Origin of the sequence: Ectopseudomonas composti (assembly GCF_900115475.1) — a bacterium.
In the GTDB taxonomy this organism is placed as follows: domain Bacteria; phylum Pseudomonadota; class Gammaproteobacteria; order Pseudomonadales; family Pseudomonadaceae; genus Aquipseudomonas; species Aquipseudomonas composti.
Genome location: NZ_FOWP01000018.1, coordinates 63,841 through 105,167 on the forward strand (window position 1 = coordinate 63,841; position 41,327 = coordinate 105,167).

A 41,327-nucleotide genomic window follows, 5' to 3' on the forward strand; every position below is an offset into this window, starting at 1 on the left:
GAAGTTCTTCACTGCCGTGTAGGCAGCTCAGAAAGTCTCGAGGTTCGGCGAGATCTCGAGCAGCCCCTTCACTGCCGTGTAGGCAGCTCAGAAAAACTGCGGTAGCTGGGCGTTTTTGCGCGGCGACTTCACTGCCGTGTAGGCAGCTCAGAAACACACATCCGGGTTATTCATATCGGCGCGCTTCTTCACTGCCGTGTAGGCAGCCCTAAATTCACTCCGCCAACGCACGAAACATCACATGGCAATCCACCAGTCCATGCCGGGCGTGGCGGTATGCCTTGGGCAAGGTGCCGACGATGGCGAAGCCGTGTTTCTGCCACAACGCCACAGCGACCGTGTTGGTCGCCACCACGCTGTTGAACTGCATGGCGCTGAAGCCCAGTTCGCGCGCGATTTCCAGCGAATGGGTGCAGAGCTTGCCGGCGATGCCCTGGCCGCGCGCAGCGGGGGCCGTCATGTAGCCGCAGTTGCACACATGGTCGCCAGGGCCGGCGGCGTTGGCCTTGATGTAGTAGGTGCCAAGGATCTGCCCGCCCTGCTCGGCGACAAAGGTGGCACGCGGCAGTTCTACCCAGGTTTTCCAGGCAGTTTCACGATCCATGTGCGGATCGAAGGCGTAGGTTTCCTGCGCCTGCACCACGTCTCGGATGATCGGCCAGACCTGATCGAAGTCGGCCATCTCGATAGGTCGAATGATCAACTCGACACTCACTGATCGTAACCCTCGGCCAGGTGCAGATCCTTGAGCTTCACGTAGTTGCCAGCGGTATAGCTGAAGAAGTTGCGCTCCTTGTCGGTCAGCGGGCGTGCCTGTTTCACTGGGCTGCCGACGTACAGGTAGCCGCTTTCCAGGCGTTTGCCCGGCGGCACCAGGCTGCCGGCACCGATGATCACCTCGTCTTCGACCACCGCGCCGTCCATGACGATGCTGCCCATGCCGACCAGAATGCGGTTGCCCAGGGTGCAGCCATGCAGGGTGACCTTGTGCCCGACGGTCACTTCATCACCGATGATCAGCGGGTAGCCATCGGGGTTGAACGGCCCGGCGTGGGTGATGTGCAGCACGCTGCTGTCCTGCACGCTGGTGCGCGCACCGATGCGGATGCGGTGCATGTCGCCGCGGATCACGGTCAGCGGCCAGACCGAGCTGTCCTCGCCCAGCTCGACGTCGCCGATGACCACGGCGGAGGCGTCGACGAAGACGCGCGCGCCCAGTTGTGGAACGTGCTGCTGGTATTTGCGAATCGCCACGATAGAGGCTCCTGGGCTGCGGGAAAGCTTGATTGTAATTAAGATGGCCCCCATGTCTGTTGTTAGCGTGCTGGATTGCCTCGAATGCCAGCCAGCACAACACCGTTTCCTTCGCCATAGGTGCCTCGTCGTGACCGCGAACAATCCCCTGCTGCAAGACTTCGACCTGCCGCCCTACTCGCAGATCAAACCGCAACACGTCGAGCCCGCCGTCGACCAGATTCTCAAAGACAGCCGCGCCGCCATCGCCAAGCTGCTGGAGCACCAGCAGGCCAACCCGAGCTGGGACGGCCTGGTACTGGCCCTGGATGAACTGGGCGCGCGCCTGGGTCGGGCCTGGAGCCCGGTGAGCCACCTCAATGCCGTATGCAACAGCGCTGAACTGCGTGCCGCCTACGAGGCCTGCCTGCCCAAGCTGTCGGAATACTGGACCGAGATGGGCCAGAACAAGCCGCTGTTCGACGCCTATGACGCACTGGCCAAGAGCCCAGCTGCCGCCAGCTTCGACGTGGCGCAGCAGACCATCCTCGAACACGCCCTGCGTGACTTCCGCCTGTCCGGCATCGACCTGCCGGCCGAGCAGCAGAAGCGCTACGGCGAAATCCAGATGCGCCTGTCCGAGCTGACCAGCAAGTTCTCCAACCAGTTGCTCGACGCCACCCAGGCCTGGACCAAGCAGGTCACCGATGAGGCCGCGCTGAACGGCCTGACCGACTCGGCCAAGGCGCAGATGAAGCAGGCTGCCGAAACCAAGGGCCTGGACGGCTGGCTGATCACCCTGGAATTCCCCAGCTACTACGCGGTGATGACCTACGCCGACGACCGCGCGCTGCGCGAAGAGCTGTACGCCGCCTACTGCACCCGCGCCTCCGACCAGGGGCCGAATGCCGGGCAAAACGACAACGGCCCGCTGATGGCCGAGATTCTCGACCTGCGCCAGGAGCTGGCGCGCCTGCTCGGCTTCGCCAACTACAGCGAACTGAGCCTGGCCAGCAAGATGGCCGAGAACACCGATCAGGTGCTGAGCTTCCTGCGTGACCTGGCGGTGCGCAGCAAGCCGTTCGCCGAACAGGATCTGGCCGAACTCAAGGCCTTCGCCGCCGAGCAGGGCCTGAACGACCTGCAGAGCTGGGACGTCGGATACTACAGCGAGCGCCTGCGCCAGCAGCGCTACAGCATCTCCCAGGAAGAAGTGCGCGCCTGGTTCCCGGTGGACAAGGTGCTGAGCGGCCTGTTCGCCATCGTGCAGAAGCTCTACGGCATCGAGATTCGCGAGCTGAAAGGCTTCGACACCTGGCACCCCGACGTGCGCCTGTTCGAGATTCAGGAGAACGGCCAGCACGTCGGCCGCTTCTTCTTCGACCTCTATGCCCGCGCCAACAAGCGTGGCGGCGCCTGGATGGACGGCGCCCGCGACAAGCGCCGCAGTGCCGATGGCAGCCTGATCAGCCCGGTGGCCAATCTGGTGTGCAATTTCACCCCGCCGGTCGGCGGCAAGCCGGCGCTGCTGACCCACGACGAGGTCACCACGCTGTTCCACGAATTCGGCCATGGCCTGCATCACCTGCTGACCCGCGTCGAGCATGCCGGCGCCTCGGGCATCAACGGTGTGGCCTGGGATGCGGTCGAGCTGCCGAGCCAGTTCATGGAGAACTGGTGCTGGGAGCCGGACGGCCTGGCGCTGATCTCCGGCCACCATGAAACCGGCGAGGCGCTGCCGCAGGCCATGCTGGACAAGATGCTGGCGGCGAAGAACTTCCAGTCCGGGCTGATGATGGTGCGCCAGCTGGAGTTCTCGCTGTTCGACTTCGAGCTGCACGCCACCCACGGCGACGGTCGCAGCGCGTTGGACGTGATCGAGGCGATCCGTAGCGAAGTCTCGGTGCTGCGCCCGCCGGCTTACAACCGCTTCGCCAACGGCTTCGCGCACATCTTCGCCGGTGGCTATGCGGCCGGTTACTACAGCTACAAGTGGGCCGAAGTGCTCAGCGCCGATGCCTTCTCCAAGTTCGAGGAAGAAGGCGTGTTCAACGCCGATACCGGCCGCGCCTTCCGTGAAGCCATCCTCGCCCGTGGCGGCTCGCAGGCGCCGATGGTGCTGTTCGTCGACTTCCGTGGCCGTGAGCCGAGCATCGACGCCCTGCTGCGTCACCTCGGCCTGAGCCAGGAGGCGGCATGAGCGACACACCAGTGAATGCCACCCCGAAACGCTTCATCGCCGGCGCCGTGTGCCCGGCGTGCAGCGAGACCGACAGCATCAAGATGTGGAACGTCGACGGCGTGCCGCACCGTGAATGCGTCAAGTGCGGCTATGCCGACACCCTCGACGCGCGCGGCAACTCGGTGCCCAAGGAGATCCCCACGCGGGTCAACGTCAGTGGCCTTAAACCCAAGGCCGCCGACCCCAATGTGCAGGCGGTGCAGTTCTTCCCCAACCCGAAGCTGAAAAAGCCCAGCGAGTGATCCGTAGCGCGTAGCCGCTCGGTATCTGCGTAGGGTGGGTTAGCGGCGCCGAACACCTATCTCGCCAGCGCCAGAAGAAGCAGCGCGCTCGGATGGCCGCCCCACGTAACCCACCAGGCGATAGAACGTGTGGCGCCGATGGTGGGTTACGCCGCAGCGGGCACAGCGGGTGTTTCAACAATGCATGGCAGGCGGCTAACCCACCCTACGAATCGGGGCGATTGCTGCAGGCGAGTTGTACTCGCCTCGACCTTACTCGCGGAAAAATTCACCGGGTGTTGCGCCGAACTGGCGGCGAAAGGCGGCGATAAAGGCCGATAACGAGTCATAGCCGCAGGCCAGCGCCACGTCGGTGACGCGCTCGCCCTGCTCCAGCGGAGTCAGCGCATCGAGCAGGCGTTGGCGCTGGCGCCAGACGCGGAAACTCAAACCGGTTTCGCGTAGAAACAGCCGGCTCAGGGTCTTTTCCGACACTCCCAGGCGTTCGCCCCATTCGCCCAGGCCCAGCTGGCGCAGCGTCGCATCCCCCAGCCCCTGACACACCTCGCGCAGCCGCGCGTCCTGCGGCAACGGCAGCATCAGCGCGACGTCCGGGGCCGCACGCAATTCGTCCAGCAACACGGCGGCCAGCCTGCCCGGCGCGCCCTGCTCGTCATATTCGGCCGGCAGCGCACTGAAACCGCGAATCAGCTCGCGCAGCAGCGGGCTGACTGCCAGCACCCGACACGCGTCCGGCCCCCAGGGCACTGCACTGCCGTCGATGTACAGGCTGCGCATCTCGGTGCGCGGCGAGCTGAATACCTGGTGCTCGACACCCGCCGGCACCCACACCGCCCGCTGCGGCGGGGCAACGAAGCGCGCGCCAGCGGTCTGCACCTCGAGCACCCCGGCAATGGCGTAGGACAGCTGCACCCAAGGGTGCGTATGACGGAAGGTCAGGGCGCGGTTGGTCAGCGATTCGGTGCGGCCATAGAGCGGCCGAGGCAGGCTCGTTAGCTCGGGCAGGCTGCGATGCAGGGTGGCAGATTGTCTGTTTGGCGACACTTGCTGGCTCTTTAGCGTTAGCCGGAAATTTTCGACGACGATAGTCTGGCGTCCTCCTGTATCGCAAGTCCGAGATTCGCCATGTTCCTGCGCCGCCTGCTGCCCGACAATTTCACCCTGACCCTGCTCGCCGTGGTGCTCGCTGCCACGCTGTTGCCGGCCAGTGGTCAGATCGCCACGATCTTCGAATGGATCACCAACCTGGCCATCGCCCTGCTGTTCTTCATGCACGGCGCCAAACTGTCGCGACAAGCAATTCTTGCTGGCGCCGGGCACTGGCGTCTGCACCTGCTGGTGTTCGCCTGCACCTTCATCCTCTTCCCGTTGCTCGGCCTGGCGCTCAGGCCGGCGCTTGAGCCGCTGCTGGGCAAAGAGCTGTACCTGGGCATGCTCTACCTGTGCGCCCTGCCGGCCACCGTGCAATCGGCCATCGCCTTCACCTCGCTGGCGCGCGGCAACATCCCCGCGGCGATCTGCAGCGCGGCAGCCTCCAGCCTGCTGGGTATCTTCCTCACGCCGCTGCTGGTGGCCTTCCTGATGGGCGTGCAAGGTGACAACGGCTCGACCCTCGATGCCATCGGCAAGATCAGCCTGCAGTTGCTGCTGCCGTTCGTTCTCGGCCAGATCGCCCAGCGCTGGATCGGCGGCTGGGTCAACCAGAACAAGAGCTGGCTGAAGTACGTCGACCAGAGCTCGATCCTGCTGGTGGTCTACACCGCCTTCAGCGCCGCGGTGATTGGCGGCCTGTGGCAGCAGGTGCCGCTGGTCACCCTGCTGCTGGTGATTGCCGCCTGCTGCGTGCTGCTGGCCCTGGCCCTGGTGCTCACCCACCTGCTGGGCAAATGGCTGGGTTTCAGCCTGGAAGACCGCATCACCATTCTCTTCTGCGGCTCGAAGAAGAGCCTGGCCACCGGCGTGCCGATGGCCCAGGTACTGTTCGCCGGCAGCGCCATCGGCGTGCTGATCCTGCCGCTGATGCTGTTCCACCAGATCCAGCTGATGGTCTGCGCGGTATTGGCGCAGCGCTACTCGCGTCGCCAGGAAGACGTCGCCAGTCTGCAGAGCGCTTCCTAAACGCGTCGGCGATGGGTTAGCGTGGGCCACCCTCGCTCACAAGGATGTCCATGCGCCCTCTCGCCTACCTGATCGGCGCGGCCCTGCTCGGTGCCGCGCCCGCCGCCAGTGCTGCAGAGTTCGGCCAGTCGATCTACGCCGGGATGAACGCCCGCTTCGATACCGCCACGACGCCGCCCTATCAGAATCTTGAACCCGAGCTGCGCATCTTGCTGCAGTCGAAAAAGGCCTACAGCACCCGCAACCACTTCTGCATCGTCGGTTACCGTTGGCCGGACGGTCATTCCTTTGCCTCCGTGCACTGGCGCGAAGGCGGGCTGATCGTGCGCTGGTATGGCGGCACGAGCTGGGCGGACGATGAGTTCGAGTGGTACTTCAACAAGGCCGTCAACCTGCAGACCGGCGTGATCGATGCCGATGATCCACAAGGCAGCACCTTCCTGGTCACCCTTCGCCAGGCAAACGGCACGCTGGAAGATTGCCGCCGCTACGGCCGCCAGTACGTGGTCGAGCCCTTTACCCCACCGCCGCCACCACCGGTCGAAGAGGACTATTGACCGGCGCGTAGCACTGGCGCGGATTGGACAACCCATATACTGTTCATGCATACAGTATATGGAGCGTTTCATATGTCCCTGAATCTGCCGCCGCGCGGTCGCGGCACCGCCAGCAACCCGCACAACCGCTACGCGCCAACCCGCTCGCAGCAGGAAGATGACGGTTGGTATCAGGACGAGACGCCGCAAAGCCGTGCCACCGAAGTGCGCAAGGAAAAGGCGAAGACGGCGATCACCCGCAACAACTCGCCGGATGTGGGCTTCGACCGTTCGGTGAACCCCTACCGTGGCTGTGAACATGGCTGTATCTACTGTTTCGCCAGGCCGACTCACGCCTACTGGGACATGTCGCCCGGCATCGATTTCGAAACCCGTCTGATCGCCAAGACCAACCTGGCCGAACGCCTCGAAGAGCAGTTGCAGAAACCGGGTTATATACCGCAGCCGATTGCCCTGGGCATGAATACCGACGCCTACCAGCCCATCGAGCGTGAACAGCGCCTGACCCGCCAGACCCTGGAAATCCTGCTGCGCTACAAGCACCCGCTGCACCTCATCACCAAGGGCTCGTTGATCCTGCGCGACCTCGACCTGCTCAGCGAGCTGGCCCACCACAACCTGGTCAGCGTGGCCTTCAGCCTGACCACCCTGGATGACGAACTGAAACGCATCATGGAGCCGCGCACTGCCGCCCCAGCGGCGCGCCTGCGGGCGATGCGCACGCTGCACGAAGCCGGCATACCGGTGAGCGTGATGTGCGCACCGATGATTCCGCAGATCAACGACATGGAGCTGGAGGCGCTACTCGAAGCTGCCCGTGATGCCGGCGCCCGCTCGGCAGGTTACGTGCTGCTGCGCCTGCCACTGGAGATTGCCGGGTTGTTCGAAGAATGGCTGCAGGTGCACTTCCCAGACCGGGCCGCGCACGTGATGAGCCTGATTCGCCAGAGCCGCGGCGGCAAGAATTACGACAGCCGCTTCGGCAGCCGCATGCGTGGCGAGGGCCAGTTCGCCGACTTGCTGGAGCAGCGCTTTCGCCTGGCGCGGCGCAAGCTCGGCCTGGACCGGCGCGGCAGCGTGATGCTGGACTGTTCGCAGTTCTGCCCGCCGGGCGCGCAATTGAGCCTGCTCTGACTTGGCAGCCCGTCTCGATATGTTAAAAGGTGGTGATCGAGGTACTGACCGACGACGACCATGAACCGCACATCCCGCGTAGCCGACCCGTCCTACGAACTGATGGACGACCACGAAGGCCATTCGCTGATCTACCGTCAGCACGGCTTCCCCTCGCCGCTGGTGCGTTGGCACTTCCACAAGGAGTACGAGCTGCACCTGATCGTCGCCAGCTCCGGCAAGGTGTTCATCGGCGACTACATCGGCAACTTCTCCCCGCAGACGCTGTTCCTCACCGGCCCTGGCCTGCCGCACAACTGGATCAGCCAGGTCGAGGAAGGCGAGGTGGTTCAAACCCGCGACATGCTGGTCAACTTCACCGATGAGGTGCTGGGAAGCGGTACCGCCGTGTTCGCCGAGCTCAATATCCTGCAACCCTTGCTGGCTCGTGCGCAGTTCGGCATCGAGTTCCGCGACCCGCAGCTGATTCGCGAGGCCGGCGTGCTGATGGGCAAGATCGCCAGCAGCCGGGGCATTACCCGCCTGGGTCATTTCTTCATCCTCATGGAGCTGCTCGCCGGCAGCGAGGATTACCAGTTGCTCTCCGCCGTGACCTCGTCGGAGCTAGGCGACGAGCAACATGTCGAGCGCATCAACCGGGCGGTGGACTACATCTTCCAGCACTACGCGCAGGGCATCAGCCAGGAAGAAGTCGCCGAACACCTGGGCATGACCACCACCTACTTTTCGCGTTTCTTCAAACAGGCCACCGGGCGAGGTTTCGTCGAGTTCGTCAATCGCCTGCGCGTGAGCAAGTCCTGCGAGCTGCTGAGCAAGAGCGACAAGCCGGTGACCGACGTGTGCTTCGAGTCCGGCTTCAGCAACATTTCCAACTTCAATCGCCGTTTCCAGCAACTCAAGGGCATGACGCCCTCGGGCTATCGCAAGCTCGCGGTGCAGCGCCTGACCGAGCAAAACCTGTACTGAATCGGCAGCAGCACTCTGCGCCAAAATCCTCCACAACCCTCATGCCAGGCAGCTTCTACGACATCCAGGCTGGTTTCCGCTCGCCTATCGAGTGCAAAAAAGTATCGATCACTGTGCGTTCAAGGATTTGTCCGCGCGCGCTTGCGGGGGTGTAATCCGGCCCGAGCGAAACAAAAACAATAACGTTCTTCCGTAGCCGTACTGGCACGGGAGAGGAGTTCACAAGAATGAACAACTCGATCAAAGCACTCGTTGCCGCCTCCTGCCTGTCCCTCACCGTAGTCGCCCAGGGCGCCGAAACCCTGACCATCGCCACGGTCAACAACAGCGACATGATCCGCATGCAGCGGCTCGCCAAGACCTTCGAAGAACAGAACCCCGATATCCGCCTGAAATGGGTGGTGCTCGAGGAAAACGTGCTGCGCCAGCGCCTGACCACCGATATCGCTACTCAGGGCGGCCAGTTCGACGTACTCACCATCGGCATGTACGAAGCGGCGCTGTGGGGCGAGAAAGGCTGGCTGGAGCCGATGACCGACCTGCCGGCCGACTACGACCTCGACGACGTGTTCCCTTCGGTGCGTGAAGGCCTGTCCGTCAAGGGCACGCTGTACGCCCTGCCGTTCTATGCCGAAGCCTCGATCACCTACTACCGCAAGGATCTGTTCGAGCAGGCCGGGTTGAAGATGCCCGAGCAACCGACCTGGGAGCAGATGGCCGAATTCGCCGGCAAACTGCATCAGCCAGACAAGGGCGTCTACGGTCTGTGCCTGCGCGGCAAGGCCGGCTGGGGCGAGAACATGGCGCTGATCACCACCCTGGCCAACGCCTACGGTGCGCGCTGGTTCGACGAGCAGTGGCAACCGGAATTCACCGGCAGCGAGTGGAAGAACGCCCTCAACTTCTACGTCGACAACATGAAGAAGTATGGCCCGCCGGGCGCCTCCAGCAACGGCTTCAACGAGAACCTGGCGCTGTTCAACAGCGGCAAGTGCGCGTTGTGGGTCGATGCCAGTGTCGCCGGCTCCTTCGTCACCGACACCTCGCAGAGCAAGGTCGCCGACTCGGTCGGTTTCACCTTCGCGCCGACCCAGGTCACCGACAAGGGTGCCTCCTGGCTGTACTCCTGGGCGCTGGCGATTCCCACCAGCTCCAAATCCAAGGACGCCGCCAAGACCTTCAGCGCCTGGGCGACTTCCAAGGCCTACGGTGAACTGGTCGCCGAGAAGGATGGCGTGGCCAACGTACCGCCAGGCACGCGCGCCTCGACCTACAGCGATGCCTACATGCAGGCTGCGCCATTCGCCAAGGTCACCCTGGACTCGCTGAAGAAGGCCGACCCAGCCAACCCCAGCGCCAAGCCGGTGCCGTATGTAGGCATCCAACTGGTGACCATTCCCGAGTTTCAGGCCATCGGCACCAGTGTCGGCAAGCTGTTCGCAGCCGCACTGACCGGGCAGATGCAGCCTGAACAGGCCCTGCAAGCCGCCCAGCAGAGCACCACGCGGGAAATGAAACGCGCCGGGTATCCGAAATAACACCACCAGGATCGCTCTCACGCTCTGCGTGGGAGCGCATATGAGGACGCTCCGCGTCCGCTGACTCGGTGTCACGGGGCGCAGAGCGCCCCAGGATGCATTCCAACGCGGAGCGTAGGAACGAGCAAACGAGCAAAGTAGCCATTTTTCGGTCCCGTAGGGTGGGCCGCCCACTCGCCTTACGCCACCACCCAATTCCGCCCTCGGAGGCATGATGAATTCCCCGGCCATCGACTCACCCGCCACGCAGGCCAGCACACCGGCACCGCGTAAAGCACGGCGCCTGGCGCCCGGCTGGTTTCTGGTCAGCCCGTCGGTGCTTCTGCTGCTGATCTGGATGATCGTGCCGCTGGGCATGACCGTTTATTTCTCGCTGATCCGCTACAACCTGCTCTACCCCGGCGAAAACGATTTCGTCGGCCTGGAGAACTTCGAATACTTCGTCACCGACGCCGCCTTCCTCTCCGGCGCTGGCAACACCCTGCTGCTGGTCGGCAGTGTGCTGCTGATCAGCGTGGTGCTCGGCGTGCTGATCTCCGCGCTGCTGGAAGCCAGCGAGTTCTTTGGCCGGGGCATCGTGCGGGTGCTGCTGATTTCGCCGTTCTTCATCATGCCCACGGTCAGCGCGCTGCTGTGGAAGAACCTGATCTTCCATCCGGTATCGGGGATTCTCGCCGCCATCTGGCAGTTCTTCGGCGCCCAGCCGGTGGACTGGCTGGCCCACCACCCGCTGTTCTCGATCATCATGATCGTGTCCTGGCAGTGGCTGCCGTTCGCCATCCTGATCCTGATGACCGCCATGCAGTCACTGGATCAGGAGCAGAAGGAAGCCGCGCGCCTCGACGGCGCCGGCCCCATCGCCATCTTCTGGCACCTGACCCTGCCGCACCTGGCGCGGCCGATTGCCGTGGTGGTGATGATCGAAACCATCTTCCTGCTCTCGGTGTTCGCCGAGATCTACACCACCACCAGCGGCGGCCCCGGTTATGAATCGACCAACCTCGCCTACCTGATCTACACCCAGGCGCTGCTGCAGTTCGACGTCGGCATGGCCTCGGCCGGCGGACTGATCGCCGTGGTCATCGCCAATATCGCCGCCATCGTGCTGATCCGCATGATCGGCAAGAACCTGACCGACAAGCAGTGAGGGCACTGAGATGCTGACGCTGAAACAATCCCGTCGCCTGCAAAGCGTGCTGGTCGGCACACTGGCCTGGGCCATTGCCGCGCTGATCTTCTTCCCGATCTTCTGGATGGTGCTGACCAGCATGAAGACCGAGATCGACGCCTTCGCCACGCCGCCGCAGTTCATCTTCACCCCGACACTGGAGAATTACCTGCACATCAACGAGCGCAGCGACTACTTCGCCTTCGCCTGGAACTCAGTGTTGATCTCCGTCTCGGCGACGCTGCTGTGCATGTGCCTGGCCGTACCGGCGGCCTACTCCATGGCCTTCTTCGAAACCCGCCACACCAAGCGCACGCTGCTGTGGATGCTGTCGACCAAGATGCTGCCGCCGGTGGGCGTGCTGGTACCGATCTACCTGCTGGCCAAGCAGTTCGGCCTGCTCGATTCACGCCTGGCGCTGATCATCATCTACACCCTGATCAACCTGCCGATCATCGTGTGGATGGTTTACACCTACTTCAAGGACATCCCCGTGGACATCCTCGAAGCGGCGCGCCTGGATGGCGCCACTACCTGGCAGGAGATCGTCCGCGTGCTGCTGCCGATCGCTCGCGGCGGCCTGGCCTCGACCATGTTGCTGTCGCTGATCCTGTGCTGGAACGAGGCGTTCTGGTCGCTCAACCTGACCAGCTCCGCCGCTGCCCCGCTGACTGCCCTGGTGGCCTCCTACTCCAGCCCCGAGGGCCTGTTCTGGGCCAAGCTTTCCGCCGTTTCGACCCTGGCCTGTGCGCCCATCCTGATCTTCGGCTGGATCAGCCAAAAACAACTTGTACGCGGCCTGTCCTTCGGCGCGGTGAAATAACGGGAGACTTTCCACATGGCTGATCTGAAGATCCGCAATCTGCAAAAAGGCTTCGACGGCACGGCGATCATCAAGGGCGTCGACCTGGACATTCGCGACCGTGAATTCGTGGTTTTCGTCGGCCCCTCGGGCTGTGGCAAATCCACCCTGCTGCGCCTGATCGCCGGGCTCGAAGAAGTCAGCAGCGGCCATATCGAGCTCGACGGCCAGGACATCACCGACATGGCGCCGGCGCGCCGTGATCTGGCCATGGTGTTCCAGACCTACGCGCTGTACCCGCACATGACCGTGCGTAAGAACCTGTCCTTCGCCCTCGACCTGGCCCACGTGGGCAAGCAAGAAATCGAGGCCAAGGTCGCCAACGCCGCGCGCATCCTGCAGCTCGACGCCCTGCTCGAACGCAAGCCCAAGCAGCTCTCCGGTGGACAGCGCCAGCGCGTGGCCATCGGCCGTGCCATCGTGCGCAACCCGAAGATCTTCCTGTTCGACGAGCCGCTGTCCAATCTCGACGCCGCCCTGCGCGTGCAGACCCGCCTGGAACTGGCGCGCCTGCACAAGGACCTGCAGGCCACCATGATCTACGTGACCCACGATCAGGTCGAAGCCATGACCCTGGCCGACAAGGTGGTGGTGCTCAATGGCGGCCGCGTCGAACAGGTCGGTTCGCCGCTGGAGCTGTATCACCACCCGGCCAACCTGTTCGTCGCCGGCTTTCTCGGCACACCGAAGATGGGCTTTCTGCGCGGCACCCTGAACAGGGTCGAGGCAGACAGCTGCGATGTGCAACTGGAATGCGGCACGCGCCTGACGCTGCCGCTGTCCGCCGCCGGCCTCAGCGTCGGCAGCAGCGTGACCCTGGGCGTACGCCCGGAACACCTCAACGTGGTCAGCGCCGGCAGCGGCCGCATGCAGGTGACCGCCGATGTCAGCGAGCGCCTGGGCAGCGACACCTTCTGCCACGTGTCCTGCGCCTCCGGCGAGATGCTCACGGTGCGCGTGCGTGGCGACTTCGCGCCGCGCTATGGCGACACCCTGACCCTGGATTTCGACACGGCGCACTGCCACCTCTTCGACGCCGATGGCCAAGCCGTCGCCAAACCACTGCAGCAGGCCGCCTGACGCCGCTCCATCACGGGATGTTCCAGATGAAACTCAATCGCCAGCAGCTTTCCCGGCTTGGCGGCGCCGTCGCGCTGCCCAGCTACACCGCCGACATGATCCGCACCGGCATCGCCCATTTCGGCGTCGGCGGCTTTCACCGCGCCCATCAGGCGGTCTACACCGACGCCCTGATGAACCAGGGCCTGGCGCTCGACTGGGGTATCTGCGGGGTCGGCGTGCGCAGTGAAGACCGCGCCATGCGCGATGCCCTGGCCAGCCAGGACTACCTCTACACCCTGGTCGAACTGGGCGACGAGCCGAACCTGCCGGTGCGGGTGATCGGCGCGATCAACGACATGCTGCTGGCCGAAGAGTCGCCGCAGGCGCTGATCGACAAACTGGCCGACCCGGCGATTCGCATCGTCTCGCTGACCATCACCGAGGGTGGTTACTGCATCGACGACAGTACTGGCGAATTTCTCGCCGAGTTACCAGCCATCCAGCACGACCTGCAACATCCCGAGTCACCAAAGAGCGTGTTCGGCTTTCTCTGCGCCGCCCTGGCCAAACGCCGCGCCGCCGGCATCCCGGCCTTCACCCTGATGTCCTGCGATAACCTGCCGCACAACGGCGATGTCACGCGCAAGGCGCTGCTGGCCTTCGCCCACCTGGCCGACCATGAGCTGGCCACCTGGATCGACCACCACGTCAGCTTCCCCAACGCCATGGTCGACCGCATCACGCCGATGACCAGCGCCGCCCATCGTCAGCAACTGGCCGAACAACATGGCGTCGACGACGCCTGGCCAGTGGTCTGCGAGCCCTTCGTGCAATGGGTGCTGGAGGACAAGTTCGTCAGCGGCCGTCCGGCCTGGGAGGCGGTCGGCGTGCAGTTCACCGACGACGTCACGCCCTACGAGGAGATGAAGATCAAGCTGCTCAACGGCAGCCACCTGGCGTTGACCTACCTGGGCTTTCTCAAGGGCTATCGCTTCGTCCACGAAACCATGAACGACCCGCTGATGCGCCAATACGTACGCACCTTCATGGACCTCGATGTGACGCCGCAGCTGGCGCCGGTGCCGGGCATCGACCTGAGCACCTACAAGGACACGCTGATCGAGCGCTTCTCCAACCAGGCCATCGCCGACCAGTTGGAGCGGGTCTGCTCCGATGGCTCGTCGAAGTTTCCCAAGTTCATCGTGCCCACCCTGCATCGCCTGATTGAAGACGGCAAACCGCTGGACCGCGTGGCCCTGGTGGTCGCGGCCTGGGCGCTGTACCTCAAGGGCGTGGACGAAGCCGGCGCCAGCTACCGCATACCCGACCCGCGCGCCGAACACTGCCAGGCACTGGTGGCCGACGACGCGCAACTCACCGCACGGGTGCTCGGCGAGGAGGCAATCTTCGGCAGCGCACCGGGCCGTTCGGCCGAGTTCGTCGCCGCCTTCGAACGCTGCCTGGCCAGCCTGCGCGAGCAGGGCGTGAGCCAGACCCTGCACAACCTGTTGCACACCTGAGGCCCTGGAGACGCATATGCCCAGCCTGCTAGCGCAACTCAAGCAGCACAGCGTGGTGGTCGCCGATACTGGCGACCTGGCCGCCATCGATCGTTTCCAGCCCGAGGACGCCACCACCAACCCATCGATCATCCTCAAGGCGTTGCAAGCCGGGCAGTACCAGCACCAGGTGGACCACGCGCTGCGCCAGGCAATGGCCAGCGGCATCTCGGTCCCGGCGATCATTGCAAATGCCTGCGACCGCCTGGTGGTGAGCATGGGCGTGGAAATCCTCGCCGCGATCAGCGGCAAGGTCTCCACCGAAGTACCTGCGGCGCTATCCTTCGACACCGCGGCCACGCTGGCGCGAGCACGCTCACTGCATCAGCGTTACCAGCAGTTGGGCGTACCCAGCGCGCGCGTGCTGGTGAAGATCGCCGCCACCTGGGAAGGCATTCAGGCGGCGCGGCAACTGGAGCGCGAAGGTATTCGCTGCAACCTCACGCTGATCTTCAACCTGGCGCAGGCACGCGCCTGCGCCGAGGCCGGCGTGTATCTCGTATCGCCCTTCGTCGGGCGCATTCTCGACTGGCACAAGCGGCAGAATCCGGACATCAGCTTCGACGCCGAGAACGATCCCGGCGTGTTGTCGGTGCGCCAGGTCTATCGCTTCTTCAAGCAACATGACTACGCCACGGTGGTGATGGCGGCGAGCTTTCGCAACATCGGCGAAGTGCTCGCCCTGGCCGGCTGTGACTGCCTGACCATCAGCCCTGCCCTGCTCGCCGAACTGGAGCGAAGCAGCGGCGAGCTGCAACCGGCATTGGCGGATGACGGCCGCCGACTACTCGCGCCGGCCTGCCTCGATGAAGCGCAATTTCGCTGGCTGATGAACGAAGACCCCATGGCCACGGAGAAACTCGCCGAAGGTATTCGCCAGTTCCATGCCGATCAGCTCGCCCTGGAAGCGCTGCTGATCGAGCGCATGCGAGAGCTCTGAGCATGTACCTAGGTATCGACTGCGGTACTCAGGGCACCAAGGCCCTGGTGCTGGATGCCGACAGCGGTCAGGTGCTCGGCGCCGGCAGCGCCAGCCATACGCTGCAGAGCGGCGCCAATGGCCGCCGCGAGCAGCAGCCGCAGCAGTGGCTGGAGGCCTTCGAACAGGCCACTCGACAGGCGCTGGCGGCCGCCGGAATAAGCGGCGAGCAGATTCTCGGCATCGGCGTCTCCGGTCAGCAGCACGGCCTGGTACTGCTCGACGAACAAGGCGCGGTGCTGCGCCCGGCCAAGCTCTGGTGCGACACCGAGTCGACCCCGGAGAACCAGCGTCTGCTCGATCATTTCGGTGGCGAGGCTGGCTCGCTGCAACGCCTGGGCGTGGCCATCGCGCCCGGCTACACGGTGTCCAAGCTGCTCTGGACCAAGGAGCAGCACCCGGAGCTGTTCGCCCGCATCGCACATATCCTGCTGCCGCACGACTACCTCAACTACTGGCTTACTGGCCGCGCCTGCAGCGAGTACGGCGACGCCTCCGGTACAGGCTATTTCGACGTACGCACGCGTAGTTGGGACCGCGAGCTGCTGAACGTCATCGACTCCAGCGGGCGCCTGTGCAACGCGCTGCCAGAGCTGATCGAGCCGGATCAGCCAGTGGGCCGCCTCCTTCCACAGATCGCCCGACAACTGGGCCTGAACCCGAATGCCGTGGTGGCCAGCGGCGGCGGCGACAACATGATGGGCGCCATCGGCACCGGTAACATCCGCCCCGGCGCGATCACCATGAGCCTGGGCACCTCCGGCACGCTCTACGCCTACAGCGACCAGCCGATAATCAGCTCGCACGCGCAGGTGGCGACCTTCTGCTCGTCATCCGGCGGCTGGCTACCGCTGATCTGCACCATGAACCTGACCAGCGCCACCGGGCTGATCCAGCAATTGCTCGAGCTGGACATCCAGGCCTTCGGCGCGCTGGTCGAGCAATCGCCCATCGGCGCCGAGGGCCTGCTGATGCTGCCGTTCTTCAACGGCGAACGGGTGCCGGCACTGCCGAGTTCGCGCGCCAGCCTGCTGGGCATGGACAGCGACAACCTGACCCGCGCCAACCTGTGTCGGGCGGTGGTCGAGGGCAGCAGTTTCGGCCTGCGCTACGGCCTCGATCTGTTGCGCGCCAGCGGCCTGCAGAGCCAGACCATCCGTCTGATCGGCGGCGCGGCGAAGAGCCCGGTATGGCGCCAGGTGATCGCCGACATCATGGGCACGCCACTGGTCTGCCCGCAGCACACCGAAGCCGCCGCGCTGGGCGCCGCGATCCAGGCCGCCTGGTGCCTGACGCCAGGCACGGATCGTCAGGCGCAGCTGGCTGCGCTATGCGAGCGTTGCGTGCACCTCGATGCCAGCACACAAACCCAGCCGGACGCAGCACGCACGGCGCAGTACGAAATGGTCTATCAACGCTACCGCGAGCAGGTCAGCCTGCTGGCCGATAGCAAACCGGCGTGAGAACGCCTTGAATCATTAGGGAGAGGAACATGTACCTGGTCTGTGGCGAAGCGCTGTTCGACGTGTTCATCCAGAATGACGGCGGGCGTGGCAATGAGCTGGCCTTCAAGGCCATCGCCGGTGGCTCGCCGTTCAACGTGGCGCTGGGCTTGCGCCGCATGGGCGCCGACTCGGCGCTGTTCACCGGGATTTCCTCGGACAGCCTCGGCCAACACCTACGCCAGGTGCTGCGCGACGAGGGCGTGAGCGATAGCTATCTAATCGCCAGCGATGCGCCGACCACCCTGGCAATGGTCGGCCTGGACGCCGCCGGCTCGCCACACTACTCCTTCCGCGGTGAAGGCTGCGCCGACCGCCTGCTGCTCGACGAGCACCTGCCGACACTGAATGCCCAGGTGCGCGGGCTGCATGTCGGCTCGCTCTCACTGGTGGTGGAACCGGTGGCCAACACCCTGCTGCAGCTGGTGCAGCGCGAACATCAGCAACGCCTGATCAGCCTCGACCCTAACGTGCGCCTTGGTCCGGCGCCGGATATCGCCCACTGGCGCGAACGCGTCGAGACCTTTGCCGGCTACGCGCATCTGATCAAGGTCAGCGAAGAGGATCTGCAACTGCTGTACCCCGAGCGCGACCCGCAGCAGGTCGCGGCGGGCTGGCTCAATGAACGCTGCCAACTGGTGTTTCTCACCCACGGCAGCAAAGGCGCCAGCGTCCACAGTCGCCACGGGCACTGGTCGGCACCGGCGGTGGAGGTACACACCCGCGACACCGTCGGCGCTGGCGATACCTTCCAGGCCGCGCTGCTCAGTTACCTCGCCCGTCACGCGCTGGACACCCCCGAGGCACTGGCGACGCTGAGCCGCGAGCAGATCAACGACATGCTGCGCCTGGCCATCGAAGCCGCCGCGCTGACCTGCTCACGGGTCGGGCCTGACCTGCCCTATCTGCATGAGCTGGACCGCCATCACCTGGCAGCGCGCTGAAGAGGATTACCCGATGCCTTGCACCCCGTCCGCCCAGGACGTCACCCAACTGCCCAGCTGGCGGGCGCTGAGCGAGCATCGCCAGGCGCTGGACGGCTTCAACCTGCGTCAGGCGTTCACGAACGACCCACAACGCTTCGGGCGCTTTTCCCTGGATGACTGCGGCCTGTTCCTCGACTACTCGAAGAACCTGATCGACCAGCACACGCGCAGCCTGCTGGTCGACCTGGCCAGCGACGTCGGCCTGGAGCAGGCCATCGCAGCGCTGTTCGAGGGTGCGCAGGTCAATGCCTCGGAGCGCCGCCCGGCCTTGCATACGGCGTTGCGCCGACCGTTGGGCGACCGCGTACTGGTCGATGGTGAGGACGTGATGCCGCAGGTACACCGCGCCCTGCTACGCATGAGCGAGCTGGTCGGGCGCGTGCATCACGGCCTGTGGCGCGGCTATAGCGACAAGCCCATCACCGACGTGGTCAATATCGGCATCGGCGGCTCCTTTCTCGGCCCGCAACTGGTCTCCGAGGCGCTGCTGCCCTTCGCCCAACGCGGCGTGCGCTGCCACTACCTGGCCAATATCGACGGCAGCTCGTTTCAGGAGCTGGCCGCCAAGCTGAGCGCCGAGACCACGCTGTTCATCGTTTCGTCGAAAACCTTCAGCACCCTGGAAACCCTGAAGAACGCACAAGCGGCGCGCGGTTGGTACCTGGCCCAAGGTGGCTCGGAGGAAGAACTGCACCGGCACTTCATGGCGGTATCGAGCAACGTCGAGGCTGCCAAAGCCTTCGGTATTCGCGAGGAAAACATCCTGCCGATGTGGGACTGGGTCGGCGGGCGCTACTCGCTGTGGTCGGCCATCGGCTTGCCGATCGCCATGTCCATCGGCATTTCCAACTTCAAGGAGCTGCTCACCGGCGCCTATCGCATGGACCTGCACTTCCAGCAGGCGCCGTTCGAACGCAACATGCCGGTGCTGCTGGCCCTGCTCGGCGTCTGGTACGGCAACTTCTGGGGTGCGCAGAGCCACGCCATCCTGCCGTACGACCATTACCTGCGAAACATCACCAAGCACCTGCAGCAGCTGGACATGGAGTCCAACGGCAAGCGCGTACGCCAGGATGGCAGCGCCCTGCAGATCGCCAGCGGGCCGGTGATCTGGGGCGGCGTCGGCTGCAACGGCCAACACGCCTACCACCAGCTGCTGCACCAGGGCACGCAGCTGATCCCCGCGGACTTCATCGTCCCGGTGAGCAGCTACAACCCGGTGGCCGACCATCACCAGTGGCTGTTCGCCAACTGCCTGTCGCAAAGCCAGGCGTTGATGCTCGGCAAGAGTCATGCGGAGGCCGAAGCCGAGCTGCGCGCCCAGGGCCTGAGCGAAGACGAGGTGCAGCGCCTGGCGCCGCACAAGGTGGTGCCCGGCAACCGCCCCAGCAATACCCTGGTGCTGGAGCGGGTCAGCCCCGGTCGCCTGGGCGCGCTGATCGCCCTCTACGAACACAAGGTCTTCGTGCAGAGCGTGATCTGGGGCATCAACGCCTTCGACCAGTGGGGCGTGGAGCTGGGCAAGGAGCTGGGCAAGGGCGTCTATTCGCGCATGGTCGGCAGCGAGCCGAGCGGCGCCGAAGACGCCTCCACCCAAGGCCTGATCGACTTCTTCCGCGGTCACCATCGCGGCTGACCACAGCACCAGCGGCTGGCCCGGCCGCCGGTGCCGTGCATCAATTGCAAAGATCTGCCAGTTGTCGCTCGGCTTGCCGAAGGCGACACTTGCGTGTGACTCGCACCCAGCTGCCGCTGTCGTTCTAGCAGCGTATTTTCGATAACAAAGAGGTTCAGGGCATGCCTTACAAACACCAGGTGATTCCGCTTCAGACCCACGAGGGCAACGAGACCGCCGATCAGGCGCTGCACAGCATCGTCGATGGCTTCAAACGCTTTCGTAACGAGGTCTTCCCGCAGCAGGAAGAGCTGTTCAAGAAGCTCGCCACCGCCCAGAACCCCCGCGCCATGTTCATCACCTGCGCCGACTCGCGCGTGGTGCCGGAACTGATCACCCAGAGCTCGCCCGGCGACCTGTTCGTCAACCGCAACGTCGGTAACGTGGTGCCGGCCTACGGGCAGATGATGGGCGGCGTCTCCACCGCCATCGAATACGCGGTGATGGCCCTGGGCGTGCAACACATCGTCGTCTGCGGTCACTCCGACTGCGGCGCGATGAAGGCGGTACTCAACCCGGCGTCGCTGGAAACCATGCCCACGGTAAAAGCCTGGCTGCGCCATGCCGAGGTGGCTCGCAGCGTGGTGGCAGAGAACTGCAACTGCAGCGACGACAAGGAAACCCTGGCGGTGCTCACCGAAGAGAACGTAGTGGCGCAGCTCAACCACCTGTGCACTCACCCGTCGGTGGCAGCCAAACTGGCGCGCGGTCAGCTGTTCATCCATGGCTGGGTATATGACATCGAAACCAGCCAGATCAAGGCCTACGATGCCGAGCTGGGCACCTTCCTGCCGCTCGACGGCGACAAGATCCCAATGGCCACGCCGCGCTCGCGTTTTCCACAGGCCTGAAATGCGCCGGCCGGAGTCAAGGCTCCGGCCGGCTGAAGGGAAAAGGCCATGCCCCGCGCCAGCGGTGCTGATCGCCCGCGCTGTGCTTGCGCACCTGGGGCATGGCCAGAGAACTGCGGTAAAAAAAGAAGCCTTGCGGCTCCCGGGTCTCAAACCCTGTGGCGCCTCATGCGACGCGCCTGTGAATAAAAAAGGAGCCCGGGTTACGCCCCGTCAAACTTGCCCATCCAACAGGCCGGGCTCCATAGAGGTTAACCTTCGATTTCCACCAGTACTTCGCCCGGATTGACGCGGTCGCCCTTGGCCACATGAACGGCCTTGACGGTGCCGGCAATTGGCGCCTGTACTTCGGTTTCCATCTTCATTGCTTCAGTGATCAGCACGGCCTGACCGGCCTTGACCGTGTCGCCTTCCTTGACCAGCACATCGACGATGTTGCCCGGCATGGTGGTGGACACGTCGCCCGGTGCAGCGGCCTGCTTGCGCTTGCCACCGCTGCCTGCGACGAAATCGTTGAGCGGCTCGAACACCACTTCTTCCGGCATGCCGTCGATGGACAGGTAGAAGTGGCGCTTGCCGTCGCCCTTGACGCCGACACCGGTAATGTCCACGCGGTAGCTTTCGCCGTGCACGTCGACCACGAACTCGGTCGGCACGCCTTCGCCGCCCACCGGTGCCGCCTTGCCCTGGCCGTTCGGCATGGGCAGCAGCTCTTCCGGCTTGAGGGTGCCGGCCGCGCGCTCTTCGAGGAACTTACGCCCGATATCGGGGAACATGGCGAAGGTCAGCACGTCCTCTTCGGACTTGGCCAGGCTGCCGATCTCTTCACGCAGGCGCGCCAGCTCGGGTTTGAGCAGGTCGGCCGGGCGCACGTCGATCACTTCTTCGCTGCCGATGGCCTGCTTGCGCAGTTGCTCGTCGACCTTGCCCGGCGCCTTGCCGTAGCGGCCCTGCAGGTAAAGCTTCACTTCGTTGGTGATGGTCTTGTAGCGCTCGCCGGCCAGCACGTTGAAGAACGCCTGAGTGCCGACGATCTGCGAAGTCGGGGTCACCAGCGGCGGGAAACCGAGGTCGGCACGCACGCGCGGAATCTCTTCCAGCACTTCGTTCATGCGGTTCAGCGCGCCCTGCTCCTTGAGCTGGTTGGCCAGGTTGGAAATCATCCCACCCGGTACCTGGTTGACCTGCACACGGGTATCCACGCCGGTGAACTCGCTCTCGAACTGGTGGTACTTCTTGCGCACGGCGTGGAAGTACATGCCGATTTCCTGGATCAGCTCCAGATCCAGGCCGGTGTCGAACTCGCTGCCCTTGAGCGCGGCGACCATCGACTCGGTGCCCGGATGGCTGGTGCCCCAGGCCAGGCTGGAAATGGCGGTGTCGATATGGTCGGCACCGGCTTCGATGGCCTTGAGCTGGCACATCGAACCGAGACCGGCGGTGTCGTGGCTGTGGATGAACACCGGCAGGTCGACTTCGCTCTTCAGCGCCTTGACCAGTTCGAAGGTGGCGTACGGCGTGAGCAGGCCGGCCATGTCCTTGATGGCGATGGAGTCGATGCCCATCGCCTGCATGGCCTTGGCCTGGGCGACGAAGGCCTCGGTGGTGTGCACCGGGCTGGTGGTGTAGGCGATGGTGCCCTGAGCATGCTTGCCGGCAGCCTTGACCGCCTCGATGGCCACGCGCAGGTTACGCACGTCGTTCATCGCGTCGAAGATGCGGAACACGTCGATGCCGTTGACCGCCGCCTTGGCCACGAACGCTTTGACCACGTCATCGCTGTAGTGGCGGTAGCCGAGCAGGTTCTGCCCGCGCAGGAGCATCTGCAGGCGGGTGTTGGGCAGCGCGGCCTTGAGCTGGCGCAGGCGCTCCCACGGGTCTTCCTTGAGAAAGCGCACGCACGAGTCGAAGGTGGCGCCGCCCCAGACTTCCAGCGACCAGTAGCCGACGCGGTCGAGCTTGTCGCAGATCGGCAGCATGTCTTCGGTGCGCATGCGCGTGGCCAGCAGCGACTGGTGGGCATCGCGCAGGACGGTATCGGTAACGGTGATCTTCTTGCTCATGATGTCCCCTACAGGCCCGCGTGGGCAGCGATGGCGGTGGCGATGGCGATGGCCAGGTGCGACGGGTTGCGCTTGATCGAGTACTCGGTCAGTTCCGGGTGGCTTTCGACGAAGCTGGTATTGAACTGGCCGCTACGGAATTCCGGATTACGCAGAATTTCCTGGTAATAGGGCGCAGTGGTACGCACGCCCTGCACGCGCATGTCGTCCAGCGCGCGCAGGCCACGGTCCATTGCCTCTTCCCAGGTCAGCGCCCAGACGATCAGCTTCAGGCACATCGAGTCGTAATAGGGCGGAATGGTGTAGCCGGTGTAGATCGCCGTGTCGGTGCGCACACCGGGGCCGCCGGGCGCGTAGTAACGGGTGATCTTGCCGAACGAGGGCAGGAAGTTGTTCTTCGGGTCCTCGGCGTTGATACGGAACTGCAGGGCATAACCACGGTGGATGATGTCTTCCTGCTTGACCGACAGCGGCAGGCCGCTGGCGATGCGAATCTGCTCGCGAACGATGTCGATGCCGGTGATTTCCTCGGTGATGGTGTGTTCCACCTGCACCCGGGTGTTCATCTCCATGAAGTACACCTCGCCTTCGGCGAGCAGGAACTCCACGGTACCGGCGTTCTCGTAGCCCACGGCCTGCGCGGCGCGCACGGCCAGGTCACCGATATAGGCGCGCTGTTCGGGAGTGAGCTGCGGGCTGGGGGCGATTTCGATCAGTTTCTGGTTACGGCGCTGGATCGAGCAATCGCGCTCGTACAGGTGCACGGTGTTGCCAAAGCTGTCGGCGAGGATCTGCGCCTCGATGTGCTTCGGATTGACGATGCATTTTTCCAGGAAGACTTCGGCGCTGCCAAAGGCCTTGGTCGCCTCGGAGATCACCCGCGGGTAGGCCTGCTCCAGCTCCTCACGGCTGTTGCAGCGGCGGATACCACGACCGCCGCCACCGGAGGTGGCCTTGAGCATCACCGGGTAGCCAATGCGCTCGGCTTCACGCAGGGCTTCGGCCAGGTCGGCGACGTTGCCTTCAGTGCCGGGGGTGCAGGGCACGCCAGCGGCCATCATGCTGCGGCGGGCTTCGGTCTTGTCGCCCATGCGGCGGATGACTTCCGCGCTCGGGCCTATGAATTTGATCCCACGTTCGGCGCAGATCTCTGCAAGTTCGGCGTTTTCAGAAAGAAAACCGTAACCAGGATGCAGCGCATCGCAGCCGGTTTCCACGGCCAGGTTGACCAGCTTGCGCGGGTTCAGATAGCCAGCCAGCGGGTCTTCGCCAATGCTGTGCGCTTCGTCGGCACGCTTGACGTGCAATGCATGACGGTCCGCATCGGAGTAGATCGCCACCGAGCGGATACCCATCTCGGCGCAAGCTCGCACGATGCGGACGGCAATCTCACCACGGTTGGCGATCAGTATTTTTCTTATCACGATCCAATCCTCAGCGCAGAGCTGCAAGGGCCGCTGCAACAGTTGGTTGCAAACGTGGTGAAACCCTATCCGGCTGTACGAATTAACAAAAATGAATAATTATTTTATCGTGCATAAGTAATTACTTATGAATTGATCGAACGAGGGCGAAAACGTGCGTAAAACCCTGCTGCGCATGACGCTGCGCCAGCTTCAGGTGTTCCGGGCGGTGTGCGAACACGGCTCCTACAGCCGCGCAGCCGAGGACATGTCGCTGACCCAACCGGCCGTGAGCCTGCAGATTCGTCAGCTGGAGGAGCTGGTCGGCCAGCCCTTGTTCGATTATGTCGGCAAGAAGCTTTACCTGACCGAGGCAGCCGAGGCACTCAAACGGGCCAGCAGCGATATTTTCGGCCGCCTGGAGAGCCTGGATATGCAGCTGTCAGACCTGCAGGGCTCACTGCAGGGGCAGCTCAATTTGTGCATCGAATCCAGCGCCAAGTACTTCATTCCCCACCTGTTCGCCGAATTTCGCCGCCAATACCCAGACGTCATCCTCAACCTGACAGTGGTCAACCACGCCCTGGTGGTGCGCCGCCTGACCCAGAGCCGCGATGACCTGATGATCATGAGCCAGGTGCCGCAGGACATGGCGCTGGACTTCATGCCCTTCCTCAACAACCCGATCATCGCCGTGGCGCCGCCCGATCACCCGCTGTGCGAGGCAGAAAACCTGCAGTTGCAGGACCTCACCACCTACCCACTGCTGATCCGCGAAAGCGGCTCGGGCACTCGCCGCGCCTGCGAGGAGTACTGTCACCAGAAACGCGCACACTTCCCGCATACGTTGGAAATCGGCTCGCTGGAGTCGCAGCGCGAAGCGGTGCTGGCCGGGCTCGGCATCGCCCTGCTACCGCGTGATGCCGTACGCCTGGAGTTGCAGCATGGCCTGCTGCGCGAGCTGCCGGTGGCCGAGTTGCCCTTGCAGCGCAGCTGGTGCGTGGTGAATATCCGCGGCCGCCGTCTGTCCCCGGTGGCGCAGGCCTTCGTCGACTTCATCCGCACCGAGCGCGCGCGCATCGTCAAACTGGCCGAACGCTTTCAGGCCAGCAGCGCAGGATCGGGCAAGAATCTCGCAGGATCGGCCTAACCCTTCTTAACTGGCATACGGGACATTGGCAGCCTGGGATCGCTCCATCAAAACCTGCCTGGGAGAAACCTATGCTGTCGGGAATCAGCGCCCTGCTCGGCGCCATCAGCGCGCTCGAACGCGATAACGGCCAGGCCGTGCTCGCCACCGTGGTCAAGGTCGAAGGCTCGGCCTACCGCCGCCCCGGCGCGCGCATGCTGATCCCGCTCTACGGCGGCACCGTGGGCACCATCAGTGGCGGCTGCCTGGAGTCCGAGGTAGCGAAGAAGGCCTGGTGGCTGACCGATGGCGGCGACGCCGTGATCCGCCGCTACAGCACGGCCACCCAGGACGACGATGACGATCAGGACGCCGCGCTGACCTTCGGCCTCGGCTGCAACGGCACCGTGCACGTATTGCTCGAACGCCACAGCGCGGAAAAGCCGCTGGCGGTGCTCGAGTTGCTGCGCCAGGTGCGCGAAAGCGGCCAGGCCGGGGCGGTCGCCACGGTGATCGGCAGCTATCGCAACGCCCGTGTACGCGTGGGCGAGCGTCTGTATCTGCATCCATCACTGAGCGACGGCAGGCGCCTACTCGATTCCGCACTCGACGCCGAGGTTCGCGCCGATCTGCAACGAACCCTGACCGATGGCCGCTCCTCGCTGCGCAGCTACCGTGATGAGCGTGGCGAGATCGAGGTGTTCTGCGAATACCTGGCGCCGCAGCGACGCCTGGTGATCTTCGGTGCAGGGCATGATGCGCAGCCTCTGACGCACATGGCCAAGCTGCTGGACTGGCACGTCACCGTGGTCGATGGCCGCGCCCATTTCGCCCGCGCCGAACGCTTCCCCGACGCCGACGCCGTGCTGCAGGTCGATGCCCGTCCACCTTACGAGCTGCACACACTCACCGACGGCGCCATGGTGGCGATCATGAGCCACAGCTACAGTCAGGATCGCCATTGGCTGGGCAGTGTATTGCAGGGCGCGCCTGCCTATATCGGCCAACTGGGGCCACTTGACCGCACCGAACGCCTGCTGGACGAGATTCGCCAACACAGCACGCAGTTACCAGCGCTGGAGCGCCTGCACTACCCCATCGGCCTGGATATCGGTGGCGATACGCCGGAGAGCGTGGCCATGGCAATGCTCGCCGAGATGACAGCCGCCATTAACCAGCGCACAGGCGGCATGCTCAAGCATCGCCAGGCGGCGATACATACGCCAACGCCGCAGGGCTGCAGCGATATCGAGCCAGCGACCAGACTGACCGCCTCCTGAGCAAAGCCCCGGATTGCATCCGGGCTACGGCCTGACACAGATTCGTAGGGTGGGCTAAAGCCCACCCTACGCACTGCATGGATGCGGGAGGTAGAGCGAAGCAGGATGCCAGAGCCGAGAGCGCCTCCTACACAGAGCGGCACCGTGCACCCTCCGGTCTACCGTCCGACACAGCCCCCGTAGGAGCGGCTTCAGCCGCGATCAATACTCAAAAAGCTCGCCGCTGCGACTGCACGGATGCAGGAGGTAGAGGAAGCAGGATGCCAGAGTTGTGGGAGGGGCTTTAGCCGCGACCGACTGAAACAAAACGCCCGAGCAATTGCCCAGGCGTTTTGTTTACCGCACCTGGCCTCAGGCCTTGATCTGCGCCGGGAACGGCAGCTTGCGCAGCCGCACACCGGTAGCCGCAAACAGGGCATTGGCCAAAGCCGGCGCCAGCGGCGGTACACCTGGCTCACCGACACCGGTCGGATTCACCGCCGACGGCACGATATGCACCTCGACCTTGGGCATTTCGTTCAGGCGCAGCACCTGGAAGTCGTGGAAGTTCGATTGCTCGACCCGTCCTTCCTTCAAGGTAATCGCGCTGTGCCGGGCTGCCGCCAGAGCGAAGCCAATGCCGCCTTCCATCTGCGCCTTGATCACATCCGGGTTGATGGCGATGCCACAGTCCACGGCGCATACCACACGATCCAGGCGATAGCTGCCATCGGCCTTCACCGTGACCTCGGCCACCTGCGCCACGAACGAGCCGAACGACTCGTGCACAGCAATGCCACGTCCGCGCTTCTCGCCCTCGGCACCAGCCGCCAGCGGCTTGTCCCAGCCGGCCTGCTTGGCGGCCAGCTCCAGCGCACCGCGGTGGCGCGGATGGCTTTCCAGCAGCGCATGACGGAAGGCGTAAGGGTCCTGGCCTGCAGCGACGGCGGCCTCGTCGATCATGGTTTCGGCGACGTAACCGGTGTGGGTATGCCCCACCGAGCGCCACCAGAGCACCGGCACCTTGATATTGGTCGGCGTGCTCAGCTCCACCTGCAGGTTGGGCACCGCGTAGGACAGGTTGGAAATACCCTCGACGGAAGTGTGGTCGACCCCCTCCTTGACCAGGAACGGCTCCATCGAGGTGCCGGCAATAATCGACTGACCGACGATACGGTTGTGCCAGGCCTGCAGTTTGCCGCCCTCGTCCAGGCCGATGCGCACGCGGTGCAGGTACAGCGGCCGGAAATAACCACCACGGGTATCGTCCTCGCGCGTCCAAACCATTTTCACCGGTGCATCCACGCCCTTGTCACGCGCGGCCTTGCTGATCGCCACCGCCTCCAGCAGATAATCCGACACCGAACCGGCGCGGCGACCGAAGCTGCCGCCGGCATACAGCTGAGTCAGCGAAACCTGCTCGGGCGTCAGCCCCAGGTAACCACTGATGATGGCCTGGTCGACGGTCTGGAACTGCTCGCCGTTCCAGATTTCGCAGCGGTCGCTGGACAGCTTGACCAGGCAGTTCATCGGCTCCATCGCCGCGTGCGCCAGGTAGGGGAATTCGTAGTCGGCCTCTACGGTTTTAGCCGCCTGGGCCAACGCCGCATCGGTATCACCCTTGCTCGCCGCCGGTAGACCTGGCTTGCTCGCGCTGTCGCGGTATTGCGCAAAAATCTCCTCGCTGCCGAGGGTGAAGGCCTGGCTCTCGTCCCACTCGATCACCAGCGCATCGCGGCCCTGGCGCGCTGCCCAGGTGTTCTTCGCCAACACGGCGACGCCCGAACGACCGTGAGGCAGGTCGCGAAACTCCACCACCTCGACCACATCGCGCACGGCCTTGGCCTTGCTGCTGTCGACCGAGCGCGGCACACCGCCAAAGCGCGGCGGATAGGCGACCATGGCCACCAGCATGCCGGGCAGCTTGAAGTCCTGGGTGAAGATGGCGCTGCCATCGGTTTTGCCCGGGCTGTCCTTGCGCCGCAGCTCGAGCTTGCCGATCAGCTTGAAGTCCTTGGGGTCCTTGAGCTGCACCTGCTCGGGCACCGGTAGCGAGGCCGCTGCCTCGACCAGCTCACCGAAGCCGGCGCTACGACCGGAACCGGCGTGGCTGACCACACCCTTGTCGACGCTGGTCTCACTCACCGGTACGGCCCAACGCTGCGCAGCGGCTGCCACCAGCATGGCCTTGGCGGTGGCCCCGGCATTGCGCATCTGCTCCCAGGAGTTGGCCATGGCAGTGCTGCCGCCGGTGCCCTGCATGGGGCCGAAGGCGAGGTTGTTGTAGCGCTTCACATCGGCCGGCGCGCCTTCGACGCGCACCTTGTCCCAGTCGGCATCCAGCTCTTCGGCGAGCAAGGTGGCCAGGCCGGTGTAGCTGCCCTGGCCCATCTCCAGGTGTTTGGCCAGCACGGTCACGCTGCCGTCGAGGTCGATACGCACGAAGGCGTTCGGCTCCAGCGGGCCACCTGCGGCCAGCGCGTCCATGCCACGCAGCAGCGGCGCGAAGAAGATGCCCAGAGCCAGGCCGCCGGTGCCCTTGAGCAGGGTGCGACGGCTGACGTTGAGAATGCCGCGCGTGGCGCTATCGGGGGTTTCGATCTTGCCCATGATTCGATTCTCCTCAGGCCAGTTGGCCAGCCGCTTCGTGGATCGCGGCGCGAATCCGCACATAGGTGGCGCAACGGCAGATGTTGCCGCTCATGGCCGCATCGATATCGGCATCGCTCGGCGCCTTGTTGCTGCTCAGCAGCGCTGTCGCCGCCATGATCTGCCCGGACTGGCAGTAGCCGCACTGCACCACGTCCAGTTGCCGCCAGGCGTCCTGAACCACCTTGCCCACGGCGTCTTCACCAACCGCTTCGATGGTGCTGATGCGCTTGCCGGCCACCGCCGATACCGGGGTCACGCAGGACCGCGTCGGCTGACCTTCGACATTCACCGTGCAGGCGCCGCACAGGGCCATGCCACAGCCGTACTTGGTGCCGGTGAGATTGGCAACGTCACGCAATGCCCAGAGCAGCGGCATATCGTCGGCCACGTCCAGCTCGTGGTCCTTACCATTGAGATTCAGGGTAATCATGGTCTGCCCACCTTGTTTGATGGTGTCTGAGTATTCTCGCCAGGCACGCCGGCGCTCACGGTCAGGCCCACATATAAGGAGCCAAGCCATCACTGTAGTGGGCAACAAGCGTGGTGTCGTTGCCCTGCGATGAGATCGGCAGAACCGGGCAACAAGTTCGTAGAATCGGGCAAGCTCGCGGCCCTGCTCGCCGGCAGGGCCGCAAAAGCAGGTCAGGCGGCGCGGCGCGAAGTAGGCTCGGCGTGCGGCAGGTAGCCAGCGGGCGCCAGCTCGGGGAAGTCGGCAAGTTCGCGTTGCAACTGGCACTGCTCGGCATAGTGTTCGATGGCCCGGCGATAGGCCATGCGGCGCTGGTCTTGGAGTTTGCGCCGGGTCTTGGCATCAGGTTGGTCGTGCAGGTGCGCGTCATCGAAGATACGAGGCATCTCGGTTCTCCCGGAACGAGGACTGGAGTACCCAGCTTCGCTCGGGGAGATGACGCTTTGACGGCAGCGCTATGAAGCCTCGGTGACGTTAGGCAACTCGCCCGACTCGACCTTCTTCGACTTTCGACGGTTGTGCACGCGCGTAGCGTCGACCGGCAACAGCAGCGTATCCAGCGCAGCGTCAATCGGCAGGGAAACCATCAATGCTGGACAAGCCAGGAACATCCAGCACCAGCCATCGCCGGCAGCATCCACTGCGAACTTGGTCGCTGGATACAGCTCGACCTGTCTGTCAGCATCCATGCGGGAGAAAAAAGTGCTGCAACCGGCCAAGAGAACGATCAACGCAATCAGCCCGGCGCTTTCCATTAAACGCTTCATCCCTGAAGACTCCTACTCAATCCTCGCTGTTACGCAGCGACTTGGGCGACAGACGCAAGCTGCGCAGGCTGCGCTTGACGCTCTTGAGGTGGTTGACCAGGCTCGGCCCGCGCGCCATGGCCACGCCCATGGCCAGCACGTCGATCACCACCAGGTGGGCGATGCGCGAGGTCAGTGGCGTGTAGATCTCGGTGTCTTCCTGCACGTCGATGGCCAGGTTGACGGTCGACAGTTCCGCCAGCGGGGTCTGGCTCGGGCACAAGGTGATCAGGCTGGCGCCGGACTCACGCACCAGGTTGGCAGAGATCAGCAGGTCCTTGGAGCGCCCCGACTGGGAAATGCAGACCGCCACGTCGCCCGGCTGCAGGGTCACCGCGCTCATCGCCTGCATGTGCGGGTCGGAATAGGCGGCGGCATTAAGCAGCAGGCGGAAGAATTTGTGCTGGGCATCGGCAGCCACCGCACCGGACGCACCGAAGCCATAGAACTCCACACGCTGCGCATTCGAGCAGGCGACGATAGCGCGCTGCAGTGCCTCGGGGTCGAGCTTCTCGCGCACCTCCATCAGCGTATGCAGGGTGGTGTCGAAGATCTTCAGGCTGAAGTCAGAGACCGAGTCATCCTCATGAATGGCGAACTGACCAAAGCTGGCACCAGCGGCCAGGCTCTGCGCCAGCTTCAGCTTGAGATCCTGGAAGCCACTGCAACCAATGGCGCGGCAAAAACGCACGATGGTCGGCTCGCTGATGCCCACGCTATGCGCCAGCTCGGCCATCGAGCTGTGCATCACCGATGCAGGATCGAGCAAGACGTGATCGGCCACCTTGAGCTCGGACTTGCGCAGCAGGTGGCGCGACTGGGCGATGTGTTGCAACAGATTCACGGAGATAGGCTCTATGCAGAAAAGGGTCTACCGCGGCACCCGGCGGTTCATAGCTCGGTTATGATCGGCGGACGGCGGTTGTAGTGACCTTGTAGTTATACTACATAGCTCGTCGCCGCGCACCGCCAAGCGGCTGCCAATTCGCTGAACGAACTTTCAGGCATGCCCGCGTGCCGAAGCACACAGGCATCTTCGAGGACGTTTTCGCTCCTCTCTCATGCAAACGCAGGCCGCTTGCAATGGCCTGCCACAACGAGTCGGAGTCTTCCCTTGAGCATCCCCTGCGACATGCTGGTCTTCGGTGGTACGGGCGACCTGGCCCTGCACAAGCTGCTGCCAGCGCTCTATCACCTGCACCGAGAAGGGCGCTTGCACGCCGATGTGCGCATCCTCGCCCTGGCCCGCAGCAGTCACACTCGCGAATCCTACCAGGCGCTGGCCGAACGGCACTGCCGCGCCCAGGTCGCCCGCGTCGACTTCGTCAACGAGACCTGGGCCAGCTTCGCCGCACGCCTCGACTACTTCGCCATGGATGCCGCACAGAGCGCCGACTTCGGCCGCCTGGCCAAACGCCTGGGGCGTGATGACGAGCGCGTGCGGGTCTACTACCTGGCCACCGCCCCGAGCCTGTTCGAGGACATCGCCGCACACCTGGCCAACGCAGGCCTGGCAGGCCCGGCGGCACGCATCGTGCTGGAAAAGCCCATCGGCCACTCGCTGGATTCGGCCCGCGCGATCAATGCTGCCATCGGCGCCGTATTCGACGAAGCGCGGGTGTTTCGCATCGATCACTACCTGGGCAAGGAAACCGTGCAGAACCTGATGGCGCTGCGCTTTGCCAACGCCCTGTTCGAGCCGGTGTGGCGCGCCGGGCATATCGATCACGTGCAGATCAGCGTGTGCGAAACCCTTGGCGTGGAGAACCGCGGCAGCTACTACGACAAAGCCGGCGCCATGCGCGACATGATCCAGAACCACCTGCTGCAACTGCTCTGCCTGGTGGCCATGGAAGCGCCGGTGCGCTTCGACGCCGAAGCGGTGCGCAACGAAAAGGTGAAGATCCTCGAAGCGCTGAAACCCATCAGCGGCCTCGACGTGCAGGACAAGACCGTGCGCGGCCAGTACACCGCTGGCAAGATCGGTGGCCACGACGTGCCCGCCTACTATTTCGAGAAGAACGTCGACAACGACAGCGATACCGAAACCTTCGTCGCCGTGCAGGTGGAGATCGACAACTGGCGCTGGGCCGGCGTGCCCTTCTACCTGCGCACCGGCAAGCGCCTGGCGAAGAAGGCCTCGGAGATTCTCATCCAGTTCAAGCCAGTGCCGCACCGCCTGTTCAATGGCGGCGAAGCCAACCAATTGCTGATCCGCCTACAGCCGGAAGAGCGCATCAGCCTGCAGCTGATGGCCAAGAACCCCGGCAAGGGCATGCACCTGAAACCGGTGGAGCTGGACCTCAACCTGGCCAACGCCTTCAACCAACAACGCCGCTGGGACGCATACGAGCGCCTACTGCTCGACGTGATCGAAGGCGACTCCACGCTGTTCATGCGCCGTGATGAAGTGGAAGCGGCCTGGCAGTGGGTCGACCCGATCCTGCAGGGCTGGCACCAGCACTACCAGAGCCCACGGCCTTACCCGGCCGGCAGCGATGGGCCGGAGCAACTGCAGCACCTGCTGGAGCGCCACGGCCGGCATTGGGCGGAGTGATCCGCCTGGCAACTTCTTGCACAGCCCTCTGTGGATAAAGCACCACTCGACGAGCCGTATGCCAGTAGACACGGGACCTTCAGCAGGCTGCGCAACAACCTGCACAACACTGCGCAACTTATTGCGCAGCTTAGCGTGATCCACCACTCACAGTGACCACAAAACCAAGACTGGTCACGCTAACTATATGTTTTAATTAAATTTAAAAATTATGGCATGCCGCTCGCTATAGACCTGGCTCCCGGATCGATCACGATCCATGACCCAGGCAAGGAGAGCACTCATGCCAACACCCGCGTATCTGTCCCTCGAAGGCACCAAGCAAGGTCTGATCACTGCTGGCACCTTCACCGAGGACTCGGTCGGCAACATTTTCCAGGAAGGTCATGAAGACCAGATTCTGGTTCAAGCCTACAACCATCAGGTCATCATCCCGCGTGACCCGCAGTCCGGCCAACCGACCGGCCAGCGTGTACACAAACCGCTGATGATCACCAAGGTCTTCGACAAGTCCTCGCCACTGATCTTCAACTCCCTGACCTCCGGTGAGCGTCTGAGCAAGTGCCGTCTGGAGTGGTACCGCACCTCCTCCACCGGTACCCAAGAGCACTACTTCACCATCGAACTGGAAGACGCCGTGATCGTCGACGTTCAGTCGCGCATGCCGAACTGCCAGGACCCGAACATGGCGCACTTCACTCACCTGGAAGACGTCTACTTCACCTACCGCAAGATCGTCTGGACCCACGAAGTCTCCGGTACTTCCGGTTCCGATGACTGGCGTACCCCGATCGCTTCCTAAGGCGGGATCGCGTCCGCGTCACCGCAGCGGCCAGGCATCGTCCTGGCCGCTGCGTTTCGGCAAGCTGCGCATAGAACGCGTCAGCAGATCGCCGAAAACCTCGACCGTTGCCTGCACGGCGCGGCCGATTCGGTTACAACCTGGAGCGCGCCACGCGCCCATCATGGAATGATCGAGAGGAACAACGAATGTTCGCCCAGGCCAACCAGACCCATTTCAGTCTCAGTATCGAAGGCGTCGAACACGACCTGCAGGTGCTCGAATTCAGCGGGCGCGAGGCGATCGACCAGCCTTACTCCTTCGACGTGGAACTGATCAGCGAACGCCCCGACCTCGATCTGGAAAGCCTGCTGCATCAGCAAGCTTTCCTCGCCTTCGACCAGAACAATACCGGCATCCACGGCCTGATCCACCGCATCGCCCAGGGCGAATCCGGCAAGCGCATGACGCGCTACCGCCTGACTCTGGTACCTCAGTTAGCCTATCTGGCGCACCGCACCAACCAGCGCATTTTCCAGCACCTGACGGTGGAGAAGATCATCAGCCAGGTGCTCGAAGAGCACGGCATCCAGGGTGATGCCTACCAATTCCAGCTCAGCTCGATCTACCCCGAGCGCGAGTACTGCGTGCAATACGACGAAAGCGATCTGCACTTCATCCAGCGCCTGTGCGAAGAGGAAGGGATTCACTACCACTTCCAGCACAGCACCGATGGCCACATCCTCACCTTCGGCGACGACCAGACCCCGTTCCCGCGCCTGGCGCCGCTGGCCTACCAGCAGGACACCGGCCTGGTGGCCGATGACCCGGTGATCAAGCATTTCGGCGTGCGCGTAGAAACCCGCACCAGCCAGGTCACCCGCCGCGACTACGACTTCGAGAAACCGCGCCTGCAGCTGGAAGCCAAGGCCGACGGTGACGCCCAGCCCAAGCTGGAAGACTACGACTACCCCGGTCGCTACACCGACCGCGAACGCGGCAAGCACCTGGCCAAGCGTGCTCTGGAACGGCACCGCCACGACTTCGAGTTGGCACAGGGCGATGGCGACTCACCGACACTGGTCAGCGGTCACTTCCTTGACCTGAGCGAGCACCCACGCGCGGAGTGGAACCAACTCTGGCTGCTCACCGAAGTGCAGCACGAAGGCAAGCAGCCGCAGGTGCTGGAAGAGTCGGTGCTTGATCTCCCCTCTCCCATTCATGGGAGAGGGGCCGGGGGAGAGGGTAAAGCTGGCGACGCCGACTTCCACCAAGGCTATCGCAACCGTTTCACCGCCACGCCCTGGGACGTCCCCTATCGCCCACCGCTAAAGCACCCCAAGCCGCGCATCCTCGGCAGCCAGAGCGCCGTGGTCACCGGCCCGGCAGGCGAGGAAATCCACTGCGACCAATACGGCCGGGTGAAGGTGCAATTCTTCTGGGATCGCGAAGGCCAGGCCGACGAGAAAACCAGCTGCTGGCTACGCGTCAGCTCCAGCTGGGCCGGGGATCGCTACGGCGCCATCACCATTCCGCGTATCGGCATGGAAGTGCTGGTCGCCTTCCTCGAAGGCGACCCCGATCAGCCTTTGGTCACCGGCTGCCTGTACCACGCCGAACACGTGGTGCCCTACGAACTGCCTGCGAACAAAACCCGCAGCGTCTTCAAGACCCTCAGCAGCCCCAGCGGTGGCGGCTACAACGAACTGCGCATCGAAGATCGCAAGGGCGCCGAGCAGATCTACCTCCACGCCCAGCGCGACTGGGACGAGAACATCGAGCACGACCAGAAGATCCGCGTCGGCAACGAGCGCCACGACACCGTCGAGGCCAATGCCTACAGCCACTTCAAAGCCGAAGAACACCGCACCACCCACGCTGATCGCAAGACCGAGATCAAGGCCAACGACCACCTCACCGTCGGCGACAGCCAGCACATCAAGCTCGGTAACGGCCAGTTCATCAAGGCTGGCCAGGAAATCCACCTCAGCAGCGGCCTCAAGGTCGTGCTCGAAGCCGGCAGCGAACTGACCCTCAAGGGTGGCGGCAGCTTCATCAAGCTCGACGGCGGCGGCGTGACACTGGTCGGGCCGGTGATCAAGATCAACTCTGGCGGGGCAGCGGGCAATGGCTCGGGGGCGGCGCCGATATTGCCGGGGGCGGTGAGGCCGGCGGATGCGGATAAGGCGGGTGAATTGCTGATTCAGGCGCAGAAGCAAGCCTTGCAGCGCAAACAACCACTCTGCGCTATCTGTGAAGCTGCCAAGCAGGAGGCTGCCCGTGCCGACTCATGATCTGCAGCACTTGCCTTCTGACTTGCCCTGGGACGCGCCTGCGTACCTGCTACTTGACGGCGTCAGCGTCGAAAACCTGCCCAAGCGGCTTTACGAATGGGCCGAGTCGCCAGACTTTGACGTCCTGTATTTGGAAACGCCCTGGGCTGAATTGAGTGATGTGTCGCCCTGCCTGATACGCCTTGGCGGGCAATATGACCCAGCCCTGGCTGCCTTCATGCAAAGCAGCCACGCAGAATGGGGCTATCTGTTGTTCAGCCATGCCAGTCGCGATGCGCTGCTCAAGCACCTGCGCTGGCTGCTCTGCGTCAGTCATCCATTGGGAGAAAAGATGCTGCTGCGGCTGGCCGATCCAGCCGTCATGCACGCGCTACTGAACCAAACCACGCAAGATAATGACGCAACACTGTCTGGCCCGCTCGAACAGATCGTCGCTGCTGATCGCATCGAAAACGTCTGGCATCGACATCAACGCCCTGGCTCAACGGTCATCACGCAACAGGATCGTCCCTATCAGCTATCCGATAATCAATTGGACATCCTGGGCGAAGTGGCTTTTCGCAATATCCTGATCAGCCTCGACGCGCACATGCGCGACTATTTCCCCCATTACCAAACCACACTGAGCCCAACCCAACGCTGGCAACATCTACGCACCCTGGCGGAACGCGCTTACAGCCTGGGTTTCAGCAGCGAATACGAGATCACGCTCTACGCCAATCTCTTCGGCCTGCTAGGCGACGACGCGTTGGATAGGAACCCGGACATCGCCACTCTGGTCAATCAATCATCGCCGCTTACGCCCACCCAACGTATCGAACAGGCAGCGGATCTGGCCTACGCCCGCGCCTCGTCAGCGGAAAGGACTTCCTGATGACTGCAAAGAACCCCAACTTAGCCGACAAGACCAAGAGTGACGCCAAAAGCCCCGTCGGCGCCTGCCCGCTGATGAAGAACAAGGTGCAACTACTGCCACTGCGCTACGGCCTGGTTGAACGGCTCGACCCTTCAGCGGCCCTGAGCCTGCCCTATCGGCTCAAATCGCGACCGCTGGGTATTCGGCTGATTCGCGATGGCTGGCTATATGTGATCGACAACGAAACCGGCTACCTGCACGAATATCGCGTCGAAAATGGTCTCGTGAGCAAATTCGTCTGGAAGGGCAAGGAAGCGGCTCAGGATAAGCGCACCGGCACTATTGCCGAGCCTTGTTTGGTTTTCCCGCGTAACAGCACACTTCATGTGTGTTTTTCCGAAGCACAGTGGACGGCTTTCAAGTGCTCGCAAATGATCAAAAGTCGCGAAGATCGAGATTTGTTCATGCAGCGAATCGATCTCGCAAGCGCAGACTGCGACAAGGGCGGCACTCATCTGCTGACGGATGCACAAACGGAAAAGTGGCTTGCCGAAATTGCCGAGCCCGCAAATGATACCGCAGCCCCTGCCGGCGCCAACCCGCAGGAAGGGCAGGACTATTGCTGGGAGCACGCCCAACTTTTCCGAGCTGCGCAGCTAGGCGAGTTGAAGAAATCGCTAAGCCCAGTATACGAGAACGACCACTTTTTTCTGGTACTCAAAGACAGCATCGGCGTCATGCGCGACCTGGCTGAAGAGCAAGACACCGTCGTCAACTGGCTCGAAGAGTGGAGCGGCCAGCAGCGCCAGGAACTCAAGTACGTTATCGGTAGCTATATCGAAACCCTGATGGTGGTAAGCGATGACACGGCCAAGCAGGCGGGAGTCAGCAGTCCCTTCTTCGAGAAAACCACTCCGGCGCAGCGCGAAACGGTCTACGACTACATCAACGCGCGTAATGAGTTGACCTGGGAGCAACGGAGCAATCCAGAGCAAGTGCATTACTCGGGGCGCGGATATGCACCCAATCCAGAGCTCTCAGCCGCACGCAGCAAGGCAGCAGTCAAGAAGCGCACCATGATTGACGCGCTAGGCGAAGAACTGTACGACGAACTGGCAGACGATATCGAAAACCTCGAAGACCAGAGCCATGCCACCTTGGAAGGCCAGGGACTGGGTTCCCGAGGGCTACACGATCTGGTTCGCCATGAAGAAATGAAGCAATACCTGGCCGAAGAGCGTAGCCATATGAAGCGCTGGCTGGCCCGCCTGGATCTGATTACCGAAGACCGTGTCGAGCTGTTTACTCGCCAGGAATTCCACCTGAGTGCCTGGTACTACGACTTCGATCAGCCCAATCAGCTACGCGATGCCTTGGTGGTGGAACAGAACTGCACGCGCGATATCTGCCGTACCGAGGAAAGCCTGGTCGAGGTAGGTGAATATTTCCACACCTACCCCTATTACGTGCTACCGGCATTTCAGACGCAGTTGACCAGTGCGTTTCTGGCAAAGCAGGCCCAGAAGCTGATCAAATGGCTGGAGAAGGTCAAGGGCTACCAGAAGAGCCTGGCCAATGCCCTGCAGCGCCAGGACGATATCGATGAAATTCTGGGCGTGCATTGGACGAAAAGCCTGAATCTGGCTCCGCAGGCGCAACAACTCAGCTTGCTGGTAAGCACCACCTACATTCCCGCGCTGTCTTCTCGCAGTGACAAATGGCTACAGAATGCCAAGCAGCAGCATGGCCAGATGCAGGATCTGCTCGACGAGTTGGACAACCGCAGCAACAGGGGGCAGCGCCTGGGCCATTTGCTGGCGTTGAGGCAGCAAGGCGCCTGGCTGGACGACCCCACCGACGAGCAGTTCCAGCGCTACAAAAGTGATATGCAGCGTTTCATTGCCTTGCTCGATAGCGAAGACGAGCTGGTCAGGCAGCGCGACCAAGCGCAACGCGATAGCCGAAAACGTACGCGCACCGCTGCTGAGCGCGAACGCTCCAAGGCGCAAAAGCAGCAATACAATCAACAGCTTCAAGCGCTAGCTGCTGAACGTAACGCCCTGTTGGCGCAGTTGGAGCAAGGCATCAGTCCAACCAGCTCGCTGGAAAGCGGCCGTGCCGGCCTGCGTATTCGCGGGCTGGACACCAGTCAGCAGCAACTGCTGGAGAATGAAATCCGCCGCATGCGCAGCGGCCAGATCGGCGGCTATGCCACTCAGGGCACCTATAAGGCGGCATTCAAAAGTGCCTGGCTGCCAAGCTTGTTGCTGTATATACAGATTAGGAATGCTCTGGCGGCAATAAACACATATAAGGATTTAGGAAATGCTTCGTTTAAAGACGACCTAATTCTTATAGGCTCATTATCTGGAGCAATGTCTGCCGGTCTATCTATTTACCAGAGCGCCCATATCGTTATGATCAACGAGGTGCTCAAGGGGCTCAATACCGGTAGCCAAACCCGTTCGGGAGCCTTGTTTGCCGTGCGCTTGGGCAAGCTCGGCCTGGCGTTAGGTACGCCTATCGTTGGTCTTACGGCACTAGGCGCACTGGGCACTACCCTGAATAACTGGGGCAAATGGAACGAGGCATTTCGCACGGGCACTGCCGGGGAGCGTACAGGAGCAGTAATGGCGTTTTACGGCGACATGGGCGTGACGACCACCAGTGGCCTGCAGACCGCACGCGGCCTGAAAGACCTTTGGCTTTTACGCCAGGAAGCCACGGGCATCATGCGACAAACCCCCGGCATGACCTACAAAGCCGCTCGCGCTGCGGCCTGGGCCACGCGCGGCCCGCGCTTCATGACGTACATGGCACGTTTGAGCCCTTGGGGGCTAGCCTTTACGGCTCTGCAAATCGTTGGAGAGACGGTTTACAACTATCACCACCTCGACGCCCTGCAACGCTGGATGCTGCACTGTTGCTGGGGAGAGAAGGAGAGCCCGCAGTGGAACCTTGAGCGCCATTACCAGTTACTGGCCGAAGCCACACTGCAACCTGTCATACAAGACCTGGGCATGGTCAAGGATGCCAGCACGGGCGATAGCTGGCGTACCCTGCGCCTGAGTTTGCCGGGCAGTCGTCTGGCCAGCCTGCAGAACCACACGCTGCATTGGGCAGTCGAACTGCAACAAGGTAATGCCCCCGCCGAGGATGCTGGCGTGCAACTGCGAGAGTGTATCCGCCTGGCGGCAACCGAGCCCCTGGCACTGGATCTACGCCTGCCGGCAGACTGGCTGGATGGGCAAAGCCTGTTGCAACTGCTCCTGGCCTATCAGCCGGAAATGGCCAATGAACCGATCCATGCCGCTACCGGTTATCTGCATTACCGCATCCCGCTGGACATCGCCATACGCAGCAAACCCGTTACCGCCACTCACCCCAGCCCAGCCCCCAGTGCGACCCAACTGAGCTGGACGCCCATAACCCCGGAGCATCTACATGGCTGAGGACAAGTACGCGCGTCTGCCCAGAGCAGGCGACAGCGAACAGCAACTGGGTTTTGAAACCCTGTATCTGGCGCCCAAACCATTACCGACTGGTCAGGCACCTTTTAGCGCCCAACAGATGCACCGTGAGGTCAATGAGTGCTATCTGGACTTTGCAATGGGCGGCGGAAGCAGAGAATTTGCTGCTAGGGTGACGATAGGAACCTTGATGCTGTTCATGCTGCTTTATGTGTTCTCCACCGGGCTTATGGCTTGGATTCGTTGGGAGTATTGGGCAGAGTCCTTTTGGGGGACATGGCTATATAAATTCTACGGCAATTGGATCTGGTGGCTGATATTCCTGTTCTTTACCCTGATGTCAGTCAGCATAGTTGCTTACGCTGCCTATAAAGAAACCCGTCCCCCCCCCATCCGCTTTAACCGCCAACGCCGCGAAGTCTGCTATGTGCCCGCCGAGGGCAAGCCAGTCTTCATCCCCTGGGAAGAAGTGATTGCCTGCGTGGCCGTCGAGCAGGTCATTACCCAGTATTCGGCCACTCAACAGTTCAGTTTGCGCCTGGGTTTTCATGACGCAACCAACGAACAGATGCATTGGGTCACTCACGCTCATGCCAGCCTGATGCTCGCTGTCAGCGAGTGGGAAGCACTGCGCGTGTATATGGAGCAAGGCCCGTCAGCGCTGCCACCGACACCACCACGGGAACATGAAGAAGGCACGCTGGAATATTTCTACTTCGCCCGCGATACCTACAAGGAATGCCATGGCGTTATCAGCTACAGCGGATGGTGGCTGCTGCAGCTCTTCACGGGCTGGACTATTCCCTGCTATATCGGCGAATGGTTCGAGCGCCTGCCCAAGGCTGGCTTCCCCCAAAGCGTGCGTGAATGGTCCAAACCCCTACCGACCGACCAATGGGCCAGGCCCAGTGCCG

At 63.1% G+C, this 41,327-nt stretch carries 34 protein-coding genes; 24 read left to right on the top strand and 10 right to left on the bottom strand.

Annotated features, from left to right (window positions below; genetic code table 11):
- Positions 1-214: 214 nt before the first annotated feature.
- Positions 215-715, bottom strand: a complete 501-nt coding sequence (locus BM059_RS23485; RefSeq protein ID WP_208606127.1) for a GNAT family N-acetyltransferase — start codon at positions 713-715, stop codon at positions 215-217.
- Positions 712-1,254: a gamma carbonic anhydrase family protein gene (locus BM059_RS23490; RefSeq protein WP_074941562.1), complete on the bottom strand. Its 543-nt coding sequence runs from the start codon at positions 1,252-1,254 to the stop codon at positions 712-714. Before BM059_RS23490 ends, BM059_RS23485 begins: the two co-directional genes overlap by 4 nt.
- Positions 1,255-1,384: 130 nt before the next feature.
- On the opposite strand from BM059_RS23490, the gene prlC reads away from it, so the two are divergent.
- Both prlC and BM059_RS23500 read left to right on the top strand, forming a co-directional pair.
- Complete coding sequence (gene prlC / locus BM059_RS23495; RefSeq protein WP_074941563.1) at positions 1,385-3,433, top strand: oligopeptidase A; 2,049 nt, start codon at positions 1,385-1,387, stop codon at positions 3,431-3,433.
- On the top strand, positions 3,430-3,717 hold the full coding sequence (locus BM059_RS23500) for a YheV family putative zinc ribbon protein (protein ID WP_037004404.1): 288 nt from the start codon (positions 3,430-3,432) through the stop codon (positions 3,715-3,717). Before prlC ends, BM059_RS23500 begins: the two co-directional genes overlap by 4 nt.
- A gap of 252 nt (positions 3,718-3,969) precedes the next feature.
- Here BM059_RS23500 and BM059_RS23505 read toward each other — a convergent pair whose 3' ends face one another.
- On the bottom strand, positions 3,970-4,761 hold the full coding sequence (locus BM059_RS23505) for an AraC family transcriptional regulator (RefSeq protein WP_074941564.1): 792 nt from the start codon (positions 4,759-4,761) through the stop codon (positions 3,970-3,972).
- Positions 4,762-4,842: 81 nt separating this feature from the next.
- Between BM059_RS23505 and BM059_RS23510 the strand changes: the two genes are divergently transcribed.
- The 14 genes from BM059_RS23510 (at position 4,843) to BM059_RS23575 (ending at position 20,674) form a co-directional block, all read left to right on the top strand.
- On the top strand, positions 4,843-5,835 hold the full coding sequence (locus BM059_RS23510) for a bile acid:sodium symporter family protein (RefSeq protein WP_074941565.1): 993 nt from the start codon (positions 4,843-4,845) through the stop codon (positions 5,833-5,835).
- 50 nt (positions 5,836-5,885) lie between these two features.
- Complete coding sequence (locus tag BM059_RS23515) at positions 5,886-6,392, top strand: hypothetical protein (RefSeq protein WP_074941566.1); 507 nt, start codon at positions 5,886-5,888, stop codon at positions 6,390-6,392.
- 72 nt (positions 6,393-6,464) lie between these two features.
- Entirely contained in the window at positions 6,465-7,526 is a 1,062-nt protein-coding gene (locus BM059_RS23520) for a PA0069 family radical SAM protein (RefSeq protein WP_074941567.1), read from the top strand.
- 60 nt (positions 7,527-7,586) lie between these two features.
- Positions 7,587-8,492, top strand: coding sequence for an AraC family transcriptional regulator (locus BM059_RS23525; RefSeq protein ID WP_037004419.1), 906 nt, complete (start codon positions 7,587-7,589; stop codon positions 8,490-8,492).
- A 227-nt stretch (positions 8,493-8,719) separates the two neighbouring features.
- On the top strand, positions 8,720-10,030 hold the full coding sequence (locus BM059_RS23530; RefSeq protein ID WP_074941568.1) for an ABC transporter substrate-binding protein: 1,311 nt from the start codon (positions 8,720-8,722) through the stop codon (positions 10,028-10,030).
- Positions 10,031-10,244: 214 nt separating this feature from the next.
- On the top strand, positions 10,245-11,177 hold the full coding sequence (locus BM059_RS23535; protein WP_074941569.1) for a carbohydrate ABC transporter permease: 933 nt from the start codon (positions 10,245-10,247) through the stop codon (positions 11,175-11,177).
- Between the two features lie 10 nt (positions 11,178-11,187).
- Positions 11,188-12,021 carry a carbohydrate ABC transporter permease gene (locus BM059_RS23540; RefSeq protein WP_074941570.1) on the top strand — a complete coding sequence of 278 codons (834 nt, stop codon included), beginning with the start codon at positions 11,188-11,190 and terminating at the stop codon, positions 12,019-12,021.
- 15 nt (positions 12,022-12,036) lie between these two features.
- Complete coding sequence (locus BM059_RS23545; RefSeq protein ID WP_074941571.1) at positions 12,037-13,140, top strand: ABC transporter ATP-binding protein; 1,104 nt, start codon at positions 12,037-12,039, stop codon at positions 13,138-13,140.
- A 26-nt stretch (positions 13,141-13,166) separates the two neighbouring features.
- A complete protein-coding gene (locus BM059_RS23550; RefSeq protein ID WP_074941572.1) occupies positions 13,167-14,642 on the top strand; it encodes a mannitol dehydrogenase family protein in 1,476 nt (491 codons plus the stop codon).
- A gap of 16 nt (positions 14,643-14,658) precedes the next feature.
- Positions 14,659-15,621: a transaldolase gene (gene tal / locus BM059_RS23555; protein ID WP_074941573.1), complete on the top strand. Its 963-nt coding sequence runs from the start codon at positions 14,659-14,661 to the stop codon at positions 15,619-15,621.
- 2 nt (positions 15,622-15,623) lie between these two features.
- Complete coding sequence (xylB, locus tag BM059_RS23560) at positions 15,624-17,123, top strand: xylulokinase (RefSeq protein WP_074941574.1); 1,500 nt, start codon at positions 15,624-15,626, stop codon at positions 17,121-17,123.
- 29 nt (positions 17,124-17,152) lie between these two features.
- Positions 17,153-18,106 carry a carbohydrate kinase family protein gene (locus BM059_RS23565; protein WP_074941575.1) on the top strand — a complete coding sequence of 318 codons (954 nt, stop codon included), beginning with the start codon at positions 17,153-17,155 and terminating at the stop codon, positions 18,104-18,106.
- A gap of 13 nt (positions 18,107-18,119) precedes the next feature.
- The gene (gene pgi / locus BM059_RS23570; RefSeq protein WP_074941591.1) at positions 18,120-19,784 is read left to right on the top strand and encodes a glucose-6-phosphate isomerase; all 1,665 of its coding nucleotides are present in this window, start codon (positions 18,120-18,122) and stop codon (positions 19,782-19,784) included.
- Positions 19,785-19,945: 161 nt separating this feature from the next.
- The gene (locus BM059_RS23575) at positions 19,946-20,674 is read left to right on the top strand and encodes a carbonic anhydrase (protein ID WP_051564007.1); all 729 of its coding nucleotides are present in this window, start codon (positions 19,946-19,948) and stop codon (positions 20,672-20,674) included.
- A gap of 251 nt (positions 20,675-20,925) precedes the next feature.
- Here the strand turns inward: BM059_RS23575 and oadA are convergent, their stop codons facing one another.
- Both oadA and BM059_RS23585 read right to left on the bottom strand, forming a co-directional pair.
- Entirely contained in the window at positions 20,926-22,737 is a 1,812-nt protein-coding gene (gene oadA, locus BM059_RS23580) for a sodium-extruding oxaloacetate decarboxylase subunit alpha (protein ID WP_074941576.1), read from the bottom strand.
- 8 nt (positions 22,738-22,745) lie between these two features.
- Entirely contained in the window at positions 22,746-24,161 is a 1,416-nt protein-coding gene (locus BM059_RS23585; protein ID WP_074941577.1) for an acetyl-CoA carboxylase biotin carboxylase subunit, read from the bottom strand.
- 154 nt (positions 24,162-24,315) lie between these two features.
- Here BM059_RS23585 and BM059_RS23590 point away from each other — a divergent pair, with 154 nt between their 5' ends.
- Both BM059_RS23590 and BM059_RS23595 read left to right on the top strand, forming a co-directional pair.
- Positions 24,316-25,290 (top strand): LysR family transcriptional regulator, encoded by a 975-nt coding sequence (locus BM059_RS23590; RefSeq protein WP_074941578.1) that lies wholly within the window; start codon positions 24,316-24,318, stop codon positions 25,288-25,290.
- Positions 25,291-25,361: 71 nt separating this feature from the next.
- On the top strand, positions 25,362-26,549 hold the full coding sequence (locus tag BM059_RS23595) for an XdhC family protein (protein ID WP_074941579.1): 1,188 nt from the start codon (positions 25,362-25,364) through the stop codon (positions 26,547-26,549).
- 351 nt (positions 26,550-26,900) lie between these two features.
- On the opposite strand, the gene BM059_RS23600 is transcribed toward BM059_RS23595, so the two are convergent.
- The 5 genes from BM059_RS23600 to hexR all read right to left on the bottom strand — a co-directional run bounded on the left by BM059_RS23600 (position 26,901) and on the right by hexR (position 31,299).
- Complete coding sequence (locus BM059_RS23600) at positions 26,901-29,138, bottom strand: xanthine dehydrogenase family protein molybdopterin-binding subunit (protein WP_074941580.1); 2,238 nt, start codon at positions 29,136-29,138, stop codon at positions 26,901-26,903.
- 13 nt (positions 29,139-29,151) lie between these two features.
- On the bottom strand, positions 29,152-29,610 hold the full coding sequence (locus tag BM059_RS23605) for a (2Fe-2S)-binding protein (RefSeq protein ID WP_037001435.1): 459 nt from the start codon (positions 29,608-29,610) through the stop codon (positions 29,152-29,154).
- 212 nt (positions 29,611-29,822) lie between these two features.
- A complete protein-coding gene (locus tag BM059_RS23610) occupies positions 29,823-30,035 on the bottom strand; it encodes a PA3496 family putative envelope integrity protein (RefSeq protein WP_074941581.1) in 213 nt (70 codons plus the stop codon).
- A 69-nt stretch (positions 30,036-30,104) separates the two neighbouring features.
- Positions 30,105-30,416, bottom strand: a complete 312-nt coding sequence (locus BM059_RS23615; RefSeq protein ID WP_179529257.1) for a YceK/YidQ family lipoprotein — start codon at positions 30,414-30,416, stop codon at positions 30,105-30,107.
- Between the two features lie 16 nt (positions 30,417-30,432).
- Positions 30,433-31,299 (bottom strand): transcriptional regulator HexR, encoded by an 867-nt coding sequence (gene hexR / locus BM059_RS23620; RefSeq protein ID WP_037001437.1) that lies wholly within the window; start codon positions 31,297-31,299, stop codon positions 30,433-30,435.
- A 270-nt stretch (positions 31,300-31,569) separates the two neighbouring features.
- Between hexR and zwf the strand changes: the two genes are divergently transcribed.
- The 6 genes from zwf to BM059_RS23650 form a co-directional block, all read left to right on the top strand.
- Positions 31,570-33,012 carry a glucose-6-phosphate dehydrogenase gene (zwf, locus tag BM059_RS23625; RefSeq protein ID WP_037001438.1) on the top strand — a complete coding sequence of 481 codons (1,443 nt, stop codon included), beginning with the start codon at positions 31,570-31,572 and terminating at the stop codon, positions 33,010-33,012.
- A 283-nt stretch (positions 33,013-33,295) separates the two neighbouring features.
- Positions 33,296-33,814 (top strand): Hcp family type VI secretion system effector, encoded by a 519-nt coding sequence (locus BM059_RS23630; protein WP_037001440.1) that lies wholly within the window; start codon positions 33,296-33,298, stop codon positions 33,812-33,814.
- A 188-nt stretch (positions 33,815-34,002) separates the two neighbouring features.
- Positions 34,003-36,087, top strand: coding sequence for a type VI secretion system Vgr family protein (gene tssI, locus BM059_RS23635; protein WP_074941582.1), 2,085 nt, complete (start codon positions 34,003-34,005; stop codon positions 36,085-36,087).
- Entirely contained in the window at positions 36,047-36,961 is a 915-nt protein-coding gene (locus BM059_RS23640) for a DUF4123 domain-containing protein (protein ID WP_208606128.1), read from the top strand. Before tssI ends, BM059_RS23640 begins: the two co-directional genes overlap by 41 nt.
- Positions 36,961-40,395: a toxin VasX gene (locus BM059_RS23645; RefSeq protein ID WP_074941584.1), complete on the top strand. Its 3,435-nt coding sequence runs from the start codon at positions 36,961-36,963 to the stop codon at positions 40,393-40,395. Before BM059_RS23640 ends, BM059_RS23645 begins: the two co-directional genes overlap by 1 nt.
- A partial coding sequence (locus tag BM059_RS23650; protein ID WP_074941585.1) for a DUF6708 domain-containing protein occupies positions 40,388-41,327 on the top strand: 940 nt, incomplete at its 3' end. The genes BM059_RS23645 and BM059_RS23650, both read left to right, overlap by 8 nt.

What these genes read in the sequence shown, in the direction of transcription:
- BM059_RS23500 (WP_037004404.1), top strand. Translation starts at nt 3,430, where the DNA reads ATGAGCGACACACCAGTGAATGCCACCCCGAAACGCTTCATCGCCGGC.
- BM059_RS23510 (WP_074941565.1), top strand. Translation starts at nt 4,843, where the DNA reads ATGTTCCTGCGCCGCCTGCTGCCCGACAATTTCACCCTGACCCTGCTC.
- BM059_RS23515 (WP_074941566.1), top strand. Translation starts at nt 5,886, where the DNA reads ATGCGCCCTCTCGCCTACCTGATCGGCGCGGCCCTGCTCGGTGCCGCG.
- BM059_RS23520 (WP_074941567.1), top strand. Translation starts at nt 6,465, where the DNA reads ATGTCCCTGAATCTGCCGCCGCGCGGTCGCGGCACCGCCAGCAACCCG.
- BM059_RS23525 (WP_037004419.1), top strand. Translation starts at nt 7,587, where the DNA reads ATGAACCGCACATCCCGCGTAGCCGACCCGTCCTACGAACTGATGGAC.
- BM059_RS23530 (WP_074941568.1), top strand. Translation starts at nt 8,720, where the DNA reads ATGAACAACTCGATCAAAGCACTCGTTGCCGCCTCCTGCCTGTCCCTC.
- BM059_RS23535 (WP_074941569.1), top strand. Translation starts at nt 10,245, where the DNA reads ATGAATTCCCCGGCCATCGACTCACCCGCCACGCAGGCCAGCACACCG.
- BM059_RS23540 (WP_074941570.1), top strand. Translation starts at nt 11,188, where the DNA reads ATGCTGACGCTGAAACAATCCCGTCGCCTGCAAAGCGTGCTGGTCGGC.
- BM059_RS23545 (WP_074941571.1), top strand. Translation starts at nt 12,037, where the DNA reads ATGGCTGATCTGAAGATCCGCAATCTGCAAAAAGGCTTCGACGGCACG.
- BM059_RS23550 (WP_074941572.1), top strand. Translation starts at nt 13,167, where the DNA reads ATGAAACTCAATCGCCAGCAGCTTTCCCGGCTTGGCGGCGCCGTCGCG.
- tal (WP_074941573.1), top strand. Translation starts at nt 14,659, where the DNA reads ATGCCCAGCCTGCTAGCGCAACTCAAGCAGCACAGCGTGGTGGTCGCC.
- xylB (WP_074941574.1), top strand. Translation starts at nt 15,624, where the DNA reads ATGTACCTAGGTATCGACTGCGGTACTCAGGGCACCAAGGCCCTGGTG.
- BM059_RS23565 (WP_074941575.1), top strand. Translation starts at nt 17,153, where the DNA reads ATGTACCTGGTCTGTGGCGAAGCGCTGTTCGACGTGTTCATCCAGAAT.
- pgi (WP_074941591.1), top strand. Translation starts at nt 18,120, where the DNA reads ATGCCTTGCACCCCGTCCGCCCAGGACGTCACCCAACTGCCCAGCTGG.
- BM059_RS23575 (WP_051564007.1), top strand. Translation starts at nt 19,946, where the DNA reads ATGCCTTACAAACACCAGGTGATTCCGCTTCAGACCCACGAGGGCAAC.
- oadA (WP_074941576.1), bottom strand. Translation starts at nt 22,737, where the DNA reads ATGAGCAAGAAGATCACCGTTACCGATACCGTCCTGCGCGATGCCCAC.
- BM059_RS23595 (WP_074941579.1), top strand. Translation starts at nt 25,362, where the DNA reads ATGCTGTCGGGAATCAGCGCCCTGCTCGGCGCCATCAGCGCGCTCGAA.
- BM059_RS23600 (WP_074941580.1), bottom strand. Translation starts at nt 29,138, where the DNA reads ATGGGCAAGATCGAAACCCCCGATAGCGCCACGCGCGGCATTCTCAAC.
- BM059_RS23605 (WP_037001435.1), bottom strand. Translation starts at nt 29,610, where the DNA reads ATGATTACCCTGAATCTCAATGGTAAGGACCACGAGCTGGACGTGGCC.
- BM059_RS23610 (WP_074941581.1), bottom strand. Translation starts at nt 30,035, where the DNA reads ATGCCTCGTATCTTCGATGACGCGCACCTGCACGACCAACCTGATGCC.
- BM059_RS23615 (WP_179529257.1), bottom strand. Translation starts at nt 30,416, where the DNA reads ATGAAGCGTTTAATGGAAAGCGCCGGGCTGATTGCGTTGATCGTTCTC.
- BM059_RS23630 (WP_037001440.1), top strand. Translation starts at nt 33,296, where the DNA reads ATGCCAACACCCGCGTATCTGTCCCTCGAAGGCACCAAGCAAGGTCTG.
- tssI (WP_074941582.1), top strand. Translation starts at nt 34,003, where the DNA reads ATGTTCGCCCAGGCCAACCAGACCCATTTCAGTCTCAGTATCGAAGGC.
- BM059_RS23645 (WP_074941584.1), top strand. Translation starts at nt 36,961, where the DNA reads ATGACTGCAAAGAACCCCAACTTAGCCGACAAGACCAAGAGTGACGCC.